The sequence below is a fragment of the Paraburkholderia sp. GAS33 genome (assembly GCF_050436645.1).
GTDB classification, from domain to species: Bacteria; Pseudomonadota; Gammaproteobacteria; order Burkholderiales; family Burkholderiaceae; genus Paraburkholderia; species Paraburkholderia phenazinium_B.
The window spans coordinates 113,236-170,906 of sequence record NZ_JBNDMP010000001.1 but is presented as its reverse complement, the minus strand read 5'-3'; the positions used below and the strand labels follow the sequence as shown (position 1 = coordinate 170,906).

The 57,671-nt window shown below is 62.0% G+C and carries 47 protein-coding genes (2 of these 47 only partly in view); 17 read left to right on the top strand and 30 right to left on the bottom strand.

The features are described 5' to 3' along the window. The 4 genes from P3T24_RS00770 to P3T24_RS00755 form a co-directional block, all read right to left on the bottom strand. Nucleotides 1-452: the 5' portion of a hypothetical protein gene (locus P3T24_RS00770; RefSeq protein WP_429433208.1), read on the bottom strand. Its footprint begins 88 nt before the window's first position; only the first 452 of its 540 coding nucleotides appear in the window; it begins with the start codon at nucleotides 450-452; its stop codon lies off the left edge, out of view. Nucleotides 453-463: 11 nt separating this feature from the next. Beyond that, the gene (locus P3T24_RS00765; protein ID WP_429431569.1) at nucleotides 464-1,186 is read right to left on the bottom strand and encodes a methyl-accepting chemotaxis protein; all 723 of its coding nucleotides are present in this window, start codon (nucleotides 1,184-1,186) and stop codon (nucleotides 464-466) included. Nucleotides 1,187-1,235: 49 nt separating this feature from the next. Continuing rightward, nucleotides 1,236-3,620 (bottom strand): ATP-binding protein, encoded by a 2,385-nt coding sequence (locus P3T24_RS00760; RefSeq protein WP_429431566.1) that lies wholly within the window; start codon nucleotides 3,618-3,620, stop codon nucleotides 1,236-1,238. A gap of 295 nt (nucleotides 3,621-3,915) precedes the next feature. Then, the gene (locus P3T24_RS00755; RefSeq protein ID WP_254369064.1) at nucleotides 3,916-4,116 is read right to left on the bottom strand and encodes a hypothetical protein; all 201 of its coding nucleotides are present in this window, start codon (nucleotides 4,114-4,116) and stop codon (nucleotides 3,916-3,918) included. On the opposite strand from P3T24_RS00755, the gene P3T24_RS00750 reads away from it, so the two are divergent. The 3 genes from P3T24_RS00750 (at nucleotide 4,095) to P3T24_RS00740 (ending at nucleotide 7,474) form a co-directional block, all read left to right on the top strand. Beyond that, on the top strand, nucleotides 4,095-4,778 hold the full coding sequence (locus P3T24_RS00750; RefSeq protein ID WP_429431564.1) for an arsenate reductase ArsC: 684 nt from the start codon (nucleotides 4,095-4,097) through the stop codon (nucleotides 4,776-4,778). The two genes, P3T24_RS00755 and P3T24_RS00750, sit on opposite strands and share 22 nt — an antisense overlap. 193 nt (nucleotides 4,779-4,971) lie before the next feature. After that, nucleotides 4,972-6,396, top strand: coding sequence for an inorganic phosphate transporter (locus P3T24_RS00745; RefSeq protein WP_429286008.1), 1,425 nt, complete (start codon nucleotides 4,972-4,974; stop codon nucleotides 6,394-6,396). Nucleotides 6,397-6,466: 70 nt separating this feature from the next. Continuing rightward, on the top strand, nucleotides 6,467-7,474 hold the full coding sequence (locus tag P3T24_RS00740) for a lysylphosphatidylglycerol synthase transmembrane domain-containing protein (RefSeq protein WP_074269167.1): 1,008 nt from the start codon (nucleotides 6,467-6,469) through the stop codon (nucleotides 7,472-7,474). A gap of 44 nt (nucleotides 7,475-7,518) precedes the next feature. On the opposite strand, the gene P3T24_RS00735 is transcribed toward P3T24_RS00740, so the two are convergent. The 4 genes from P3T24_RS00735 to P3T24_RS00720 form a co-directional block, all read right to left on the bottom strand. Further along, nucleotides 7,519-8,268, bottom strand: coding sequence for a glycosyltransferase family 2 protein (locus tag P3T24_RS00735; protein WP_429431561.1), 750 nt, complete (start codon nucleotides 8,266-8,268; stop codon nucleotides 7,519-7,521). A 228-nt stretch (nucleotides 8,269-8,496) separates the two neighbouring features. Continuing rightward, nucleotides 8,497-9,957, bottom strand: a complete 1,461-nt coding sequence (locus P3T24_RS00730; RefSeq protein WP_429431558.1) for an N-acyl-D-amino-acid deacylase family protein — start codon at nucleotides 9,955-9,957, stop codon at nucleotides 8,497-8,499. 10 nt (nucleotides 9,958-9,967) lie between these two features. Continuing rightward, the gene (locus P3T24_RS00725; RefSeq protein ID WP_429431555.1) at nucleotides 9,968-11,434 is read right to left on the bottom strand and encodes a M81 family metallopeptidase; all 1,467 of its coding nucleotides are present in this window, start codon (nucleotides 11,432-11,434) and stop codon (nucleotides 9,968-9,970) included. Between the two features lie 11 nt (nucleotides 11,435-11,445). Then, a complete protein-coding gene (locus P3T24_RS00720) occupies nucleotides 11,446-12,672 on the bottom strand; it encodes an MFS transporter (RefSeq protein ID WP_429431552.1) in 1,227 nt (408 codons plus the stop codon). A gap of 204 nt (nucleotides 12,673-12,876) precedes the next feature. Here P3T24_RS00720 and P3T24_RS00715 point away from each other — a divergent pair, with 204 nt between their 5' ends. Both P3T24_RS00715 and P3T24_RS00710 read left to right on the top strand, forming a co-directional pair. Next, nucleotides 12,877-13,776 carry a LysR family transcriptional regulator gene (locus tag P3T24_RS00715; RefSeq protein WP_429431549.1) on the top strand — a complete coding sequence of 300 codons (900 nt, stop codon included), beginning with the start codon at nucleotides 12,877-12,879 and terminating at the stop codon, nucleotides 13,774-13,776. Nucleotides 13,777-13,904: 128 nt separating this feature from the next. Next, nucleotides 13,905-15,158, top strand: coding sequence for a D-amino acid dehydrogenase (locus P3T24_RS00710; RefSeq protein WP_429431546.1), 1,254 nt, complete (start codon nucleotides 13,905-13,907; stop codon nucleotides 15,156-15,158). A 27-nt stretch (nucleotides 15,159-15,185) separates the two neighbouring features. Here P3T24_RS00710 and P3T24_RS00705 read toward each other — a convergent pair whose 3' ends face one another. Together P3T24_RS00705 and P3T24_RS00700 are read right to left on the bottom strand one after the other, a co-directional pair. Then, nucleotides 15,186-15,692, bottom strand: coding sequence for an N-acetyltransferase family protein (locus P3T24_RS00705; protein ID WP_429431543.1), 507 nt, complete (start codon nucleotides 15,690-15,692; stop codon nucleotides 15,186-15,188). 64 nt (nucleotides 15,693-15,756) lie between these two features. Beyond that, on the bottom strand, nucleotides 15,757-17,076 hold the full coding sequence (locus P3T24_RS00700; RefSeq protein WP_074269175.1) for an Nramp family divalent metal transporter: 1,320 nt from the start codon (nucleotides 17,074-17,076) through the stop codon (nucleotides 15,757-15,759). A gap of 203 nt (nucleotides 17,077-17,279) precedes the next feature. Between P3T24_RS00700 and P3T24_RS00695 the strand changes: the two genes are divergently transcribed. From P3T24_RS00695 to P3T24_RS00685, 3 genes are all read left to right on the top strand, one after another. Continuing rightward, complete coding sequence (locus P3T24_RS00695; protein WP_429431540.1) at nucleotides 17,280-18,293, top strand: cytochrome D1 domain-containing protein; 1,014 nt, start codon at nucleotides 17,280-17,282, stop codon at nucleotides 18,291-18,293. Between the two features lie 54 nt (nucleotides 18,294-18,347). Further along, nucleotides 18,348-19,364 carry a sterol desaturase family protein gene (locus P3T24_RS00690; RefSeq protein WP_429431537.1) on the top strand — a complete coding sequence of 339 codons (1,017 nt, stop codon included), beginning with the start codon at nucleotides 18,348-18,350 and terminating at the stop codon, nucleotides 19,362-19,364. Nucleotides 19,365-19,802: 438 nt separating this feature from the next. Continuing rightward, nucleotides 19,803-21,992 carry a DUF6600 domain-containing protein gene (locus P3T24_RS00685; protein WP_429431534.1) on the top strand — a complete coding sequence of 730 codons (2,190 nt, stop codon included), beginning with the start codon at nucleotides 19,803-19,805 and terminating at the stop codon, nucleotides 21,990-21,992. A 47-nt stretch (nucleotides 21,993-22,039) separates the two neighbouring features. Here P3T24_RS00685 and P3T24_RS00680 read toward each other — a convergent pair whose 3' ends face one another. From P3T24_RS00680 to ftrA, 3 genes are all read right to left on the bottom strand, one after another. After that, the gene (locus P3T24_RS00680; protein WP_429431532.1) at nucleotides 22,040-22,807 is read right to left on the bottom strand and encodes a hypothetical protein; all 768 of its coding nucleotides are present in this window, start codon (nucleotides 22,805-22,807) and stop codon (nucleotides 22,040-22,042) included. A gap of 33 nt (nucleotides 22,808-22,840) precedes the next feature. Further along, entirely contained in the window at nucleotides 22,841-23,752 is a 912-nt protein-coding gene (locus tag P3T24_RS00675; RefSeq protein ID WP_429286015.1) for a hypothetical protein, read from the bottom strand. 311 nt (nucleotides 23,753-24,063) lie between these two features. Then, complete coding sequence (gene ftrA / locus P3T24_RS00670; protein ID WP_429286016.1) at nucleotides 24,064-25,032, bottom strand: transcriptional regulator FtrA; 969 nt, start codon at nucleotides 25,030-25,032, stop codon at nucleotides 24,064-24,066. 97 nt (nucleotides 25,033-25,129) lie between these two features. On the opposite strand from ftrA, the gene P3T24_RS00665 reads away from it, so the two are divergent. From P3T24_RS00665 to P3T24_RS00655, 3 genes are all read left to right on the top strand, one after another. Continuing rightward, nucleotides 25,130-25,546: a rhodanese-like domain-containing protein gene (locus tag P3T24_RS00665; RefSeq protein ID WP_429431529.1), complete on the top strand. Its 417-nt coding sequence runs from the start codon at nucleotides 25,130-25,132 to the stop codon at nucleotides 25,544-25,546. 128 nt (nucleotides 25,547-25,674) lie between these two features. Next, complete coding sequence (locus tag P3T24_RS00660; RefSeq protein WP_429431526.1) at nucleotides 25,675-27,747, top strand: putative bifunctional diguanylate cyclase/phosphodiesterase; 2,073 nt, start codon at nucleotides 25,675-25,677, stop codon at nucleotides 27,745-27,747. Continuing rightward, nucleotides 27,744-28,511: a hypothetical protein gene (locus P3T24_RS00655; RefSeq protein WP_429431523.1), complete on the top strand. Its 768-nt coding sequence runs from the start codon at nucleotides 27,744-27,746 to the stop codon at nucleotides 28,509-28,511. Before P3T24_RS00660 ends, P3T24_RS00655 begins: the two co-directional genes overlap by 4 nt. Before the next feature lie 80 nt (nucleotides 28,512-28,591). Here P3T24_RS00655 and P3T24_RS00650 read toward each other — a convergent pair whose 3' ends face one another. The 4 genes from P3T24_RS00650 to dapA form a co-directional block, all read right to left on the bottom strand. Beyond that, nucleotides 28,592-29,017 (bottom strand): bactofilin family protein, encoded by a 426-nt coding sequence (locus P3T24_RS00650; protein WP_429431520.1) that lies wholly within the window; start codon nucleotides 29,015-29,017, stop codon nucleotides 28,592-28,594. Nucleotides 29,018-29,124: 107 nt separating this feature from the next. Further along, nucleotides 29,125-29,493: a hypothetical protein gene (locus P3T24_RS00645; RefSeq protein WP_074269186.1), complete on the bottom strand. Its 369-nt coding sequence runs from the start codon at nucleotides 29,491-29,493 to the stop codon at nucleotides 29,125-29,127. Continuing rightward, nucleotides 29,486-30,442 (bottom strand): M23 family metallopeptidase, encoded by a 957-nt coding sequence (locus tag P3T24_RS00640; protein ID WP_429431516.1) that lies wholly within the window; start codon nucleotides 30,440-30,442, stop codon nucleotides 29,486-29,488. Before P3T24_RS00640 ends, P3T24_RS00645 begins: the two co-directional genes overlap by 8 nt. A 230-nt stretch (nucleotides 30,443-30,672) precedes the next feature. Further along, nucleotides 30,673-31,530 (bottom strand): 4-hydroxy-tetrahydrodipicolinate synthase, encoded by an 858-nt coding sequence (dapA, locus tag P3T24_RS00635; protein ID WP_429431513.1) that lies wholly within the window; start codon nucleotides 31,528-31,530, stop codon nucleotides 30,673-30,675. 334 nt (nucleotides 31,531-31,864) lie between these two features. Here dapA and P3T24_RS00630 point away from each other — a divergent pair, with 334 nt between their 5' ends. Together P3T24_RS00630 and P3T24_RS00625 are read left to right on the top strand one after the other, a co-directional pair. Next, nucleotides 31,865-33,157 (top strand): aspartate carbamoyltransferase, encoded by a 1,293-nt coding sequence (locus P3T24_RS00630; protein ID WP_429431510.1) that lies wholly within the window; start codon nucleotides 31,865-31,867, stop codon nucleotides 33,155-33,157. 147 nt (nucleotides 33,158-33,304) lie between these two features. Beyond that, nucleotides 33,305-35,089, top strand: a complete 1,785-nt coding sequence (locus P3T24_RS00625) for a diguanylate cyclase (protein WP_429431507.1) — start codon at nucleotides 33,305-33,307, stop codon at nucleotides 35,087-35,089. On the opposite strand, the gene P3T24_RS00620 is transcribed toward P3T24_RS00625, so the two are convergent. From P3T24_RS00620 to P3T24_RS00595, 6 genes are all read right to left on the bottom strand, one after another. Then, entirely contained in the window at nucleotides 35,086-36,891 is a 1,806-nt protein-coding gene (locus tag P3T24_RS00620) for a putative bifunctional diguanylate cyclase/phosphodiesterase (protein WP_083611763.1), read from the bottom strand. The genes P3T24_RS00625 and P3T24_RS00620 overlap by 4 nt on opposite strands. 299 nt (nucleotides 36,892-37,190) lie before the next feature. Beyond that, nucleotides 37,191-39,173, bottom strand: a complete 1,983-nt coding sequence (locus P3T24_RS00615; protein WP_429431503.1) for a beta-galactosidase — start codon at nucleotides 39,171-39,173, stop codon at nucleotides 37,191-37,193. Nucleotides 39,174-39,238: 65 nt separating this feature from the next. Continuing rightward, nucleotides 39,239-40,090, bottom strand: a complete 852-nt coding sequence (locus P3T24_RS00610; protein WP_074269192.1) for a carbohydrate ABC transporter permease — start codon at nucleotides 40,088-40,090, stop codon at nucleotides 39,239-39,241. A gap of 14 nt (nucleotides 40,091-40,104) precedes the next feature. Then, the gene (locus tag P3T24_RS00605) at nucleotides 40,105-40,980 is read right to left on the bottom strand and encodes a carbohydrate ABC transporter permease (RefSeq protein WP_074269193.1); all 876 of its coding nucleotides are present in this window, start codon (nucleotides 40,978-40,980) and stop codon (nucleotides 40,105-40,107) included. Between the two features lie 93 nt (nucleotides 40,981-41,073). Next, nucleotides 41,074-42,306: an ABC transporter substrate-binding protein gene (locus P3T24_RS00600; RefSeq protein WP_429431499.1), complete on the bottom strand. Its 1,233-nt coding sequence runs from the start codon at nucleotides 42,304-42,306 to the stop codon at nucleotides 41,074-41,076. A gap of 29 nt (nucleotides 42,307-42,335) precedes the next feature. Continuing rightward, a complete protein-coding gene (locus tag P3T24_RS00595) occupies nucleotides 42,336-43,469 on the bottom strand; it encodes an ABC transporter ATP-binding protein (protein WP_429431496.1) in 1,134 nt (377 codons plus the stop codon). A 275-nt stretch (nucleotides 43,470-43,744) separates the two neighbouring features. Here P3T24_RS00595 and P3T24_RS00590 point away from each other — a divergent pair, with 275 nt between their 5' ends. Continuing rightward, nucleotides 43,745-44,773: a LacI family DNA-binding transcriptional regulator gene (locus P3T24_RS00590; RefSeq protein WP_074269196.1), complete on the top strand. Its 1,029-nt coding sequence runs from the start codon at nucleotides 43,745-43,747 to the stop codon at nucleotides 44,771-44,773. Between the two features lie 66 nt (nucleotides 44,774-44,839). Here the strand turns inward: P3T24_RS00590 and P3T24_RS00585 are convergent, their stop codons facing one another. Next, a complete protein-coding gene (locus tag P3T24_RS00585) occupies nucleotides 44,840-45,646 on the bottom strand; it encodes a winged helix-turn-helix domain-containing protein (protein WP_429408331.1) in 807 nt (268 codons plus the stop codon). A gap of 309 nt (nucleotides 45,647-45,955) precedes the next feature. On the opposite strand from P3T24_RS00585, the gene P3T24_RS00580 reads away from it, so the two are divergent. Next, complete coding sequence (locus P3T24_RS00580) at nucleotides 45,956-47,620, top strand: ATP-binding protein (protein WP_429408333.1); 1,665 nt, start codon at nucleotides 45,956-45,958, stop codon at nucleotides 47,618-47,620. Continuing rightward, complete coding sequence (locus P3T24_RS00575) at nucleotides 47,613-48,371, top strand: response regulator (RefSeq protein ID WP_074266211.1); 759 nt, start codon at nucleotides 47,613-47,615, stop codon at nucleotides 48,369-48,371. The genes P3T24_RS00580 and P3T24_RS00575 overlap by 8 nt, the downstream gene beginning before the upstream one ends. A gap of 72 nt (nucleotides 48,372-48,443) precedes the next feature. Here P3T24_RS00575 and P3T24_RS00570 read toward each other — a convergent pair whose 3' ends face one another. The 6 genes from P3T24_RS00570 to P3T24_RS00545 all read right to left on the bottom strand — a co-directional run bounded on the left by P3T24_RS00570 (nucleotide 48,444) and on the right by P3T24_RS00545 (nucleotide 56,429). After that, nucleotides 48,444-49,586, bottom strand: a complete 1,143-nt coding sequence (locus P3T24_RS00570; RefSeq protein WP_429408337.1) for a porin — start codon at nucleotides 49,584-49,586, stop codon at nucleotides 48,444-48,446. A gap of 446 nt (nucleotides 49,587-50,032) precedes the next feature. Continuing rightward, nucleotides 50,033-51,589 (bottom strand): methyl-accepting chemotaxis protein, encoded by a 1,557-nt coding sequence (locus tag P3T24_RS00565; RefSeq protein ID WP_429431492.1) that lies wholly within the window; start codon nucleotides 51,587-51,589, stop codon nucleotides 50,033-50,035. 78 nt (nucleotides 51,590-51,667) lie between these two features. Next, nucleotides 51,668-52,678: an L-arabinose ABC transporter permease AraH gene (araH, locus tag P3T24_RS00560; protein WP_074266214.1), complete on the bottom strand. Its 1,011-nt coding sequence runs from the start codon at nucleotides 52,676-52,678 to the stop codon at nucleotides 51,668-51,670. Between the two features lie 30 nt (nucleotides 52,679-52,708). Next, entirely contained in the window at nucleotides 52,709-54,289 is a 1,581-nt protein-coding gene (araG, locus tag P3T24_RS00555) for an L-arabinose ABC transporter ATP-binding protein AraG (RefSeq protein WP_429431489.1), read from the bottom strand. 135 nt (nucleotides 54,290-54,424) lie between these two features. Beyond that, entirely contained in the window at nucleotides 54,425-55,429 is a 1,005-nt protein-coding gene (locus P3T24_RS00550; RefSeq protein ID WP_074266215.1) for an arabinose ABC transporter substrate-binding protein, read from the bottom strand. Nucleotides 55,430-55,499: 70 nt separating this feature from the next. Then, nucleotides 55,500-56,429: a Gfo/Idh/MocA family protein gene (locus tag P3T24_RS00545; protein WP_074266216.1), complete on the bottom strand. Its 930-nt coding sequence runs from the start codon at nucleotides 56,427-56,429 to the stop codon at nucleotides 55,500-55,502. Nucleotides 56,430-56,606: 177 nt separating this feature from the next. Here P3T24_RS00545 and P3T24_RS00540 point away from each other — a divergent pair, with 177 nt between their 5' ends. Then, nucleotides 56,607-57,671, top strand: partial view of an IlvD/Edd family dehydratase gene (locus P3T24_RS00540; RefSeq protein ID WP_429431485.1) — the 5' portion only. 678 nt of this gene lie beyond the right edge of the window; the window shows 1,065 of its 1,743 coding nt (coding positions 1-1,065); it begins with the start codon at nucleotides 56,607-56,609; its stop codon lies off the right edge, out of view.

The following is a 57,671-nucleotide window of genomic DNA, read 5'->3' as shown; positions in this document are numbered from 1 at the left end:
GTCGCCCCCAACTTGACGGCATCGTTGATCGACACGGAGTACGACGCCAGAAACTCCGGCTTGAGCGCCTCCAGATAGGGCCTGCAACGTGCGCTCAGCACATAAGGCGTCGACATGCCCAGATCCGGAAAGTACTGGAGCAACTCCTGATTCACGGCTCCACAGCACAGATTGCAGATCTCAAGAAACACTTCCAGGAAGGGACGCTCCGACTCTTCTCTTAGGAAGTAGCCTTGCGTACGCTCGTCTTCATCGTACTGAAGAATCAGCAGCAGACGGAACGCAATTCCGGAGATCGTCAGGATAACCAGGTTGCCATCGGACAGGCTGTGTGCGCCATGCGCATCCGCCGGGACGATCTCGCAGACGTCGCTCGCCTCCATCGTCAGGCGCGATCTGATCGCCCTGAAGAAGATGTGTTCAACGCTTTCCTTTGCATGAGCACTGATCACGTCGATACCCACTAGTGAAGCGTTGCGTGAAACTGGTTAGCCAGCGACTCGACACTCGAGAGCGACGCGGCAATCATCTTGCCGCCTGCCTGGATGTCCTGGAAGGTCGCCGTGGTCGTCAGGTCGTTTCTATGCAGACTGTCGCGGTAACTCTTCGACAGCTCTTCCGAGCGCGCAGCGAGTGCCCGCACCTCGCTCGCCACCACCGCGAAGCCACGGCCTGCCGTGCCCGCACGGGCCGCCTCGATCGACGCATTCAACGAAACGATCACCACGTGACGAACAATCGAAGACAGCTCGTGGTTTTTCGTGTGCATGTCCTGGTTCTGCGTCATCAGCGAGATCATCTGTTCATGCCAGCGTTCGAACGTGCCCGCCAGACCTTTGAGGCGCGCGGCTTCCGCCGCAAGCTGAGCGGCCTTGTGCCCCAACTGGTCCTTGCTGTCGAGCGCAGCCTTCAGCTCCGTGCGCACTGCGTCCGCGCTGTCCGACTGCGTCTTCAGCTCGTCGCGCAACTGGGCGAGCGAGGCTTCGAGTTCCTGCATGTGTTGCTCGTGCACGCCGATCAACTCGCGTTGCGCGGCGCTCGCCTGCGATAGCGTTGCCGTCTGACGATCTGCTTCCGCGCGCAAGCGGTGCACCGCCCTGGCGCTCGCCAGGCGGTACGCGGCCAGTGCCACGAGGGCGGTGACGGCGCTGCCGGCCAGCGCTGCTACTAGAACCTGTTGAATCACAGCCAATCCTTCCGAATGTCCATTACAGTGAGCGGCAAGAGTCAGCCGCTCAATCGGCCAACGTATCGAGTTCCAGCTGGTCCGCATCGCCGCGTGTCGGGATGCCCGCGGTATCGACCGCGAGGCTCGCCGGCAGACTCACGATGGTCTGGAACTGGCGGAAACCGGCGCCCTTGTGGTCGTCGGTGAAGCGCAGGGCGATGCTGCCGTGCTCACGCCTGAGGAAGTCGCGCACAGCGTCCATACCGACACCGCGGCCCGATACTTCGGTAACCTTATCGGCCGTCGAGAAGCCCGGACGGAAAATCATCTCGGCGATTTCCTCGTCGCTCAGCTCCTGATCGGCTGCAATCCAGCCCTTCTCGAGCGCCATGCCGCGAATCCGCTGCAGCGCGAGGCCGCGGCCGTCGTCGCTGAGCGTGATCTGCACCGTTTCCCCGTGCATGCCCACTTCGATATTGATCGCGCCCGCGGCGGGCTTGCCTTGCGCAGTGCGCACGTCGGCGGTTTCGAGACCATGGTCGACGGAATTGCGCAGCAGGTGCATAAACACGTTCTTCAGCGCACCACCCGCCTCGCGCCGCAAGCGGTAGCCGTTGTCGTCAATTTGCACTTGCGGCGTTGCCTTGCCCAGTTCCTGCGCCAGCGACGGCAGCGATTCGAGCACACCCGACAGGGCCTCGCCTACGCTCTCCGTACCGAGCACGCGCAAAGCCTGACGCACGTTCTGGCGCATCGATTGCAGCGCGTGCAGATCGTCGGCCTTCGCGGCTTCGAGCAAACGCAGGCTCTCCTGAATATGCGCGATGTCGACCATCAGGAAACGCTCCGCGCTTTCGCGGCGGCTCGCACCCTTGCGGCCAAGGCTGACTTCGTTGATCGTCGCGTAGCTCTCGACAGCGGCGCGCACACGGGCCAGTTCCTGCATCAGACTGTCCTGATCCCACGCCGCGTGCACCTCTTCCGAATGACGCAGTTCGTGATAACGCTGCTCAGTCTCGTGCACGATGTTGGTCAGATGCTGCAGGTTGTAGGTCCGCGCGTTGCCCTTGATGGTGTGCATGTTGCGGAACAGCTCCGAGATCGCTTCGCGGTCCGCCTGCGAATGCTGGCGAATGATGCGCTCGTTCTCGTTGATAAAGCCCGCGGAGCTCTCGATGAAGTGATGGAACTTCTCTTCGCTCACCGCCAGAATTTCGCCGATCATTTCCAGCTGGCGCCTCTGCTCGCCGGCCTCTGCCGCGAGCTTGCGCAACTCGGTGACGTCGCGAATGCACAGCATGAGACGCACGATCGTGTCGCTGTCATCGGTGATGGCCGACCAGTTCAGATCGAGAATCTTCACGCGGCCATCGAGCATGCGCTTGGAGATCTCGGTGACCAGCAGGTGTTCGTTGAATGCAAAGTTGATTGCATCTTCGCCGAGACATGCAAAGCTCGCGGCATCGACTTGCGACAACACGTCCGCGCCGAGATCGGTGCCCGCGAACACCAGGTCCATCAGACTGCGGCCAGCAATGTCGTTGGTCTCGAAGATCGCTTCCAGATAGGCAGAATATTCGGAGTGGACGACCGCCCCTTCCACCACGGTCAGAATGCCCTGTTGCATGTTCTGCAACATCGCCTGAATGTCCGCGGTCTTCTGCTTGAGTTGCAGCGAGCTTTCCTGAATCTTCTCGATCATGCCGTTGAACGCCACGATCGAGTGACCGATTTCGTCCATGCGGCCCACCGGCACGCGACGAGTGAAGTCCTGGCTCGATGCGATCTCGCTCATCATCTCCTGCATGCGGGTCAGCGGTCGCGTGATCTGGCGATACAGCAGCGACCCGATCGACGTCAGCAGGATGATCGCAATACCGGTGACGATTGCAATGGCGGTCGTGGTCGTCGCCAGCGTACCGTTTAGCGTGGTGATGGCCTCGTCTTTCTCGCGGTTCTTCTCGATGCGCAGCGTCTCGACGATGCCTTCGAGCTCGTCGCGATACTGGGCCACGTTCGCGAACAGATACGCCTGCGCCAGCTCGTTCTTGCCGGCGGCCTTCATCTTGGCGGTGTCGTCAATTGCCGAAAAATAGTTCTCGAGGCTGTCGGCGGCCTGAGATACGAGACCCTTCTGCGCCAGGCTGGCGGCGTCGTGAGCCTGCAAGGCAAGCGCCTGCTGCAACGTCGCTTTCTTCTTCGTGAGTTCGTCCTGAGCCTGCGCGACGACGTTGCCGTCCGGCGCATACACGAGCGTCATGATGGCGAGCTGCACGTCCTTGACCTGGGAGACCAGATCGGCCGAGGCGAGCGCGCTAGGCACTACCCCTTCTGTCACCTGCTTGACCTCGGCAGCGCTGTGCCGGGTCTGATAGACCGCATAGCCGCCGATGGCGGACAGCGCGACGAACATCAGAATTACCAATAGCGTGATGCGATGACGGATAGTCATTTATGCAAATCCCCGAGGTCTAGCGTGTGATTTTTGCTCTTCATGAGAGCCGCCCGGATAGGTTGTGTTGGTCGGATTTTGCCGGGCGCCCAGATTATCGTAGACCGCATGTGACAGATCGATGACTAAAGATAGCGCCCTGATTTAAACGCCTAAGAAATTAAAGCGGAATAAAACGTAATTATTGCGAATCTTGAATACGCGCAATTTCTTTAGGATTTCCCTAAAGTTTTTTCGCTTGATGCCGTTAATACTTCGCCCTTTGCTTTCCATGCGTCGCGTTCGACGTCACGATCTAGCTCAGCACCCTCAGGCGGCGCCACCGCGTATCCATGTCTTTCAGCAGAGCGATGTAACTCACGGCGCGCTCGGTACCGAGGCTCGCGCTCGCGGCTTCGTTGGTCTCATTCCACAATCGCTCGAAGCGATTCGCCGCCTCCAGTCTCGCAAGCGGCTGGTTCAACAGAACAACAAATGCAAAAGACAGTTCTTCCACGCTTCGATGCATCTGTGAATGCACCGACATCGATTTGGCAAAGTGATTCAAACGGCCCTCAAGCGTTAGTTGTCATAGGTACGCAAAACTCCATCAGCACAATTCTCAACAAAGATTGTCACCAGAATATTACGGGGGTAGTTCAGATGAGCCGGAAATGCAATGTGTTGTTCCTGTGCCGCGCGAATTCCGCGCGCAGCGTCATGGCCGAAGCGCTGCTTCGCGAGCTCGGCGGCGAGCGTTTTGAAGCGTTTAGCGCTGGCATTGAACCAGCCGACGACGTGCACCCCCTCACGCTTGCACAACTACGCCCCACGATAGGCGATCTCGGCAGAGTGCGGCCAAAAAGCTGGAACGTCTATACGAAAGCAGATGCACCCGTGATGGACGTGGTGATCGCAATGTGTGAAGAAGCCGGCGAAGCACATGCGCCCGCGTTTCCCGGCAAGCCGATCTTCTGCGAGTGGAATTTTGCCGACCCGCTCGCAGCAGGCAGCGACAACGCCGAGCAAAAGCGTGTCTTCGAACAGGTGTTCCGGCAGATTCTGCGTCGCATCAGCGTGTTTGTTGCGCTTCCGCTGCACTCGATGCAAGCATCCGAACAGCGGCTCGCGGTCAATTCGATGGATGAACACGCGCCGCCCTCGATTGCAGCCGAGTAAGCACCGCACCACGAGCGGAAATGAACCCTTCGCAGGCATGCCGCGTGCTGCCGCAGTCGTCGCACGGTGCAAACGCAGCGCACCGTCGCTGACTTAAAAGGTTCATCGGGGCAACCTAGGATGAAACGTTCGCACTCACGGAGCAGCCAGCCGACATCCGCGACTTTGCCCCCCACCGCTTCCGGGAGTGCAAATGCTCGTTCACTTCATGCCGTCATCCGGCATCGTCGTCGCCATGCTGGTCGTCTGTCTCGTGATGGTGCTGGCATTCGAGGCGACCAACGGTTTCCATGATTCCTCCAACGCGGTCGCCACCGTCATCTACACGCAGTCGCTCAAACCTGGCCAGGCCGTGATCTGGTCCGGTCTGATGAATTTTATCGGGGTGATGGTGGGGGGAATTTCTGTCGCCTATGCGCTCGTCGAAATACTGCCGCCCGATGTGTTGACGCCACCGGACGGTTCGCCCGCCGTCCCGATGCTGGTGTCGATTTTCGCGGCGGCCCTGTTCTGGAACATCCTGACGTGGGCGTTTGCGATACCCAATAGCAGTTCACATTGCATCATCGGCGCGCTGATCGGCGTCGCGGCAGCCGACGCGCTGATCAAGGCGCGCAGCATGACGCAAGGAGTGGACTGGAAGCAGATCGTGATCGTACTAAAGGGGCTTGCCATCTCGCCGATACTGGGCCTGCTGCTGGCTGGCGGACTGTACGGCATCATGCGGCTCGTGGTGCGGCGCGGTCATCTGTTCGAAACACCGAAGGAAGGCCAGCCACCGGTCTGGTGGCTAAGAGGGTTGCTGGTTCTCACGTGTACCACGGTCAGCTTTTCGCACGGCACCAATGACGGTCAGAAAAGCATTGGCCTCATCATGTTGACGATCATCGGTCTGCTGCCGGCTGCATACGCGCTCAATCCACAGGCCACCGGTCAGATGACCGAACTCAGCCAGAACGCGGCAGCCGCCATTCCGCTGATTCAGCGCTATGGCGACGACGTCAAGGATCAGGCGCTGAAGTCCGCGACCTTGCTGCAAAACGCCGGCCCGCAACTGGCCAGCGAGGCGCACGAACTCAAGACCCGCGACGATTCCGCGAATTCACCGCAAACGGTGGCGGTGCGGGCACAACTGCGCGGAGCCGTGTACGATGTGCTCTCGGAACTCAAGCACGTCGGCGAGCAGAACGGTGCCAGCAAGGACGAGAAGGCGCAGGCAACGGATCTGCTGAAGAAAATGGGCCCGCCGGTGCAATACGCGCCATGGTGGGTTCGTGTGCTAAGCGCGCTATGCCTGGGTATCGGCACGATGATTGGCTACAAACGCGTGGTACGTACGTTGGGCGAACGGCTCGGCAGGCAACATATGACGCCGGGCCAAGGGGCCAGCGCGGAACTGGTCGGCTCGGTGCTGATCGGCACGGCTGGATTTACTGGACTACCGGTCAGTACAACTCACATCATTACGTCGGGAATTGCCGGCACGATGGTAGCGGGTGGCCAGGGTGTGCAAGGCGGTATGCTATGGCGTATCGCACTCACCTGGCTGGTTACCTTGCCTGTCACGATCCTGCTTTCCGCATGTTTATTCTACTTCCTTGCGAACCCCAACTTCTGACGACCAACACGCGCGCGGTGCCGGTTCCGCGCAACGCTCCGAGCCCCCGGCGGGGACCTGGGCGAAACTCATGACGCGACTGCACATACGTCATGCGGCAACCACATTGGCCGTACTCGGCGTCGGACTCGCAATGGGTGCGCCGTTTATCCTCGGCGCGCATGACGTGCTGACCGGCTTACGCAGCGTCTCCCTTCAGATCTTTGCGGTACTGGCGGCAAGCGCCGCGCTAAGCGCTGCTGCCAAGGCGGGAAAACTGCATCTGATGCAAGGCGCGCTTGGCCTGCGGCTACGCTTCCTGCGCACGCTAACGATTACCGTCGTCACCGATTTCGCATTTCTCGTCTCGCCGCTGGGCGCAGCGGGCTACGGCGTGAATATGGGCCTGCTGCAGCGTTCGGGAGCCTCGTGGGCACTCGCCACCACGGTGGTCGGCGCGGACCAGGCGTTAGACCTCACGTTCTTCGCGGCCGCCGTGCCGCTCTCGTTGCTGCTCGCGCTCGGACCGCTCAGTCAGGTGACGCCGAACTTCCCGTTATCCACCGTCCTCACCGTACTGGCGGCGCTCGCGATCGTCGTGGCTGTGCTGTGGCTCTGCCGTCGCCCCGCCGTCGCCGCGCTCGACGCAGCGGGGCGACGCATCGTATGGCTGCGGGCGCGGCGCGCGCGCTGGACCCGCTTTCGCCAGAGCGTAGGGCGGCAATGGGTGCTGCTGCTGACGGGGCCGCGCTGGCGTCTTGCAGCGCTGCTGGTGTTGACCACCTTGCAATGGCTGCTTCGTTACAGCGCGCTGTGGTTCATCCTGCATGAACTCGGCTATCGCTTGCCGCTTGGTTTCGTGCTGGCGGTGCAGGCCGTCGTATTGCACGCGGCGCTGTGGACAGGCGTGCCTGCCGGAGGCGGCAGCGGCGATCTGGCGCTGGCCGCCGCATTCGCGCCATGGGTGCCGCGCGCGGCCATGGCGACCGCGCTCGTGCTGTGGCGCTTTGCGACGCTCTATTGCCCGTTACTGCTCGGCGCTGCAGGCTTTATCGCGCTGGCGTGGCGCCGCCGCGGTGCCGTACCGCTCGCACAATAGAGTGCCGGGCACCACGTCAAAGCCAGGCGCTTTCTCAAAGACCCTTACGCGGCCGTATCGCGCGGCTTTCTGATTCTTACCGAAAGCCGAGCGCGGCCCGGATGATCGACCCGCAGGACAAATAGCTGCAGCGTCTGGGTAATCAACGCAAGTGGGTAGGTCACCTTCAGCAGATCGGAGATCATGCGCCACTCGGCGCGCACGCCCTTCCAGTAGCCGAGCTTTTCGGTCTTGCGCGCCTGCGTGACGTGCGGCCAATGCGTGACCGCAATCGAAAGCCGGCGCGAGATGATGCGCCGGTTCATGAACATTTCAATGCCGAAGCGCGGCAAGCCATGGATTTCCTTGAGCGCTTCGTCGAGCAACTGCTTTCTGACGACGCGCTCCCCGGAGACGAAATCAAGGCCGATAAAGCGGAACAGCAGCAGGCTGTTCTGCCGCAGGCTCATGCTGACGTCGGCGCATCCACTCAGGACGGGGGCGGCCAACGCGCTGATGTGGTCCAGCGCCAGGCCCTTCAGATCGGCATCGAGCAGCATAAGCCACTCGTGCTCCGCGGCTGCTATACCCGCGGCCATCGCCGCGCTCTTGCCGCGGTTCTGCGCGCACTGGATCAGTCTGACCGAAGGAAAGCGCCTGACGACGTCGGCCGTGCCGTCAGTCGAGCCATCGTCGACGACGATGACTTCGGCTAGCAGCGGATGGACCGACGCCACCGCCAGCACCGCAGCGATACGCGGTGCTTCGTTATAGGCGCAAATGATGCATGAAACCCGGTGACCTCTAGATGGCATAGAAAATAGTCGTCGTATTGCGGGAGGGGACAGCCCGGTCAAGCGGACCTGGCGAACGGCAGACGTCCGATTTTGACCGCGTTTTATGACCGTTTCATCTGCTTCACGATTGCCGAGCAGAGAACCACATGAAAAAGTCGTTAGCGTGACAAGTGAACGAAAAATGCGTGAATCATGAAGAGCCCGTGCCTCCATTACGCCGCATCGTGCGCACCCGCTCCCCCCGCTTTACATTCGCGTAAGCACCCGACCGTTGCGCACGCCGCGGTGCGCGCCATGCCGCCAGGTCAGCATGCCGTTGACGATCACCGCTTCGATGCCTTCGGCGGTCTGGATAGGGTCGTCATAGGTGGCGCGATCGCGTACCGTGGCCGCATCGAACACGACGACATCCGCATGCTTGCCCACTTCGATAGTCCCGCGATCCTTGAGGCCGAAGTTTTTGGCGGTCAGTCCGCTCATCTTCCAGACCGCCGTTTCAAGCGGAAATAGAGCCACGTCACGACTATAGTGGCCTAGCACTCGCGGGAACGTTCCCCACAAACGCGGGTGAGGCTTGCTGCCGCCAGCGAGGCCGTCGGAGCCGATCATCGTGTCCTCGAAGGCCATGATGTTCCTGACGTCGCCCTCGTCCATGCTGAAATAGACCGCGCTTGCCGGCTGCAGACGCTGTGCGGCTTCCACACGGCTTACTTTCCATTCGTCGGCAATCTCGGCAAGCTCGCGTCCCGAGTATTCCGGGTAAGGCTCGCTGGTCGCGATCACGACACGCCCCTGTAGTTTTTCCTCGACCGTATGCAGCATCGTCGAACTGGCGGTGTACGGATAGCAATCGAGCGCGACGCATTGGCACTGCATTGCAGCGCGTATCAGCGGCAAGGTTACAACCGACTTGCCGAAGTTCGCTTCCCGCATCAGTTTGTGGTGTGAAATGACGACACGTACATCCAGCGCCCGGCCAATGGCAAAGGTTTCATGCAGAGAATCCACACAGCCTTCCGCCTCGTTGCGCATGTGCGTCGCGTACACGGCGCCGGTGCCCGTCAGCGGACGGCACACCTCGATGACTTCCGAAGCAGGTGCTAGTGCTGCGGGCGGATAGTAGGTACCCGTCGATACGCCGATTGCTCCCGCGTCCAACGCTTCGCTCAGCAGGTCGCGCATCGCCGCGATCTCTTCATCAGTGGCCGCGCGATCGAGCGAGTCCATTGTCATCACGCGCAACGTGGTGTGCCCTACCATGGCGGCGACGTTCACCGAAGCAGGGGCCGCGCGTAGCGCATCGAGGTAATCGGCAAACCGCCCAAAAGCGGATGCCGTCGACGAGTCGGGTTGCTGCAGCAGACTAAGCGGTAAAGGCAGTGCCATGTTCGCTTTGAGCGGCGCGAGGCTAACGCCGCAATTGCCGGTGACAACGGTGGTCACGCCCTGCGAGATCTTGCAGATCATCTCGGGGTCGGACAGCACGGACTCGTCATCGTGAGTGTGCGAGTCGATAAAACCCGGCGCGACAATCTTGCCGCCGGCATCCAGGTCAGCACGCGCGGCTTGCCCGGACAGATCGCCGACAGCAGCGATCATGCCGTCGCGAATGCCTACATCCGCATCGAAGCGCGGACGGCGCGTGCCATCAACGACCGTGCCGCCGCGAATCACCAGGTCGAAAGGAGGCGGAGTGTGCTCGCTCATAGTAGGGGTCTCAGTTCAATGAACCTGATTCAGGTTGCTCAATCGGCCACTTCGGATACCTGATCTTTCTATAAGTCAGCGCATTCCAGTCCGGACTCGCAGAACCCGGGGCGCCGACGTACAGAATATCCTCAGCGATCGTCGCAAACGACGCATGAAAATGCTGGGCCGACTTGACCACCACAATCCGCTTGCTGGACAGGTCACACTGAAGTTGCGTGAACAGATCCACATTCATGGCTTGGCCGCGCAACGTGTTGAGGACGATCTCGATGCCCTCCATCTCGATCAACGCGCAATCGCCCATTTGCGTCGGCGTTCCGCCATTGCCGGTCATTTTCAGGTCGCGCATGAGCGCCCTGACGACACAGCGGCCGTCCACCGGGTCGCCCGACAACGGTCCGATCTTGCCGCCTATGCGCATATCGAGCCGCGAGCCGACGCCCGCGTCGAACGCAATACTGACCGCAACAGGATCCCATAGCGGACCGAGCGCCGCATTGCGGATACCGCGTTCGAGCATGCGCCGCAGGATAAACGTGGAATCGCCTGCTGCGCCGCTGCCGGGGTTATCGGAGCGGTCTGCCAGCACCACGGGCCCGCGCGGCGCAACCATGGCCCGGTCGAGTGCGGTGTCGATGTCGAGATAGCGCACCAGCAGCATGTCGCGCATCGCCACCAGATCGTCGGCCAGTTCACGCGCAAGTTGCTGCGCCGCCTGCGCGTCGCCGTCGGCATAGACGAGCACTTTCGTGCCCATGTCGGGTACGTCGCCGGTCGCAAAACCCTGCACGATCGAAACAGTCAGAATGCCGTTGTGGCCTTCGAGCGACTGGATGCGCTCGACCAGCGAACGACCGGGTTCGCGCGTCGTGTGAATCGGCACGACCATATCGCAATCGATCACCGCTGAAACCGGCGCGATCTCACGCTGTGCGAGACGCCTGCATAGATCGGCCAGTTCGTAAGCGCGCTCGAGGATGTCGGTATGCGGATACTCCTTGTACGCCACGAGCACGTCGCTATGCGCGATCATCGCTTTGCTCAGGTGAGCGTGCGGATCGAGTTCCGCGCCGATCACCACACCGGGCCCGACGATTTCACGCACCCGCGCGAGCAGATCGCCTTCGCAATCGTCATAGCCGTCGGCGACCATTGCCCCGTGCAGGCCGAGCAGCACGATATCGACGGGCAACGCGGCGCGCAGGTCGGCCAGCAATTCGTCACGCAGCGACTCATAAGCCTCGCGCGTGACGGTGCCGCCAGGCTGCGCCGAGGCAACCATGCCTTCGATCAGCGTCCAGTCATAAGCCTGCGCGCGTTGCCGTGCAGCCCACAGCGGTCCACCAAACGACGACATCTCGGCAGGATGGCAACCCGCTGAAAAATAGCGACGCTCCTTGAATGCGGCGAGGCCAGTCAGCATCGGCGCGAAGGTGTTGGTCTCGGTCGCAAGACTGCCGGTAAACACACGCATCGGATCTCCTTTCACGGATTACCCGCCAACGGACGAACCGCAACGGCGCGGGCCGGGTTCCACGTCGCCGACACAAGTGTCGCCAGCACGCCGGAAACCAGCAACAGCCAGAATGCCGCAAGATACGAACCACCGCTCGCGGCAATCAGTGCGCCCATCGCGACCGGGGCAATCGAATTGCCCAGTTGCCCGCCGAAGTTCATCAACCCCGTCGCACTGCCGATCAGATGCTCCGGGAAGTGGCGCAACGGCGCGGAAAACACCGTGGCATAGACAAAGTTGAAGGCCAGCAGAAACAGCGTCCAGTACATGACGAGCAGCGCGATCGAGGTAGTCGTGATCATCAGCGCAAAGAATACCGCGCTAAACAGCGCGCCAAGCAGCATGAAGACGCGCTCGCGCCCGTTGCCGTACTTGTCGAGCAGCACGCCAACCGCATTGGTCCCGGCGAACGCAATGAGGTTGGGAACGGTCGCGGCGAGACCGATGTGCAGCAGATCGATCCGGTACGCTTTCATCAGATAGGAGGGCATCCACGACTGCACCCCGACATACAGCATGCTGGTGAAGAACCAGATTGCCGTCAGCTTCCATGCCATCGGCGTGCGCAGCAACGCGCTCCACGAAACGCGTGGACGGTCTGCGGCGCGCTCGCGCTGGCTCGCCATGCCGCTGCGCAGCGCGAACCACAGAATCAGCGCTACACCCATGCCGACCACTGCGAGGATATGAAACGAACCACGCCAGCCGAGCCGTGCAACCGTCAACCCGATCAGGCCCGAACCCGCTGCATTGCCGAGAAACACGGTGGAAATCAGAAACGACTTGGCGCGCGCTCTTTCCGGCTTGGGAAACACTTCGGCCACCGTCACCGAACTGGCCGGCGAGAAGCTGCCCTCGCCGACGCCGAACAGAAAGCGAATGACGAGCAACGAGCCGAACGACCATGCCATGCTGGTAGCGCCCGTAAACACCGACCACATGACAATGCACAGCACCACGACAATACGTGAGCCGAAACGGTCCGACAGCCAGCCGCCGGCCAGTTGCATCAACGCGTAACTGATGTAGAACGCGCTGAGCAGCATGCCGGCTTCACGCGCATCGAGCGAAAGTTCGTGGCCGATCGGAATGATCGCCGTGCTCATGAGGATGCGGTCCGCGTACCCCACCGCCCAGGCAAGGAACAACCCCGACAGGCACGCCGCCTTCTGTGAGCTGGAGAAACTGGCTTCCACGCAACCTCCTTATGGACTACGGATTGATCCGGTGTGGCCCGGACTGCGGTGTGGTTCTGTTCATTGCAAGCTTCATTGCGAACCTCACTGCAAACTATATGAACCGCGCCATGCTGCGCCCAATGAAAATAAAACGCTGTAATATAACCTCGGGCTATAGGCGCGTCATCATGCGGGCCTCACGTTACTCCACAGGAGCCTCGGGTGCGTTTGCGACATATCGAAGTGTTCAGTGCCATCATGCTGACCGGTTCCACCAATGCGGCAGCGCGACTCCTGCACATCTCGCAACCGGCTGTCAGCAAGATGCTTCAGCACGCGGAACGCACGGTGGGCTTTCCGCTCTTCCTGCGCAGCAAGGGCAAGCTCGTGCCGACCCAGGAGGCGTTGCGCCTGCAGCAGGAGTTGAAGCCGTTCGACGAGCAATTGAAGCGCATCCGCCGGCTCGTCACGAGTCTTTCGCAAGGCGCAGCGCGTCCGTTGCGCGTCGCGGCAACACCCGCGCTGGCGCATCATCTGTTGCCCCAGGCCGTTGCACGCTGGGCACAAGCGTTTCCGCAATTGCGTTGTGAACTGGCTGTTTCCCATACGCGCGAGATCGAGCAGGCCCTGCTGCTCGACGAAATCGAACTTGGCCTGACCATGAGTCCGGTGTCACATCCGAACCTGCTGCTCACGCCGCTGCGCCGCTGCAACCTGTGCGCGATCGCGCCGGCCGGCTGGTGGTCCGCGAAACTGCTCACACGACCGCTGCAGGCGAAAGAACTCGCCAATCAGCCGTTCATTACGATCGACGCCAACGACTACCTTGGCGCCATTCTGTCGAACTGGCTCGCCGACGCCGGACAAAGCCCGGCAAGCGCCATCTCGGTTCAGACCTACCCGCTCGCGAAGTCGCTGGTGCAGGCGCGTGTGGGCGTGGCCCTCGTCGATTCGTTCACCGCGAACTATCCGCCCAATGGCGCGGAGATCCAGGTGCGGCCCCTCGATATCGACGCCAGCCTGAACGTCTATGCGCTGACCCAGCATGAGCATCCGCCGCCGCGCAGCGCGGAGCGTCTGATCGAATTCCTGCGCGAAGGCGGCGAAGCGACCGATACCTGAGGCCCGCTGACAGGCTGTCTATAACCCGGAGCTATAACCCGCCTGCAGATCGGTATTGGACGGCCCCAACGGCACTACGGAACAATGGTTGCTCATTCACCTGGGTCTCCCAATTACCCCCTACTGCCATGCATGTACTTGTCATCGGAGCCGGCGTAATCGGACTCGCCACAGCATGGTATCTGCGCGCCGACGGGCATCAGGTCACCGTCGTCGAACGCAACCAGGACGTCGGCCTCGAAACCAGCTTCGCCAACGGCGGTCAGCTCTCCTATAGCTATGTCGCCCCGCTCGCGGGCCCGGGCGTCCTCTCCAAACTGCCTGGCTGGCTGCTGCGCCACGATTCGCCCGTCCGCTTCCGGCCAAGCGCCGACCCGGAGCAGTGGCGCTGGCTGCTGCAGTTCGTGCGTGCCTGTACGCTCGAGCAGAGCGAGGCGTGTACCCGCAAGCTGCTGTCTTTGTCGTTTTTCAGCCGCGATCTGATGCATGAGCTGCTCGTGCATGAACCCGACATACGCTTCGAACACGCGAACGCGGGCAAGCTAGTGGTGTATCGCACGGACGCTGCTTTCGATGCAGCGTGCCGTCTGCTGGACTACCAGCGCTCGCTCGGCTGCGAACAGGACGCGCTCGATGCGAAGGCGTGCATCGCGAGAGAACCCGCCCTCGCCCATCTAGGCAGCCAGTTGTGCGGCGGCATTTTTACCGCCAGTGAAGACAGTGGCGACTGCTACCAGTTTTGCGTGAGCATGATGCAGCTATTGCGCGAGCGCGGGGTTGGCTTTCGTTTCGGCACCGCGGTCACGCAACTGCGCGAGGTCTCGGCACAAAGAGTTGCTGCGTATGCGGGTGAGGAACGGCTCGACGCGGATCACATCCTGCTCGCCAACGCTGCGCCAAGCGTACCGCTGCTTCGCGCCTTAGGGATTCGTGTGCCGCTTTATCCACTCAAGGGCTACAGCCTGACCGCGCCCGTTGTGGCAGATGCAGCCGCGCCGCGCATCAGCATCACTGACTTCGAGCGCAAGATCGTCTATGCACGATTGGGAAACCGGCTGCGGATCGCGGGCATGGCCGATATCACTGGCCGGCTCGCCGACATCGATCTCAAACGGGTAGCGACGCTGCGTGCGCAATCGGCCGCCACCTTTCCCGGTGCTGTCGATTTCGACACCGCCGCCGTGTGGTGCGGACTTCGCCCCGCCACGCCGAAGAGCATGCCTGTCATCGACGGCACGCGCTTTGCCAACCTCTGGCTGAACCTGGGACAGGGTGCGCTCGGCTTCACGCTGGCGCTTGCGTCGGGACGTCTGATTGGAGATCTGGTCGCACGCCGCGAACCGGCCATCGCACTCGATGGTTTCGGACTCCGCAGCATGTAAAGCCGCATTGCGGCTCTCAGTTGCATCTCAACCGGACGGTCCCATGCCATTGGCCAACTGGGTCCCGTCCGGCTGCAACGCATACACCACGTCGGGACATCCTTCTTCGTTATCGCTGCCGTCGCCAAAAGCGATCGCGACAAATCCATGTCGCTCGTAAAACGCGCGCGCCCGTCTGTTTTCGGCAAAGCAATGCAGATGAATGGGCAAGCGCGCGTTCGCCCTCACCTCAGCCAGAAGGCTCGTGCCGACACCCTGGCCGACTCGCGACGGCATGACGTAGAGTTGATCGAGCCACAGCACGCCGTCGACTGTGGAGATCGCGGCGATGCCAACGATCAGCCCTCGCGTGTCGGTCGCCACGATGACGCCACCCGTCGGGATTAACCAGTCTGCGATCCACCGGCAGACGGCGAGATCGGAATGCGCGAGCGGCGCAAACGGCATCAATTCCTTGCGCGCCCGGAGAAAAACATCGGCGACGCCGCCTATATCAGCAACCGTGGCTGGGCGGATGATGAGTTCCAGCTTCAACTCCATTTCGATGCGGTTTTCAGAGCGAGGTTTTTATAAGCACTCAGTGCAGGATACGCGTCTTTCAACTCGACAATCCCGGCACACTGACGCCGAAAGTTTGCAACAGCAGGACCACGTTCAGCACAAGCACCACGACCCCCGAGAACCCGGCCGCGAGCATCATCGGCACGCCGTTCCGATACTGGCCCATCACCCGCTCGCGGCAGGTGAACCAGATCAGTGCCGCCATCGGCACAGGCAGCGCAAAGCTCAGCACCACCTGGCTGATGACGAGCGCATGCGTCGCATTCACTCCCAACGCGACGACGATAAACGAAGGCACCATCGTAATCGCTCTTCGCAGCCACAGCGGAATCTGAAAGCCGACGAAGCCCTGCATGATCATCTGCCCTGCCATGGTCCCGACCACCGAACTCGAGATTCCCGACGCAATCAACGACAGCAGAAAGATCCCTGCCGCGCCAATGCCGAGCAACGGTGCAAGCGTGTGATACGCCGTTTCGATTTCGGCGACTTCCGGATGGCCTGCATGGAAAGCCGCGGACGCCATGATAACCATGGCGATATTGATCAGTCCCGCAATCGTGAGGGCGATTACCACTTCGATATTGGAGAATCTCAGCAGCATGACCCGTTCGCCCTCGTTGCGCGCGGGGGCGCGGTTTTGCGTGAGGCCCGAATGCAGAAACAGCGCATGCGGCATCACGGTGGCGCCGATAATGCCCACGGCAATCGTCACCGCACCGGCATCCGGCAATTGCGGCGTGAAAAGGTGGCCGAATACGCTGGGCCACGCCACCCGCGTGATGAAGAGTTCGGCCAGATAGGAGAGCCCGATGATGCCGACCAGCGCGCCGATCGCCAGTTCCAGAGGCCGGAAACCGGCCTTCTCGAACAACAGCAGGAAGTACGTGACGAGCGCCGTGACGATCATGCCGGCCAGCAAAGGCATATGAAACAGCAACGCGAGACCGATCGCACCGCCCAGAAACTCGGCCAGATCGGTCGCCATTGCGGCAATTTCACTCACCATCCACATCGCGAATACGAGCGGCGCAGGAAAATTTTCCCGGCATAATTCGGCGAGATTGCGCCCCGTGACGATGCCGAGTCTGGCCGAGAGCGCCTGAAACAGCATGGCCACGATGTTGGCGAGCAGAACCACCCACAGCAAGGCGTAGCCGTAGCGAGCGCCGGCCTGGATGTTGGTCGCGAAGTTGCCGGGGTCCATATAGGCCACCGAGACGACCACCGCCGGTCCTGCAAACGGCAACACCATGGCCGCGCCGCGGCGGCGCCCTTCGAGCACCTCGCGGATCGCCAGGGTGGTGCGCCCGGTGACCGTGCCGGAGGCCGTTTTGTCGCGCACACGTTCGTCCATCTGTGCCTCGTCGGATTGCCCCGAATCGCAAAAGATGCGATCCGCAGGCATTTGATCGGCCCACACGTGCTAATTTCTCACATTTGCCGCGAGCGTGCGTCATCGAAAACCGCGCTCAGGACGTTAATGAAGTGCGGCTTTACCGCACTTCCATGAAGGCACAGCTTTTCGGTGTCGCTTTACACCTTCGGATACTTTACAGAATGCCTTACTCGCCGGTTACATTTCTTTCGAGAGCCACCCTGGCCGCCGCGGCCGCCTTCTCCCTGATCGGCCACCTGAATACCGCTTACGCCGCCGACCGGGTCATCGTGCTCGACTCGGGCGAGTCCGAACTCTCGCTGATCGACGAAGCTACCCACAAAGTGGTCGGCACCGAGCCGACCGGCAAAGAACCGCATCATCTGATGATCACGCCGGACGGCAAGTCGCTGATCGTCGCCGATTCGATTTCGAACAACCTGATGTTCGTCGACCCGCACACCGGCGCGGTGCAGCGCACCGTCGACGGTATCGAGGACCCGTATCAACTCGGTTTCTCGCCGGATCACAAGTGGTTTGTCACGGCTGCGCTGCGCATGGACCGCGCCGACATCTACCACTATGACGGCACCAACATGACGCTCGTCAAGCACATTCCGCTTGCGAAGACGCCGAGCCACATGACGTTCGCTTCCGACAGCCGCACCGTATTCATGACGCTGCAGGACTCGGGCGAACTCGCCGCCATCGACCTGCCCACGCAAACGGTGCTGTGGAAAATGCACGTGGGCAACGAGCCGGCCGGCCTGTGGATGACGCCCGGCGACAAGTACCTGCTGGTCGGCATGACCGGCGAAGACGACGTGGCCGTGGTCGACTGGCGCAAGCAGCAGATCGTCAAAAAGATCCACACGGGACGCGGCGCGCACAACTTCCGCAACCTCGATGACGGCAAGCACGTGGTGGTTTCGAATCGCGTCGAAAGCACGATCAGCATTATCGATTACACCACGCTCACCAACGTCGGCGACATCACCGGACTGATGCCCGGACCGGACGACATGGAACTAACTCCGGACAAGCGCTATCTATGGGTCGGGTTCCGCTTCGCCAAGCACGTCGGCATCATCGACCTGACTACGCGCAAACTGATCGATACCATCGCGGTGGGCCGCTCGCCGCACGGCATCTATTTCGACAATCGCGCACCGGTAATTGCACCGAACCCGGACTAAACGAACGGCCTGCCGAAAGATGCATTGCATGACCAGTCATTCACGAGGATTCTGATGTTCCATGAAATCGTCGCGCAGCTCGACAACATGGTGTCCGCCCTGCAGACGCTGCTATATGTCGACGTGGTGCAGCCGTTTTTCTACCGCTTCGGCCTGATGGGTTACGACGAAGACACCTATGACGCCCTGTACTGGGTGATCATCGGCGCGCTGCAAATCGTCGTCATGTATCTCGCGCTGCGTCCGCTCGAAGCGCTGCGCCCCATCGAAGAGTGGAAGGACCGCAAGGCCTTGCGCGCCGACGTGCTGTACACGTGGATCGCCAAGCTGGGCATCATCAATATCGCGTTCTTTTTCATGCTCCAGCCGCTGTTCGATCACTGGCAGAGCCTGATCTCGATCTACAACGTTCCGAACATCGATATCGACAACCTCTGGCCAGGGGTGACGGATCAGCCGATTGTCTCGTTCCTGATCTATCTGGTGGTGCTCGACTTTGCCGGCTACTGGTATCACCGCTGGCAACACCGCTTCGGCGTGTGGTGGGAACTGCACGCGGTGCATCACAGCCAGCAGCAGATGTCGTTGTGGAACGACGACCGCAATCACTTCCTCGACGACATCATCCAGGCCGCATTCTTTGCAGCGATCTCGCTGTTTATCGGCGTGCAGCCGAACCAGTTTGTCGTGCTGATTGCAGTCAGTAACTTCATGCAGAGCATTCAGCACGTCAATGCGCGCTTGCCGTATGGGTGGCTACTCGAGCGCATTGTCGTCAGCCCGATCTTTCATCGCCGCCATCACGCGGTCGGTTATGGTCATGAAGGCACGGCTTATGGCTGCAATTTCGGTGTGCTGTTTCCGTGGTGGGACATGATGTTCCGCACGGCATCGTGGAATCGCACGGTCGAGCCGACCGGTATTCGCGATCAGTTGCCGGCACCTCTCGGCGATAACCGCCCTTACGGCCAGGGTCTGCTCGCCCAGCAATGGCTGGCGTTCGGCCGCATCGCCGCACGTCTGACCGGCCGGCGCGCGTTCGCGCCGGGCACAACCGACGCAGCAAACTGACCCGTCGACGCAGGGCGGCCTGCCGCCCTGCGCTATCACGCTCGCTGTAAATCAATCTCTTCACGGTCACGCCAGACGCGCCGCTGTCGTACCCCGCCACGCAGTACGTCCTCCACTGTTCGAACCTTCGCGTATCCTTGCGTCGCACTGCATCGCAAGCTCTCACCAGCAAGCCGATTACGCAATGGTTGCATGTCCTTACAAATCGGCCTGCTTTTCGATAGGTCTCCAAGGGATCGAATCTGGCGCCGCAAAGCGCGCTCTTACGATCGTCCAACGGGCTCTATGCAGCGCTCACATTTCGTTGCAAACTCGCGTCCCGGTTACACCGCGAATGTCATCCGCTCCCACGTTCGCGACGTTAGCCAGTTGGACGTACCCATAAAGGCCGCTTTCGACTTCGGGCCTGACAAAATGAAACCTTCGGAGCAGCCGATAATGACAACAACCTTCCACCGCCTGCGCGCGACCGCGCTCACGGTCTCCGCCGTTCTTGCCATGATTCCGTTCGCGGGCCACGCTCAGGTGCCCTCGCCCACAGCGCCCGCTGCTTCGGCTGCCGGTGACCCGCCTGACCGCGTCGCACGTTTGAATTACTTCGCCGGCACCGTGACGCTGGAACCTGCCGGCCTGACCGACTGGTCCTATGCCGTACTGAACCGGCCGCTGACGACCGGCGACCAGTTGTGGGCCGATGCCAACGCGCGCGCGGAACTGCATGCCGGTTCGACGGCGCTGCGGCTCGATCAGCAGACCGCGCTCGACATCGTCAACCTGAATGACACGATCACGCAGTTGAAGGTCACGCAAGGCACGCTGTCCGCTCACGTGCGCGCATTGCCGGGCGGTCAGAACTTCGAGATCGACACACCGAACGTGGCGCTTGTCGCCACCGCGCCAGGCCTGTTCCGCGTCGACGTTGCAGCCGACGGCAGTTCGACCACCGTCACGGTGCGTGCAGGCACCGCCACGGTGTACGGTGATGGAGGCTCGTTCCAGGTGAACGCGGGCCAGCAGATCCAGTTTGTCGGCACCAACCTGCAACAGCAGGCAGGCGGCGGTGCACCGGCACCCGATGCGTTCGACCAGTGGGTCGCCAGCCGCGATCGCGCGGAAGACAACTCGGTCTCCGCACGCTACGTCTCACGCGAAATCCCCGGTTATGAAGACCTCGACGCCAACGGTACGTGGCGTAGCGACCCGACCTACGGCGAAGTGTGGGTGCCGACCGTAGCTGTCTCAGCAGGCTGGGCGCCGTATCACGAAGGCCACTGGGCGTGGATCGCGCCGTGGGGCTGGACGTGGGTGGACGACGCGCCGTGGGGCTTCGCACCTTTCCACTATGGACGCTGGGCCTATGTCGGCCGCGCGTGGGCATGGGTGCCGGGTCCGGTGGTCGTGAGCCAGCCGCCGGTGTATGCACCGGCGCTGGTGGCCTTCGTCGGCGGCGGTGGTGGTGGCGGCGGCGCGCATTGGGGTGTCGACCTGGCGATTGGCGGAGCAGTAGGCGCCGGCGTGGCGTGGTTTGCACTCGGGCCGGGAGAGCCGTGGCATCCGGCGTATCACTACAGCCCGACGTACTACAACCGCATCAACAACGTGAACATCACCAATGTTCACAACACGACGATCATCAACAACATCCACAACACGTACATCAACCAGAACGCACCGGGCGCCATTACGGCGGTACCGGCAAATGCGTTCGTACGCGGCGAGGCGGTTGCGCAGGCAGCGCGTCCGTTCAATGCGCAGAATCTGGCCCATGCGCAGATCGGTGCCGGCGCGCCGGCTATCGCGCCGGTTCAGCAAAGCTTTGCCGGCGCGCTGCGCCCGGCTCATGTGGGTGCACCGGCAGCGCTCGCGCAGCGTCAGGTGGTGGCGACCCGCGCACCGGTCGTGCCGGCCGCTTACCACGACACGTTAGCCCAACGCTTTGCAGCGGGCGGCGGCAAAGTGGCGGGGGCCGGCGCACCGGTGGTACGCACTGCGGCGCCTGCTGCCTTCACTGCCGTGGCACATCCGGGCGCGCCGGGTGCAGCAGCACCTCGTGGAGGCTTCCAGGTGATCAACCGGGCACAGGTTCATCCAGTCGGTCCGCAAGGCGCTCCTGGGCACGGCAATGAGGCGCAAGCGGGTCATGCGCCGAATGCAGCGGCTCCGGGTGCAGCAGCACCGAATGCCGCCGCTCCGAAGCCGCAAGCCGGGGAGCAGTTGCATCCGAACGCAGCTCAGGAGAACGGCGTACCACGTCCGCAAGGCGAAGCTCCGCACGCACAGCCGGAAGAACGTAACGCGCGCCCTGCCGAAGCCGGCGCCGCGGCACCGCATGCACCGGAAGCCGGGCATGCCCAGCCGGAAGCCCAGCATGCGCAGCCCGAGCCACAGCGTCCTGCCGAAGCCGCCGCCGGCCAGCAGCCACAGCATGCTCAGGAAGCCGCACCCAGGCCGCATGAAGCGCAACCGGCCCAGGCGCCACACGCGAACCCGCATCCGGCCGAGCCGCATGCCAATCCGCACCCGGCAGCGCCGCATCCGGAACCGCACCCGGAGCAACATGCACAGCCGCATCCGGCTCCAGAGCAGCACAAGCCGGAAGGTGAGCATAAAGACGAGCATCCGCACTAAGCTCGTTGCGGCTGCCCGTTCTGCGGGCAGCCGCCGTCAAGGCGTCATCACCCCGGACGCAGCGATCGCGCCGTGGCCACCAGATTGATCGGACTCACACGAATGATCCCGCCACGCGGGCTATCGATGTCCGCGATCAGCGCGAACGATGTCGCGACCACCAACGGCAATACCAGCAGCAGCGTCAGGCCCACTTTGGCCGAGCGTGCGCCATAACCGACCAGCAGGTTGCAGCACACCGCGATCGCCACCATGAGCCCCCACGCGGCGATCGGAATGCGATTCCACCACGCGGCCTGCGTGTACCCCTGCGAGTTCAGCACATCGTTCATGCCGGCCACAGCCAGCGCAGTGACGGGCGTCGGCTGCGCCGCAGCAGCGTCGCGCACTGCGGCCCACAAACCCGACTGCAGTTGCGCAGTGGCCGTGTTGATCTGTTCGAGCTCCTGCACATCGCGCGTCGTGTAAAACAGCACACGTTGTTCGAGGTAATGACCCAATAGCGTTCTCACCTGCTGCGCATCCGCAGCGGGCAGCAAATCCGCACGCACGAACTCCGTGCCGATTGCGTTGGCTTCTTCTTCCTCATAGTTCTTGCGCTGATCGTATCGCCCCACTGCCATGGAAAAACTGAAGCCGATCATGAGCGCAAGCAGCGTGAGCGTCGCGGCCTGAACGACGTTGAAGTCTTCGCGCGACTCTGCAGTGAGGGCCTTCACACGCCTGAGCAGACTCGCCCCAATCCACGCCGACAAGGACATCGCCACCAGCGTCGACACAAACACCACCGCCGGATAGTCCATTGCATTACGCATACGCTCCCCCGGATTGCGAATCTCGAACGAGGCTTAAGAGCCTGTCTTCAGATAATATCGGCCATCGGCTGCAACATTCGGACCGAAGCCGCATGCGGCCACTGCACCGTGCGTCGCGATGTCGAGCGTCTCAGGCGCGGTCAGCCTGAACTCGAGCAGGCATTTATCCCCGTGGCCGTCATACGCGCCAAGATTGCCCGCTTTCGCAGTGGCCTCGATCGTGGCGCCGACCGGCTCTTCCGAGACGACCACTCGCGCAATGGCGCCGAAAAACCGCACGTTTGCCACAACGGTTCCAGTGTTGACCACCGGCTGACCTTCGTTGCTGACGCTGGGATAGACGAACCGTGCCTCGAGCCGATACACGCCGTGACGCCCTTTCACCGGGGCGAGTGTGACGGTGCTCCATGCGCCCAGGCTCAGATAACGTGCGAAGCTCACCCCGGACGCGGGCAGACCCTGCACCACCTGCTTGTCTGCGATACCGGACAGACGTTGCTGCGCCACCTCGACGACGCGGCTTAGCATCGGATCGTCGGGCGCATCCTTGCCGCGGCTTGCGGCAGTGCGATAGTACGCACGGGCATTCGAAAACGCGCCCAGCCCCGCCTGCACATCGCCCTCGTGGATCAGGGCCATCGTGGCGCGTGCATGCGCCGAATTGAGGGCCTTCGGCGAGTTCTCTTCTTCGGCCTGCAAGGTGGCCGCATCGGCCAGCATCGATTCCATGTCGACCAGCGTCTGCGCATCCTTGATGCGTCCCGCATCTAGCGCTGCAACGCCGAGCGCCGCGCATGAGGCGTTGGTGCGGCACTGCACGTCCTTGCCGGCGAGCACGTAGCGACGGTACGCCTCGGCGCGCGAGCCTGTATCGAACGCCTGGGCGGCAGCGAACGACGGCACTAGCACAGCGATAGCAGCAAAGACGAGAGGTTTTCCGAGCATGAGTGGAAGTGAGGGCAATTACGTACTCGATAAGGAGCGTCCTGCATGAACTTTTGCATGAACGCGCCCGCTACGCGAATGTGCTTTCACAGGTTCAGGTGCTACCAGTGATGCTGACAGAAAATCGACGAATGTGCGAACTCGCGCCGAAAGTTGTTGATGGGGTGAACAGGCCGCATCGGTATCGGCACCCGGCTCGTTAGCTTCCATACGCCATAGCCATCATCGCCCTGGCGGATACCGATGCAATTGTGCTGGGCGACGTGCGTGCTGATCGCCGCGCTAGACAGGCCCTGTTCGCGCGCCCACTCTCACCCATCACCCGCATCCGCGCCAAACTTCTTCCGATACGCTCCAGGACTTGTCAAAGCGATGCGCCGGAAATGCCGGCGCAGCGATTCCTCCGAGCCAAAACCGGCCATCTGTGCAACGCGCGCCATCGGCAATGGGGTCTGCGCCTCCAGCAGTTCGCGCGCGATCGCCACACGTTCACGCACCAGCCACTCGTAGGGGGCCATCCCGGTGGCATCATGAAACTGACGCTGCAACGTTCGCGGACTCATCGCCGCTTGCCCGGCAAGCGAGCTCAATGTATGCGGCAATGCCGGGTTCGCCCTGATCCAGTCCATCAATCTGGCGACACGACCGCCCTCGTCCTGAGGCATCGGTCGCGGGACGAACTGCGCCTGGCCGCCCTCACGATGCGGCGGCACGACGAGTCGCTGCGCCACCCGGTTCGCGATCGCGCTACCGTGGTCGCGCCGCACCAGATGCAGCAGCATGTCGAGCCCCGCGGCCGATCCGGCCGAAGTCATCACCTGCCCTTCGTCGACGTACAGCGCGTCTGTCTGTACACGCAGTTGCGGATAGCGTTGCTGCAGCTTGTCCGCGTAGCGCCAGTGAGTGGTGACGGTTTTGCCGTCGAGCACCCCCGCCGCCGCAAGAACGAAGACCCCAGAGCAGATCGAGCAAAGCCGCGCGCCTCGCCGGTAGGCTGCACGAATTTTGGCCAGCAGGGGCGCGGGCGGCAATTCGTCGGCATCGCGCCAGCCCGGCACAACAATCGTCGCGGCGCGATCGAGCAGCCGCAGCGAGTACGGCGCCGTAACAGTAATGCCGCCTGCCGCGCGCAGCGGTCCAGGCTCGACTGCGCATACTGCGAAGCGATACCACTCCCGCTCGAGCTCCGGACGCTCAAGTGCGAACAGTTCGGTAACGCAGCCGAATTCGAAGGTACAAAGCCGGTCGTAAACCAGCGCGGCGACGAGATGATCTTGCATGGCGTGATGTTACCGTAGATTGACGATCACGCCACTTCTCCGCTGACTCGCCATCCGCAACAATGAAGGCTCATCCACCGCTAACAGGAGTTCCTTCATGTCGCCCGCTGACAGCCTCGACCCAGTAACCGCCATCGCCGCAGCCGACAGCGCTGCCGCCCTCGCCCATTTCCAGGCATCGCTTCGCTTCGAAACCGACTGCTCGGATGTGTTTGCCGCGTGCACCACAGGGAAACCCGCTTTCGTGCTGCTCGACGTGCGCAGTCCAGCGTTATATTTACAGGCACATATCGCCGGTGCGATCAATCTTCCGCACGGAAAAATCGTCGCCTCGAAGCTCGTGGATTACCCTGACGACACGCTGTTCGTCACCTATTGTGCCGGGCCCCACTGCAACGGCGCCACGCGCGGCGCCATCCGTCTCGCCCAGCTGGGGCGGCCGGTCAAAGTGATGATCGGTGGTGTGACCGGTTGGCTCGACGAAGGCTTCGAACTGATGTCAGGGAATGCTTAGGAAATACCTCTTCAAAACTCCCCCAAACCCTGAAAATCTATTAAAAAAATCCTCACAATAAATTAAACAAATCCTGCCAGCGGTCGATAACCAGTTGAGCTGTTCCCCCCTATTCGGCTGGACTAAACATGCCTGGCACATACAACTTCTGGCTGGTAGGCGCCTCGTTCGTCGTAGCGACCCTCGCGTCCTACACCGCACTCGACCTCACCGGCCGCATTTCTCTGCTCGCCTCGCCACGCCTGCGGCATGCATGGCTCGCCGGCGGCGCGGGAGCAATGGGCGTCGGCATCTGGTCGATGCACTTCATCGCCATGCTGGCGCTGTCGCTGCCCATTCCGCTCGGCTACGATTTCCCGCTGACCGCACTCTCGCTCGCCATCGCCGTGGGCGTGTCGTATCTGGCGCTGCTCTCCACGACGCGTGCGCAGCTGACGCTCACGCACCTCGCGACCGGCAGCGTGCTGCTGGGTCTCGGCATTGCGGGCATGCACTACACCGGCATGGCGGCAATGCGCATGCAACCCGGCATCGACTATCAGCCGGCCTGGTTCTGCGCATCGATTGCGATCGGGATCGGCGCCTCGATGGCCGCACTGCTGATCGCGCGCCGGCTGCGCAACGACGACGAGCGCAACGTCACGCGCTGGCGTGTCGGCGCGGCGCTGGTCATGGCCGTCGCCATCAGCGGCATGCACTATGCCGGCATGGAAGCGGCGCACTTTCCCGTAGGTGCCATCTGCGGTGCCGCCAAAGGCGTGAATACCGAATGGCTCGCGACAGCCGTGATCCTGTTCACCTTCGCAATCCTGATCGTTACGCTGATGCTGTCCCGTTTCGACGCCCGCACCACCTTCCTCGCCAGCGCCGTAACCAACCTGAACGGACAGATCGTGCGCCTCGCCACGCTCGACACGCTGACCGGACTGCCGAACCGCACCACGCTCACAGAACGGATCCAGTCGGCCATCGAACTGGCAGGCCGCCGCCACAATGTCTTCGCAGTCCTGTTCATGGATCTGGACGGCTTCAAGACCATCAACGACTCGCTCGGCCATTCCGTTGGCGACCAGGTGCTGGCCGCCTTTGCGCAGCGCCTGCAAGCCTGCGTGCGCGCCACCGACACCGTGGCGCGACTGGGCGGCGACGAATTCGTGGTGCTCGCGGAAAATCTGGTGGCGCGCCAGGACGCCCGTCTGATCGCAGAGAGCGTCCTCGAACGCATGCGCGAAGGCGTGTGGAACGACAACGAGCCGCTGCAGGTCATGCCGAGTATCGGGATCGCGCTGTTCCCGCAGGACGGCGACACCGTCGAGACCCTGCTCAAGCACGCGGACGCGGCCATGTACGAGGCCAAGCGCGCGGGCCGCAGCACGTGGCGCTTCTTCGAAACGAGCATGAACGAAGCGGTGACGCGTACGCTGCAAATCCAGAACGCATTGCACGAAGCACTCAGCACCGGCCTTTTCACGCTGAATTTCCAGCCTAAATTCCGTGGCGACAGCAACGAGCTGGCAGGCGCCGAAGCGCTGATCCGCCTCAACCATCCGGTGCTTGGCACGCTGCCGCCGCTGGAATTCATTCCGATTGCCGAACGCTCCGGCCAGATCGTGCAGATCGGCTACTGGGTGGTGCGTGAAACCTGCCGGCAAATCCGCCGCTGGATCGACGAAGGCCTGCCGTCGATGAAGGTGGCGATCAACCTGTCGCCGCGTCAGCTCTCGCAGCCGAATCTGGTCAGCACCGTGCTGGACATCGTCAAGAGCGAGCACGTGGCCTGCGACCAGATCATGTTCGAGATCACCGAAACCGTGGCCATGCAGGACGCCCCCAAAACAATCGAGATGATCCGCGAGTTTCAGGAATGCGGCTTCGAAATCGCCATCGACGATTTTGGCACCGGCTACTCGAGCCTCGCCTATCTGCAGCGCTTTCGCGTCAAGCAACTGAAAATCGATCGCTTCTTCACCAACGGTCTCGACGATCAAGGTCCGGAAGGCGCGGCGATCGTCTCCGCGATCATCGCGCTCGCCCACTCGCTCGATATGGATGTGGTCGCCGAAGGCGTCGAAACGTCGTCGCAACTCGGCAAGCTCAAAGCCATGATGTGTGACGAAATGCAGGGCTTTCTGCTCGGCAGGCCGCTGGCGGCGGACGCCTTCAGCGACCTGCTCAAGGAGCGGATGGCGGAGCTTTCATGAAATTCGACGTAGCAACGTTCAATTCGATTTGCCTGATGACGTTCTTGTGCAGCGGCATCGTTTCAATTGCGCTCTCGCGCATCTTCGAACGTGTTGCGGCATTCCGCTTCTGGTCGGCCGCATTTTTCCTGATGAGTGCGGCGGCTGCATGTTTCGGACTGCATCTGATCTGGAATACCAGTGCGCTGCTGGTCGCAACGGCCACCTTTAGCCTGCAGTCGCGGATCCTTATATGGGTGGGCACACGCGCCCTGTTCGGCGCTACCACGTCGCTTCGCGTTGCTTTAGCGGTGACTGCGGCGTTCTGCGTGCTGTTTTCTCTCGCCCATCTGCTGCACGCGCCGATCGTCGTTCGCGCTTCGCTGCTGACGTTGTTCTTCTTGCCGTGCCGCGCGCTGACACTCTATGAGGTCTGCCGCAGACGCCGTCCGGACCTCGGACCGGCACGCATGATGGTGGCGATCGCGAGCGTGATCGCGTGCCTCAACGCGGTCGTGCCGCTCACGCTGGTACTGCTGAACCGGGCCAATGCGTCGCTGATACTGGGCAATCCGCGATCTACATCGGCGGTGTACGCGGTCGTGTTCGCCGGCGATCTGCTGCTGGTCATCGGCCTGATCATGCTGGCCTTGCAGCAGGTGCTTGCCGAACAGCGCATGCTCGCCAATCTCGACAAGGGTGCCGCACAGCGGCCCGGTCTGCTCAATCCGGCGCTGCGCCCCGAGGGGCCGAATTTGTCCGGGTCGGCTGCGCTGCCGGATTAGGCCTGGCCCTTGCTTCAGGTCCTGAGGCCTGATTTGATCTGAGCTGATTTCACATAGGCCGATGCATTGCGCCCCGCGGCTCAGATGAGGTGAGGCTCCGTTTCGTTCATCTCGCGGCCGAGCACCGTAGGCACCAGCGCCGGGTCGCGCCGCGTCAGCTTGCCATCCACAGAAGCGCCGCAATCCATGCGCAACTGCTGATAATGAATGTTACCCGTGACGTGCGCGTTAGGTTGCAGCTCGACAAAGTGATCGGCGATTACGTCGCCGACAATCTTGCCGTTCACCACCACGTCGTAACCATGCACGTTGCCCTCGATCGACCCGCGATCGCTCAGCACGAGCAACGTCTGCGTGCCCGCCTTACCGTTGACATTGCCACGCACGTGGCCGTCCATACGCAGTCCTTCACTAAATTCGAGGTCGCCGGTAATGCACACGTCGTGAGCGATCAGGGTGGCGAGCTTGGTGTGCTGAATGCTCGTGGGTTTCTTCTTGCTGAACATAGGTCATCTCTAACGGGGAATGGAAACGTTCGTCGCGCTGCGTGGCCGGGCGACGGCCGGCTTGATTGGCCAATGGCCTGATTGGTGGGCACGTCGCCGCCGGCCGCTCAGCGGCGCTTCTGCCCTTGGCCGCGCAGAAACAGCAATTCGGTATTCAGGCGGCTGGCTTCGGCAGCTGACGCGTCAGCGGTCTTTTGCACGTTGGCGCGAGCCGTGGACTCCTGTGCGAGCGCGAGGCGCGTGCGCTCCAGTTCTGCCTGCACTGCGTCCGGCGAAACCGGCACGCTTGCACACCCTGCCGGCACCGCGGCGTGCTGCGAGTCACGCCACCGCATTGCCGTAGCGCCCATAGCAACACCGCACGCAAGCACGCCGGCCCAGATCGCCACGCGAGCGACGCGCGAGCGCACCGGCTGCAGCGTATAGGCACGCTGCGTGAGACTGCCCGCGGCGCGGGCCGAACGAAGATCAACCATGGGACGTGGCGCCGAACAGCGCAAGGTAGGCGGTCGGATCAACCGGGGCGCCGTTCACCAGTACTTCGAAGTGCAGATGCGGCCCGGTGGAGCGGCCAGTGGTACCGATGTCCGCGACGTGCTGGCGCGGCAGCACCAGATCGCCTTCGTGGACGAGGATGCGCGACGCGTGACCGTAGCGCGTGATGAGACCGTTGCCGTGATCGATCTCCACCGCATTGCCGTAGCCGCCCTTCGGACCGGCATAGACCACGCGACCACCGGCCGCGGCAAGAATCGGCGTACCGCTCGGTGCGACCAGATCGACGCCAGGATGAAAGCTGAGCTTATGCGTAAACGGATCGATGCGGTTGCCGAACGGCGAACCGAAGCGCGCGCCATCGGCCGGCATGCGGCCAGGAAACGCGCTGAAGGCGACCTCGTGCACGTCCGTCTCGTGTTCGAGCGCGGAAAGCGTCGCACGCATGCAATCGAGCTGCTGCTGGGTCGAAGCCGCATCGCCGTGCGAAGGCCGCGTAGCGATTTCGACGCAGCGCCGCGGCGGCAGCGACGGGCCGCCTTCGCCGTCCGCATCCGAGGTGTCCTGATCCGCTGGATTAGCTGGCGCGCGCGGCGGCGCTTTCGGTGTGTTCAGGCGGGACTCGAAATCGCGCAGCGCGCCGACCTGCGTCGTCAGGCGCTCGATCCGCGGCTCGAGCTGCGCCATCGAGGCATTGAGCTTGCCGAGTTGATCGATCGCATAGTCGTGTTCGACGCGGCTTGTCGCCGGCGCGCCCTGGCCCGTTGCATCGTGAGAGGGTAAATGGACGCCAATCGCCACCCCTGCGGCGAGCGACAGAACCGAAGCGCCTGCGACCGCCGCAATCGCAATGCCAAGGGCCGCGCGCCGCGTAACGAAGCGGACCTCGCCACTACTCAGCCGGCTACCGGCACCGAGAATGGAGGACATCAACGGCTCTCCGTCGGCGGCGCGCATTGCCACGCGGACTCGCAAGAGCGCTGACAGGCGCGGCGCGCAGACAGGACGGAGACAACAACGACAGCGAAGAGGCTAACCGGCATGCAGCATGAGTCGGACGACGACCGACGTGGGATGAAAGACAAGGGCGCAAATTATCCCCTCTCATCGTCCAGCATCATCTCAAATTCGGATGCCTCAGCAATCACGCAAGCTTGCGCTCACGCATCGACCAGTTGCCGCAATCGCTCGCGCAGTGCTTCCGTGGCCCGTGTCATCGGCGCGCGCAGTTCGTCGCGGACCAGTCCCTGGGCCGCCAGCGCCGCCTTCACCGGAGCAGGATTGGGCTCCGAACACAGTGCCCCGATCAGCGGTGCGAGCGTGTGGAAAATCGCCCGGCCATCTTCGAGACGGCCCTCCGTTAACGCACGGTACAACGCCACAAAACGCTCAGGCTGCACATGCGCCGAAGCAGCAATCGCGCCGCTGCCACCGAGGCAAAGCGTATTGAACAGGTTCATGTCGTCACCGGCGAGCACCTGCAGGCGGCCGTCGAGGATCAGCGCAAGTGTCGTGTCGAGCGAACCGGCGCAGTCCTTCACCGCCCGAATCCGCGGATGCGCGGCCAGCGTCAATAGCGTCGCAAGTTCGAGACGCACGCCAGTGCGATACGGAATGTCATAGAGGACCACCGGCTTGCCGCTGAGATCGGCCAGACCGGTGAAATGTTCGATCAGCCCGGCCTGCGAAGGCCGGATGTAGTACGGCGCCGAGATCAGCACGCCCGCGACCGGCAGATCGTTCAACTGTGCGATGCGCGCGCGCAGACTCGCGGTGTGATTGCCGGCCACGCCGGCCAGCACCGGCAGCGCGCGGGCTTCCGCAAGGATGGTCGCCAGCACCGCATCCTGCTCGGCGGTTTCGAGCGCTGCCGGCTCGCCGGTGGTACCGAGCGCAACCAGCCCTGCTACGCCTGCCTCTGCATAGAAACGCACCAGGCGCCGCAGCGCGCCGTGATCGACAGCGCCGTCGGCGAACGGCGTAATGACAGGAACCCAGATACCCGAAAAGATAGACATGACTTAACCTCGAACGCGACCGTATCGATTCCGTTCAGCGTGGCGAGGGGGTCAAAAGCGGGGAAATAAAACGCAGGCCCTGGTGACTGTTCCGTCGCACATCTGACGGAACAGCAAGCTCCGGTCAGATGAGCAGCTGTTTTTTGGCTTTGGCGCTAGCGGTCGCGCAGGCAGACGCCACGCTCGCGAGCGCGAGGCGGGTTGCGGTTGAGCGGAGCATGTGGCCGGTTTCCATGCTCCGCAGTGTAACACTGGAACCAAAATTCCTTGACTTCTCATGCCGTCGTTCTAATATACGCACCGCGTACATCAACCCAACCCAAAGGTGACCGGCATGAGCGTCCCGCAACAAGCCTTCCTCCGCGACGCCATGCGCCGCATGAACATGACCCGCGACACCTTCGCGAGCCGCATCGGCGTGTCTCGCCGGGCTTTGGACACGTGGCTGCTGCCGGACGATTCGCAGGAATCGCGGGCCATGCCCGAGATCGTCGAGCGTTTCGTGTCGGAAATCGTCGTGCATGGCGAACCGGGTGAAAGCTATACGCAAAGCGTAGACTCACAATCACTCGCCAGCCAGATGCTGTTCGAAGGCAGGCCGCAGCTGCTATCGGTCGATCAGTTCTCGCGTGACTCGGTCGAGGCCCTCTTCCGGGTCGCGGACATCATGCAGCCCATCGCGCGGCGCCGCAAAATCTCCCGCGTGCTGGAAGGCGCGGTGCTCGGCAATCTGTTCTTCGAAGCCAGCACCCGCACGCGCGTGAGTTTCGGCGCGGCGTTCTGCCGGCTCGGCGGTTCCGTCTGTGACACCACGGGTTTTACGTTCTCGTCGATGGCCAAGGGCGAGTCGATCTACGACACGAGTCGCGTGATGAGCGGCTACGTCGACGCGTTGGTGATCCGCCATCCGGAGCAAGGCTCCGTGGCCGAATTCGCGCGCGCCACCAACGTGCCGGTGATCAACGGCGGCGACGGCCCCGGCGAGCATCCGAGCCAGGCCCTGCTCGACCTGTACACGATCCAGCGCGAGTTCTCGCGCCTGGGCAAGATTGTCGACGGCTCGCACATCGCGCTCGTCGGCGACCTCAAATACGGGCGCACGGTGCACTCGCTCGTCAAGCTGCTGGCGCTGTACCGCGGCATCAAGTTCACGCTGATCTCGCCGCCGTCGCTGGAAATGCCGAGCTATATCGTCGAACAGATCTCGCGCAACGATCATGTGATCGAGCAGACCCACGACCTGAACGCGGGCCTGCGCGGCGCCGACGTCGTGTACGCCACGCGCATCCAGAAAGAGCGTTTCGCCGACGAATCGTTCGAAGGCTACACGCCGGACTTCCAGATCAATCAGGCGCTGGTGGACAGCGTGTGCGGGCTCGATACGCTGATCATGCACCCGCTGCCGCGCGACAGCCGCCCTGGCGCGAACGACCTGAGCACCGATCTGAACCACGATTCGCGTCTGGCGATTTTCCGCCAGACCGACAACGGCATTCCGGTCCGGATGGCGATTTTCGCGGTGCTGCTGGGCGTTGAAAAGCTCGTGCAGCACTCGATGCGCGACGCCGCATGGCGTCCGCCGGTCTATCTCGGCCCGGACGATGCGGTGTTTCACGGCATCGATTGATGCTGCCCTGGCACAATCATCGGTAAAGTGAACGGCCCCGGTTGCCGTTAACTACGCAGGAGGGGCCCTGCGTAACCGGCATTACCTGCGTAAGCGGTACGCGCAAGCTAGTGGGTCACGGCCCCGGCTCAATTCGCCGAACCTACGATGATACGTACCGCTCTCCCTTCGATGTCGATAGACCGACGCTTCGGCATCCAGATGGCTGTCGTCTTCGTTCCGGTGCTGGCGTTGTCCTGCTGGCTGCTCGCCCATGAGTGGTCCACCTACGCGGCGGCCGACGAGGCGCTGCACAGCTTCCAGTCGTACCGCCTCGCCCTGCTCGCCATGGAGAAGGTCTCCGCAGAGCGGGGACCGAGCAATGGCGTGCTAGGCGAGGATCTGCCGATTCCAGCGGAACGCATGGCCGCGCTACAGAAGGCACGCCGCGCCAGCGACATTCAGGTCACCTTGCTGGCCGATTCGCTGCGCCGCAAACATTGCTTGCGCTGCGCCGCCGAGTTTACGATCGTGAGCGACCTGCAGACCGACCTGGCCGCCGCGCGATCGAACGTCGACCGGCTCGCACGCCTCCCCCGGCCGCAACGCGACGACCACTCGTTGCAAGGCGCCGTCAACAGCATGATCGCGATCATCCCCGAGTTCATGCCCATCGTGACGATCAATACGGCAACGGCGATCAAGGGCGACCCGAATGCACTCAACTGCATGCTCGTCGGGCGCCTGACCGCGGATCTGCGCGAGCAGGCCGGACAACTGGGCTCGCACTTCACGAGTGCCCTCACCCTGCGCAGACCTCTTACCGGGGACGAACAACTCGGCATCGAACGCACGCGGGGACGCATCGAGCAATTGCGTGCGCTGCTCGACGCCCGAACACCCAGTCTGGCTGCCGCAGATCCGCAAGGGCTCGCCCGCATGACCGACCAGTACTTCGGCAACGGTCTGGGCTACGTCGCCAGTGTGCGCGCGCTCGCCTCCCGGCCGGGTGGCGCGGGCATTTCCACCGCACAGTTTGCGCAGCAGTACGTCCCCACCATGCAAGCGATTACCGGCTTTCGCGACAATGTGATCGCGCTGGCCCACGACGAACTGAGCCACAACCGCAGCGATGCATTGCTGGTACTCATCGGCACCGGTTTCGCCGAGGTTCTGCTGCTCGCGTTGCTGATTACGATTGCCGTGGGATTCAGGCGTCACGTCATCGGCCCGTTCGTCAAGGCGACCCGCATCATCGATGCGTTGGCGCGCGACGATCTGACCGCGGACATCCCGCGGGTGTCCGGCCGCCGGGAAATCCGCGGCATGTTCGATGCCATGCGCGTTCTCAAGAAAAGCAGCGCCGAACGTATCCGCCTCGAGCAGGAACGCATGTATCTGATTGCGGAGCTGGCCAACCTCGCACAAACCGATCCGTTGACACATCTCCTCAACCGCCGTGCTTTCGAAAACCATGCTCGCGCATTGTTCGAGGAAGTCAGGAGTTCCAGGCAGCAGGTCGCACTCGTCATGTTCGACGTCGATCATTTCAAGCGAATCAACGACACGTATGGCCATACCGTCGGAGACGACGCGTTGCGGCTAATCGCCGGCCTATGCCGAGAGCATTGGCAGGACTCCGATATTGTCGCGCGCATCGGCGGCGAGGAATTTGCCGTGCTGGTGCGCGTCGACAACGCCGCGCATGTGCTCGATCTCGCACAACGTCTGCGCAAGCGGATCGCCGAGACGCGGGTGCCCACTGGGACAGATACCAGCTGCTCGATTACCGCCAGCTTCGGCATTGCCGTTTCTGCGGACCCGGACGAATCCGGTGTGACGGTACTGCTCAAGCGCGCGGACCAGATGCTGTATGCGGCGAAGCTGTCGGGCCGCAACTGCGTGATGATCGACACCGGCGACGCCATGGACGAAGCGCCCAGCGCGTCCTAAACCACCTTCCCGGACTGCGCGTAGGCGACGAATTGCACTTCGGGCATCGGTCTGCCGAACAGATAACCCTGCGCCCTGTGGCACTCCAGCGAGGCAAGCACATCGGCCTGCTGCTGAGTTTCCACGCCTTCAGCGACGACATCCAGCCCAAGCGACTCCGCCATCGAAATCATCGCTTTGACTAGCGCGAGATTCTTGCCGCGAGCGTCGATGTCGCGCACAAACGAGCGGTCGATCTTGAGCGTGCTGATCGGGAAGTGTCCGAGATAACTGATGGCCGAGTAGCCGGTGCCGAAATCGTCGATCGCGATCGCCACGCCCATTTCGTTCAGTTCGTCGAGCGTGCGACCTACGTTCTGATCGTTTTCCAGCAGCAGGCTTTCGGTGATTTCCAGCGTCAGCCACTGCGGCGCGCAGCCGCTCGCCGCCAGCGCCGCCTGCACACTGCGAGCAAGGTCGTTCATGACGAACTGCCGCCCCGAGACGTTGACGGAGATGCGCATCGGCACGGCACGTCCGGCGTTCCAGCGGACCACGGCTTCACAGGCCGCGGCGAGCACCCAGTCGCCGATCTCGACAATCGTGCCGTTATCTTCCGCTACCTTGATAAAGATGTCCGGGGTCAACAGGCCTCGCCCGGGATGATTCCAGCGCAGCAGCGCTTCGGCGCCGACGAGGCCCGCGTCGCCCAGACCGACGATAGGCTGGTACAGCAGCACCAGCTCGCCCGCGTGGGCCGCGCCGTGCAGCGCCATGCCCAGCTCCATACGCTCGACGGCCGCTCGCGTCGTGGCAGGATCGTGAAAACAGAACTGGTTGCCGCCAATCCGCTTGGCGGCATACATGGCGGAATCGGCGTAGCGAAGCAGCGTCGCGGCATCGCTGCCGTCACGCGGATAGCGGCTGATGCCGATGCTGCCCGTCATGAAGACCTCGTTGCCGTCGATCACCACCGGCTCCGCCAGGGCCATCAAGATCCGGCTCGCGATGATGGCCAGATCCAGATCGTCATCGTGCACCGGCGCGAGGATTGCGAACTCGTCGCCGCCCAGCCGCACGACCGCGTCGTCGCCACGCTTGCCTTGCAGGAGACGCATCGACACCGCGCGCAGCAACTGGTCGCCACATGCGTGTCCGAGTACGTCGTTGACCTCCTTGAAGCTGTCGAGGTCCAGCACCAGCAGACCGATCTGACGTCTGCCGGCGTCGGCGTACGCCAGTGCCGCCGGCAGACGATCTTTCAACCAGGCGCGATTGGGCAGATCCGTCAGCGGATCGAAGAATGCCAGTTGCCGGACCTTTTCCCGGTAGTGGACGATATCGGTGATATCGCGTCCCACTGCCAGCACGGTTTCCGGCTGTCCTCGCTCTCCGGGTTCGGGGACGAACCTGACTGCCACCCATCTGACATCACCGTTGGGCCCGTCATACTGGAACTCCGCTTCGCGGGCAGACGCGGCCCGAAGCGTCACGCGAATGCAATCTTCGTAGTCGAGTTGTCCGGCCGGCGTGCCGACCTCCGCTGCCGGCGCCAGGCGAAAGCCACCGCCACCAGGAATCTGCTGCATCGCTGGGTTCGCGTAGACGACCTCACGCCGCCGGTTGTAGCGGGCGATGAAATCGGGCGAGTGTTCGATCAGCGTTCTGAAGAGTTGTTCGTGCTCATGCCCGGTCCGCCAGCGCGCGCCTGAAGGTCTGCGCGGCCGTCCGAGCCACTTCTGCACACGGGCGTCGCAGCGAGTCCTGAAGTCGGCAAGCTGGACGAGAAGCGCGCCCATCCGTGAGCCTGCGTTCGTCGCCATGGTGTGTGGTCCCTTAAGGGCACGGGCGTGCTGCCCGTGCAGCGTGTGTGGCCTGCCATGACTATGTATACGGTGGAACGCGGGCGCGCCTGAATAGGTAGGGGAGAAGATCTGACGTCAAGTTTTGCTGATTATTATGTCAGGCAATCCTTAGCAAACCTGGACAGGAAATAATGCTCAGGTGGTGGGCAAAAAATCGCGTATCGAAACGCCTGGGATCCCTGCGCTGGCGTCGTCAGGGAGCACCGGCAGACATGAACGTGGGCGTGGGTGTGCTCCGCCCACGCCCATCGGAGGCCTTACTTAAGAAGCAGGACTTCTACACCCATCGGCTCCAGAACAAGTGGCTGGGACACAGGCTGATCCGTCAACGCGCTTCGAACAACCGGCACGGCAAGCTCGACCTGCGCCGCCTCCTTCGACAGGTTGAGCACGAACAACAGCCGCCGACCGTCGCCCGAGCGAATCGACAACTCCACCCCCGAGGGCAGATCGTCGACAGCGTTAAGTCCCAGTTCCGCCACAATATCGCCGATCAGGATCCGGTACCCGTCGTCGTCGGGAATGCAGCCGACGTAATACGCCACGCCTTGCCCGAAGTGATTTCGTGTAATGGCCGCGCGCTGCGCGAAGAACTCCGTCGTATAGGTTGCGATCGTCTCGGCGGTGGTCGGCGAGAGTATGTCGCACCACTGCGAACACGATGCCTGCGACGTGCCACGCAACAGGATGCCTTGCTGATCGTTTCCTACCGGGTCGTACTCATCGACGATGGTGCCGGCAATCTCGCTCAATCCCCCGGGCAGGCGCGCCGCGAGGCATACATTGTTCATGTTCTTCACGCCGCTACGCGTGGTGAGCAGCACGGTTCCACCCTGCGCGACGTAAGCGCGCAACTTCTCCACCACGGCGTCATTTTCAAGGAACAGAAACGGCGCCACGACCAGACGATACGGGCTGATCGCAGCAGTCCAGTTGATGACATCCGTGCCGATTCCCAACCGCACGAAGGCCTGGTGAATCTGCTTGAAATTGTCCAGATAATCGAATCCGTCCGCCTGCGGCTGGATCTTCAACGCATTCAGTTGCTCGTGCGAAAACAGCATGGCGACATCGTTGACGACGTTCGTACCTTCCAGCAACGGCGCGACATGCCGGACTTCCTCGCTGAAGCGGACGAACTCTTCAAACCGCCGCCCCGGCTCGCCGTGGTGGTCATGCAATCCATGCCAGAACTGTTCGGCGCCGACGCGCGCGGTGCGCCAGCGAAACTGGACCACGGCGTCCGCGCCGCGCGAAACGCTTTGCCAGGCGTGCGCGCGGATCATGCCCGGATGCGGTGTGCGCGACATCGGATGCCAGCAGCCTGGCGTCCCGCTCAACTGCTCCATCACCCAGAAGTTCTTCTGCTTGATGCCGCGCGTGAGGTCGTGTGTCAGCGCGCCGTGATAGACGCGCGATTTGCTGTCATTGGCGAGGTCGGTGCTCGGATAGTAGTCCACCGACGCGAAATCCATGCTGTCGAACAGATCGTAGTAGTCGTTGATGACCGGATAACCCCACAGATTGTGCGTAACGAACTGCCCGCTGCAGTGGGCGCGTATCACGCCTGCCTGGAAGCGGTTGAAGTCGGCAACGGAATCCGAGCAGAAGCGTCGATAGTCGAGCAGGTACGACGGGTTCAGGTACGGCGAGCCGCCCAGAGGGGTCGTAATCTGCGACCACTCGCTATATTCGCCGCTCCAGACCACCGTTCCCCACTCACGGTTAAGCGTGTCGAGATCGCCGTATTTGCGCTGCACCCAGAGCCGGAAGTCGCTGTTCGCCGCGTCGCTGTGACTGTCGTTGCCGATCATCTCGTTGTCGGTCTGCCAGCCGATCACGTGCGGGTTCTTGCCGTAGTGCCGTGCCAGCTTTTCGACGATGATCTCGGTGTACCGGCGCAGCGACGGGCTGTTGTAGCAGCGATGCAGGCGCACGCCCGGGTGGATGGGCTGCCGCTGGCTGTTCAACGGCAAGATGTCGGGGCACTTTGCGACGAGCCAGTTTGGCGGCGTTGCCGTCGGCGTACCAATCACCACTTCAATCCCGTGACGCGCCAGCGTCCCGATTGCTTCATCGAGCCAGCCGAAGTTGAACTGGCCTTCCTGCGGTTCGAGACGCGACCATGCGAATTCCGCGAGCCGCACCAACGTGATCCCCGCGGCTTGCATACGCTGAGCATCGTCCTCCCAAACGCCCGAATCCCAATGCTCGGGATAATAGTCGACACCGACCTTCATAAAATTTTCCTGAATGTAGAGAATGGACACCGGGTGTCGCAGCCCCGGCACGAAACCGGCAAGACTCAGCCCTTCGTTGCGCCGAATGTCAGGCCTGCTACAAAATGTCTTTGCATTGCGAAGAAGATCAGCACCGAGGGCAACGCGGCCAGTAGTGAACCTGCAGAGACCAGGTTCCATGCGGTGGTCCACTGCCCCTGCAATGCGGCAACACCGACCGTCAACGGTGCCGCGTGATCGCCCTCGGTAAGACAGAGCGCCCAGAAATAGTCATTCCAGACAAAGGTAAACACGAGCACGGCAAGCGCGGCCAGCGCGGGGCGAATCAGCGGCAGCACGATGCGGTAGAACAGCTGCCATTCGTTCGCCCCCTCCACGCGCGCAGCCTCCACGAGCTCGTAGGGCAGTTCCTTGATGAAGTTGCGCAGGAAGAGCGTACAGAAACCGGTCTGGAACGAGAGATGGAACAGGATCAGGCCGCCGACCGAATTGAACAGGCCGAGCTTCAAGGTCAGATCGCGAACTGGAATCATCAACACCTGGATCGGTACGAAGTTGCCGGCCACGAAGGTGGCAAGCACAGCCGCGTTGCCCTTGAACGGATAGGTCGCCAGCGCGAAACCCGCCATGGCGGACAGCACGATCGCGCCGATGACCGACGGGAACGTGATGAGACAGCTGTTCCACGCATAGTGCAGCATCGGCGAGTCGACCAGTACCGTTCGATAGTTCGTCAGTGCTGCGAATTGATGCGGCCAGCCCCAATAATTGCCTTGCATCAGTTCGTCCGAAGAGCGAATGGACGTGACCAGTACGGCGAGCAGAGGCAACAGCCACACAGCCAGAGCAACGGGCAGCGAAAACCTGTAAAACGCGCGACTGGCGGGCTTCCAGTGAGAAATCGGCAAGGGATACATAGACGCTCCGTGAATCAGTGATCCGAACGCAACAGGCGGCGCAATTGATAGGCGATGAAAACCAGCATGATCAGGAACAGCACGACTGCGATCGCCGCCGAATAGCCGTAGCGGAAATACTTGATGGCCTGGTCATACATGAAATACGCGAGCACAGTTGAGCTATCGAACGGTCCGCCACCCGTCATCACGGAGATCAGGTCGAAGCTGCGCAACGCGCCGATGACGGTCAGCGTGACCGCCATGAAGGTAGCGGGCCGCAATTGCGGCAGCACCACGTGCCAGAGCAGGCTCAGGCCGCGCGCGCCCTCGAGGCGCCCTGCTTCGATCACTTCCGGGTTGATGCCCGTGAGGCCAGTGAGGAAGAGAATCATGCAAAAGGGAATCTGCACCCACAGCGCCGCGACGATGATGCCGAACGTCGCCATATGTTCGTTGCCCAGCACCGGAATGCCGTGCCCCACGATCAGCTTCAGCAAACCGAAGGCAGGATCGTAGAACCAGCTGAACACCAGCCCCACCACCACGCCGGGGATCACAAAGGGCGCGAAAAACAGCGACTTTGCAAGCCGGATACCACGCACCGTCTGATTCAGATACAGCGCGAAGGCGAGCCCGGCCGGCGGTGCGAGCAACGTCAGCACCAGCCACAGCACGTTATTTTTGAGTGCGGTGTAGAAGGTATCCGAGTGAAACAGCTCGAGGTAGTTGGCGAATCCGGCGAACGTGGCTGGGCTCACCCCGTCCCAGTTATAAAAGCTCAGCATGATGCTGCGCAGGATCGGATAGATAACGTACGCCGTGAACATCAGGCACGCAGGCGTCAGAAACAACAGCGCAGCACGGCGACGTCGCCGCGCGAGCGGCGACGCAACGTTGGATACAGACATGATTCGGCTCGCTAAAGCGCGCTCAGGCGCGCATTGCATTCGTTGAAAGCGTTTCGCCGCGGCGCAGGTGCAGGCCGCCTGCGCTGCGCAAACTCATTGCTTGTAGATGCGCTGACGCGTTTCCTCGAGATGTGCGAGCACCTGATCGAGCGTCGACGGATCGCTGACGAAGCGCTGCATGCCCTTCATCCCCTCGTCGGCCATTTCCTTGGTCATGTCCCGATCGTAGAACTGCGCAATGCCGCCCTTGGTGTTGGACAGAATGGCAAAGCCCGTCTTCGTGAACGGATCGTCGGCAACGCTCGCCTGGTTATTCGCCGGCAGCGACCCGAACGCCTTGGCCCAGCGGGTGTCCATGGCGGGTGTCGACATAAAGGCAAGGAAGCGGCGCGCATCGACCTTGTTCTTCGCCTTGGACGGAATGTTCAGGCAATCTGCCGAACCGTCTTCCGCCACCGTGATCCTGGGATCCATCACGGGGAACTGGAAGTAGCCGACCTTGGGTTTGATGGCATCGGGCAACCCGCCGGCAATGAAGCTGCCCATCAGCATCATCGCAGCCTGGCCCTGTATCAGCAGTGGCTGGGACGAGTCGAGCGTGTAGGAGAGCGGATTGTCGACGAAGTACTTGTTGTCGATCAGCATCTTCCACGTTTCATAGACTTTCTTGACGCGCGCATCGGTGTAGGGAATCTTGCCGTCCATTAGCTGCATGTGAAAGGCGTAGCCGTTCAGACGCAGATCGATGTAATCGAACCACGCGGCGAGCGGCCACGCATCGCGGCCGCCCACTACGATCGGCGCAATCCCCGCTGCCTTGAGCTTCTTGCAGTCGTCGAGGAATTCGTCCCACGTCTTGGGCTCGCCTTTGATGCCCACCTTGTCGAACAGATCCTTGCGGTAGAACACGCCCCACGAGAAGTAGTCGGTCGGCAACGCGTACTGCTTGCCTTCGTACGACGAAGGTTCTTTCAGCGAGGCCAGAGTCGTGTTCCAGCCATTCTTCTGCCAGTCGCCCGACATGTCGTCCAGCAAGCCACGTTTGGCGTAGTAACGCATCCGTTCACCCTCATGCCACTTGACGATATCGGGTGCCTCCGAAATCAGCCAGCCGGGCAGCTGGACCTTGTAGGCCTCCTCCTCGATATACGCGGCCTTCACGGTGACGTCGGGATTTGCCTTCTGGAACTCGGCAATCGCCGTGTCCCAGAAGGCGCGTTGATTCGCGCCCTTGAACGCAATATTGACCGTCAGTGTGCCCGCGTGGACCTGTGCGGCAAAAACCAGCGCCGCGCCGAGTAGCGACAGGCGGAAGCCATATTTCATTTTCGTCTCCTGGGTATTTGTTATGCAGCTCAAACGGCCACGCCGTGCTCGTCGAACAGATGGCACGACATGGGGTCGATCGCGAGGCGAACCGTCTCGCCCGGGCGGACCGGTGTATTGCCCTGGACCTTGACGAGAAGCGTCGAGCCGTCAGGGTCGTTGCAATGCAGATAGCTCTGCTCGCCAAGCCGCTCGATCAGCGACACCGCGCGCGTCAGCGTCGCCGCACTGCCGCTATCGATGCCGGCCGGCCCGGTCTGGGAAGCCGAAACGTGTTCGGGCCGCACACCGAGCGTCACGGCCTGCCCCGGTTCCAGCCGGCGCGTGACATTGCCCACGCGGACGGTTTCCTGGGTACCGTTGAGAGCGACGATGGCGTTCGCGCCATCCAGCTGGCTAACGCGGGCCGGAAGGAAATTCATCTGCGGCGAGCCGATGAAACCGGCCACGAAACGGCTATTGGGCCGCAAATACAGGTCCATCGGTGTGCCGATCTGCGCGATGCTGCCCGTGCCGGCTGAGTCGCGGCTGACGTTGAGGAGCACGATCTTGTCGGCCAACGTCATCGCCTCAACCTGGTCGTGCGTGACGTAGACCGTGCTTGCCGCGCTGAAGCGGCGATGAATGCGCGCAATTTCCACTCTCGTCTGCCCGCGCAGCGTGGCATCGAGGTTCGACAGCGGTTCGTCGAACAGGAACACGCCCGGCTCGCGGACAATCGCGCGTCCAATCGCGACACGCTGACGTTGTCCGCCAGACAGCGCGGCCGGCTTGCGATCGAGCAACGACTCGAGCTGCAGGATCCTCGCGGCCTCCTTGACCTTGCTGTCTACCTGTGCGGCCGGCAGCCTTGCGAGCTTGAGGCCAAAGCTCATGTTCTCCGCCACCGTCATGTGCGGGAACAGCGCATAGCTCTGAAACACCATGGCGACGCCGCGCTTCGCGGGCGGCACCGTATTGACCACCCGCCCGCCGATCGAAATCTCGCCGCCGCTTGGGTCTTCAAGACCCGCGATGATGCGCAGAAGGGTCGACTTTCCGCAGCCTGAGGGACCCAGAAACACGCAAAACTCGTCTTGTGCGATGTCGAGATCGACGTCCCGAAGCACCGGCGCGTTGCCGTCGAATTGCTTCGAAACGCCCCGCAGGGAAATGGCTGCCATTGTGTCTCCAACCCATTTGGTTTAACGTTAAACCAAACCAACCGAAAAATACGGCCAGCGGCCGTTCAGGAGGTCGAGCAACGTCTATGTGAGGATGAAAGTTAGCAGCGCGGGATACGCTTGGCAAGTTTTTTTTCTGTGCTTTTTCGGCGCACGAAAAATTAACGGCTTCCTGTGCGGGTTGGTAAGATCGGCGTCTGCGATGATATTTACGCCTGTACTGGCGCGTGGATGGCAAGGCTTAAGGGGGGAAAATGTCGAGGCGGGAAGGCTTGATGGCGACGATCAAGGAGGTAGCCGAACTGGCGGGTGTCACGCCAACCACGGTCTCGAATGTGCTTCGTGGCCGCGGACGCGTCGGAACCGAAACGCGGCAACGCGTGCTGGACGCGGTGGAAGCCAAAGGCTACCGGCCCAATCTGAACGCGCGAGCGCTGGTCGAACGTCGCGCGCCGACTCTTGCTCTCATGCTCGGTTGCATCACCAATCCGTTTTATCCGGAATTCACCTTACAGGCCAACAATGCAGCACGCCGGCACGGGCGCTTTCTACTGGTTTGCAATACTGACTATGAGCCGGATGGCGGCACGGGATTTCTAGCCGACGTGGCGGGCTCGTTGTCGGACGGTATCCTCGTGGCAAACAACGGCGATCTGCGCATCGAAGAACTGCAGGCCATCCAGGCAACCGGCACGCCGGTGGTGATATCGATCTGGGAGTTTCCCGATGAGCCGCCCGGTGTTCCTTGTGTCGCTTTCGATTCGCACAAGGCCGGATCGATCGCCACCGAACACCTGCTGGAACTCGGGCATCGCCGTATCGGCGCGCTGATCGGCAGCGCAAAAAACGGCATCCACGGCGGTCGGTACGAGGGTTTCCGCGACGCGCTGCGCTTGCAGAAAGTCAAACACGTGCAGGCTGACGCGCGCTTCGTGACGGATACGTACCAGGGCGGCTTCGACTCCGCCACCGACCTGCTCAGCGCCCGCCCGGACCTGACGGCGCTTTTCATCTCGAACGACCTGATGGCGCTCGGCGCGCTCAACGCGGTGGCGGCGCTCGGCCTGCGCGTGCCTGAGGATGTGTCGATCGTCAGCATCACCAACATCGAAATGGCCAGTCAGTCCCGGCCGGCGCTCACGACTGTTGCCATTCCGACGGCCGAGATGGCCGAGCAAGGCGTCGAGCTGCTGATCAGGCTCGGCTCGGGCGTACGCGGCGTGCCAAACATGATTCGCACGTCCGATCCTGTGCTGATCAGGCGTGCGTCGACGGCTCCGGCGAAGCAGGGCACGCAACCGTGATCACGCCACAGAACCCGCGGGGCACGTGAGATACGCAGACTGCGCGCAGCCCCGCCCCAAGCCGTTTTATGCCCACGCTTCATGCATTTGCGCATGCTCCGTGCTGGCCGGTATGCGCGGAGTCTTCATGCGGCTCGAACGTGCGTCACGGGCCTCGCTGCCCTTACCCGTATCGCCGCAGGGCACAAAAATATAGCCGCGGCCGCGCACGGTCTGAATGTATTGCGGACTCCCAACGTCAGGCTCGATGACCGAACGTAGGCGGAATACCAGTACATCCAGGCCACGCTCCGTCTGCCCGGTGTCGCGCATGCCAAGCAGGGCAATCAGGCTCGGGCGCGACATGATCTTCAGCGGATTCACGGCGAAGACCTTGAGCAAGGCGAATTCGCTCGAGCGCAGGTCGACCTCTTCGTCGTCCTTGATCAGGCGCCGCGTTGCGAAGTCGATCTGCCAGTCGCCGAACGAGTAGCGCTCGCGGATTTCAGGCGCGGCATACACCACCGATGCCCGGCGACGCACGACCGTACGCAGACGCACCGTCAGCTCACGAACATCGAACGGCTCCACCAGGTAATCGTCAGCACCCAGTTCGAATGCGATGATCTTGTCGATCACGTCCGCCGACTTGCTGATCATGACGACCGGCATGTCGTAACCCGCGGCGCGCAAACGCCGCAGCGCCGCATGGGCCTCGGAGACAGGCAGTTCGGCGCGCATCACGATGGCGGTCGGCAATTCCTGCTCGACGCGGCGAACCAGGAAGGTCGCGTTGTATAGCACCGACATTTCGATCTGTTCACGGTGAAAATGGGCACGCAGTTCATCGCGTACCGCCTGGTCTGGCTCAACAACAAGAAGCCGCATGTTCATGACGTTCGAACACCTCTAGACTGCTGTGAAGAATAATCCGGTGACCTCCGCTTCGGCCTCGCAGCTGGGCCTGGCGGTCAGAACGGCTACCGGAGCAACCATGACGCCATAGTAGGGACCAAATGCGCACCCAAAATGGGGAAACCAAGGAGAAACTGTGAAGAACACCCGACATGAGCTTTGACGGGTGCCCGCGGATGCGAAAATCGGGCAACATACGCCGCTTCCAATGGGTATACGCGCTGCGGCAAAACCCGGCGCTCACCCGGGACAGGCGGCCACGCAAAGGCGTGGCGGCAGGAAATCCAAATGAAAATAGGCATCACGTCCAAGCTGTTTCTGGCTATCGCCACCTCATGCATTGCGATTGCAGTCGCGATGGGCGCGGCCATGCGCGTGAGCTTTGAAAACGGCTTTTTCGATTACGTCGGTCAGCGCAACACCAGCAGCGCCAACCAGCTGGAGAAGGCTCTCGAAGACGCCTATGCACAGCACGGCAGCTGGGACTTTCTGGTAAACGACCGCTCCGCGTGGATGAAGTTTGTCGAGAATTCGAGCGCCGGCACGTCAAGGTCGATGCCGTGGGGGTCGGGAAATCCCGATGGCCCGGGTGGGCCTGGAGGTCCAGGCGGTCCCGGTGGCCCAGGCGGCCCGGGTGGTCCGGGCGACGACATGGGCCCGCCAGGTGAGCCTCCCGGCCCGCCACCGGATATGCCCGACCAGCCAGGCCGCAGCAACGGCCCGGACGCGCCGGGGGGACCTCAGTTCGCCAGCCCTGCACCGAACGCCGCTGTGGCGAACCGGCCCGAAGGGCCCGCCGCGGCCTCGCAAGCCACGGCAGCGGCCGGCTCGACGCAGCCCGCCTCCCGCAGACCCGGACCGCTTCCTCCCCGCGCGCTGTACGACGTGAACAAGCGTCGCATTGTCAGCAACGGGCCGTTGCCGCCTCCCGGCTCGCCGCTGGAACCGTTGAAGGTTTCGGGTCAGGTGGTCGGCTGGCTTTCGATCGAGTCGCCCGAAAACATCTTCTATGCAGCGGACCGCCAGTTCCAGGTCCGGCAGCTAAGGGCAACGTGGATCATCGTGGCGTTGGCAGCGGTACTGGCCGCAGGCGTGGCGATGGTGCTGGCGAGGATTTTCCTCGCCCCGATCCGGCGTCTCGTCGAGGCGACCCACCGGCTCGCCAGCGGCGACTACGCGACCCGCGTTCCAGAAGGCAGCGGCGACGAATTCAACCAGCTGGCCAAGGACTTCAACCAGCTCGCCGTATCGCTGCAAACGGCGGAGACCTCGCGCCGCAATTTCATCGCCGATATCTCGCACGAATTGCGCACGCCGCTTGCCGTGCTGCGGGGTGAACTCGAAGCGCTCGAGGACGGCGTGCGCCATCCCGACCGCGCGTCGTTGTCGTCGCTGCAGACCGAGGTGGCCATGCTGAGCCAGTTGATCGACGACCTGTATGAATTGTCGCTCGCCGACATCGGCGCGTTGTCGTTCGAAAAGGTGCCGGTGGATGCGGCAGGCATCGTCGAGGCCGCTACCGACGCGTTCGAAGAGCGGCTCAGCACGCGCAATCTTGCGCTCGAAACAGACATCGTCGATCAACCTGCTGTGATCGTGGGCGACCCGTATCGCCTCACGCAATTGCTGAAGAACCTGCTGGAAAACGCCCTGCGCTATACCGATCCTGGCGGCAAGGTATGCGTCAGCGTTTCGATGCACGGGCAGCAATTGCATATCGATGTTCAGGACTCTTACCCAGGCGTACCCGAGCCTCTATTGCCTCACCTGTTCGAGCGCATGTTCCGCGTGGACATCTCACGCAGCAGACAAAGCGGTGGCGCGGGTCTGGGACTCGCATTGTGCCGCCATATCGCCGAGGCGCACGAAGGCACCATCGAGGCTGCACGCTCGCCAATCGGCGGTCTCTGGATCAAACTGCGCTTTCCGCTTCAGCCCTCTCACCATGACTGATACGCCCACTACCATTCCAATCCTGATCGTCGAGGACGAGCCGAAGCTTGCCGCGCTGCTTTCAGATTATCTGCAAGCGGAGGGTTACAGTACGACGATCATCGCCGACGGCCTGCAGGTGATTCCATTCGTGCGTGCGCAACCGCAGGCGCTGGTTCTTCTCGACCTGATGCTGCCCGGACGCGGCGGACTCGAAATATGCCGCGAATTGCGCAGCTTCTCGGCGGTGCCGGTGATCATCCTGACCGCGCGGGTGGATGAAATCGATCGCCTGCTCGGTCTCGAGCTCGGCGCGGACGACTACGTCTGCAAGCCGTTCAGTCCACGCGAAGTGGTCGCGCGCGTGAAGGCTATCTTGCGGCGCGCAGGCAAACTGGCGACGACGACGGCAACGACGACGCAGCCCGAAGCTGTACCGAAGCCGCCGTTGCTGGTGGATGTCGACCGGCACGTCGCGCTGCTCGACGACAAGGATCTGCAGCTCACGCCGATCGAGCTTCGGCTGCTGGCGTTGCTGCAGTCCACGCCCGGCCGGATCTACCGGCGCGATCATCTGCTGCGGCAGCTCTACGACGATCACCGCGTCGTCACCGATCGCACCGTCGATACACACGTCAAGAATCTGCGCCGCAAGCTGCAGGCCGTCCGTCCGGGGCAAGACATGATCCGCTCGATCTATGGGGTGGGCTATCGGCTCGACCCGGATCTTGAGACTGACTCCAGCGAAGGACCATCTACCGGTTTGCAGTAACGCGCCGCTGCAAACAAAAGACCCGGCATTTGCCGGGTCTTTTGCATCACGCGGGGCGAGACGAAGCAGACCTTAGAACCGGTGACGAATACCGATCGTGGCCGCCACCTGGCTGTCCGTCGACGACGTGCTCAGGCCGTTGATATCGGCCGTGATACCCGAATCGCCGGTGTCGCTGACATGCTGATACACGCCCATCAGGTAGACATCCGTGCGTTTGGACAGCGCATACGCCGTCTGCAGGCTGAACTGGTTGTACTTCGGACTCACGCCGTCGAGATGCGCATCGGTGAACGTGTACGCAGCCGAGAGCGACCATGCCGGCGTGATGTTGTAACGGCCGTTCACCTCATAGTTCGTGAAGCTTGCGCCGCCGCCCGTCAACGTCAGGCCGGACGACGTGCCCGAAGCCGACGCGCCGATGCTGCTCGCGTTGTAGAGATGGGTCTGCGTGAACACAAAACCGACCTTCGCCGGACCGAAGGCATAGTTCAGGCCTGCACCGTAGGTGCGTTGCGTGCCGGCCGTGAAAGTCGCATCGCTGGTCACCGCGCCGCTCGAGTTGTACGACGTGCCCGCCTTGTTCAACTCAAGGTAGCCCGCTGCCACATTCAACGGACCGTAGTTGTACGAAGCGCCTGCGCTGTAGGCGCGGTTCGTGGCGAAGCCCCCCGCGTCATTCGAGAAGCCATACAGGGTGCCGAACTTGAAACCGCCATAGTTCACGCTCGAGTACTTGATCGAGTTGTTGATGCGGAACGAGTTGTCGAGGTTGTCGTTGTCGAACGGGTGCGCAGCCTGGGTGCCTCCCGATCCTGTACCGGTAAGGGCCAACGGAGCCAGGTAGTCCACGACTGAGTCATATTGACGACCCAGTGTGACCGCGCCGTACTGGTCGCTCGACAGGCCCACAAAAGCCTGGCGGCCGAACTCGAGACCGTTCTGGCCGAGCTTGCCGGTCGCTACGCTGAAGCCGTTTTCCAACGTGAAGATTGCCTTCAGGCCGCCACCCAGGTCTTCCGAGCCGCGCAGGCCCCAGCGGCTGCCGTTCACTGCGCCGCTGGTTTCCTGGACGTTATGTGCGCCACCCTGATTGCTCGTGTAAGTGATACCGGCGTCGATCAGGCCGTAGAGCGTGACGGTGCTCTGCGCGTGAGCTGCGCCCGCACCGCCTAGAACCGCCAGCGAGAGGCCGGACAGGACGAATTTCTTCATTGCTTCTCCGTTAACCTTGAATCGGTTGTTATTGAGTGGCGGAGATTATCGTAATCCTGTCAATTCTGTATTTCGTAATTCCTTACGCTTCACTTTTTCTGCCGTTTATTCGTTTTTCCTGTAACGCTACAACTGGAAAATACAAAAGCGGCGCGCCAATACGAACGGAGCATGGCGCTCTCGCGAACATGCTCCGAACCCATACTGAATGGACCTTCAGGAGAAATCCGGAGGTGCGTTGGCAGCATCAATCCCGGGAAATGCCAAGCCGCGCAACTTCAGATAATATTTCCTCAACTTTCTTTTAATCAGCCACATCGAATGGCAATTTCAATAGCGACAATTTTAATCCTTCAAAGTTCCGAAAAATTAGATGCGCAATTTATTACCAGTTTCGCTTAATCCGGCTTACCCAGCATTACGTCGATGACTCAAGCAGATGCCGGTCAGGCACCCGCGACCTTGAACACCGAAACGGCCTCCATCAGCCTGGCTGCCTGCTCCTCCAGCGACTGGGACGCGGCCGCGGCCTGCTCGACCAGCGCCGAGTTCTGCTGGGTCGTCTGGTCCATTTCCGTCACAGCGAGATTCACCTGCTCGATACCTTTGCTTTGCTCGCTTGCAGCGAACGAGATTTCGGCGATGATCTTCGTGACCTTCTGCACCGAGCTAACAACATCGTTCATCGTCGAGCCCGCGCGTTCGGCGAGCGCCGAGCCCTGCGCGATCTGTCCGACCGAGTCGTTGATCAGCTGCTTGATCTCGCGCGCGGCAGAGGCACTGCGTTGCGCGAGATTGCGGACCTCGCTTGCGACGACCGCAAAGCCACGCCCATGCGCGCCTGCACGCGCGGCTTCGACCGCTGCGTTCAACGCGAGGATATTGGTCTGAAATGCGATGCCATCGATCACACCAATGATCTCGGAGATTTTGCGCGAGTGCACGGAAATCCCCTGCATGGTCTCGACGACGTTGCCGACCACCTGGCCACCAAGCACCGCCGTGTCCGATGCGCTCAACGCAAGAGTCTTGGCCTCATTGGCGTTGTCCGCATTCTGCTTCACCGTCGACGTGAGCTGCTCCATGCTGGACGCGGTGCGTTCGAGCGACGCCGCCTGTTGCTCCGTACGATGGGACAGGTCGCTATTGCCCGAGGCGATCTCCTGCGCGCCGACGTTGATCGATTCCGTGCTGCTGCGCACAGTCGCCACCGTCGTCACCAGGGCGTGCTGCATTTTCTTGAGGCCGGCGAACACCGCGCCCATTTCATTCTGACGTTCGATCGTGATCTCGCCGCGCAGATCGCCAGAGGCGATGCGCTCAAAATGCGCGATGACATGTACCAACGGTCGCACGACGGCGCCGATCAGGATGTGTCGTGCAAGAAAGCCCAGCAGCAACGCAACGACCGCGACGCCACCGAGCACGCCGACCATCGACTTGAAACGTGTCTGCGCTTCGGTATAGCGGGCCCTTTCGCGCTCGGTAAGCGCGTTTTCGAGGCTGGACATTGCGCTTTGATAGGCGTCTGACAAGGCTTTGGTTTCCTTGCCTTGCAGCGTCTTGAAGGCGCTAAAGTCCATCTGTTCGAGGGCATCGAAAGCGGGCAGCAGCGCCTGTTTGACAAACGCACTGCGCTTGCCCTGCAACTGCGTCGCAAGATCCCTTACCGCCGGATCCATTGGCTGGTGCGCGAAATAGTCGGCAAATTGCCGGTCGGACTCCTTGATATCCTGACGGGCATTCGCGAGCAACTGCGGTTCAGGATCTCCGACTCCGTACAGCGCGTGATAGCTGTCAAGCGACACGCGCACCCGTTGCAGCAATTCGCTGCTGGTCTTCAGATCGACCAGTATCCGGGTATCCTCCTCGACCATCTTGCTCATGCCCTCATTGCTGAGCTCGAGCATGCCGACGCTGATACCGATCACGCTCAGCAGGATCACGACAAAGGCGGTGATGACGAACGTGATACTCCCGCGGATACTGGTGTCCTTGAACATCGTGTCCTTCCCCGTATTTTTTGATGTCCCCGCCGGCGTGTAATTGATTTTTGCCGTACGGGGTGGCCCAAAAGCCGCTTAGCCCACTCGTTTGCTACGCCGGTACCGGTCGAACAGCACGGCGAGCAACAGGATGCCGCCGCGAATCAGGTATTGATAGAACGTTGGCACGTTCAGCAGGCTCATCGCGTCCTGCACCGAACCCATGATCAGCACGCCCACGAGCACGCCGGAGATCGTTGCAACGCCGCCCGTCAGGGAGACACCGCCGAGCACGCATGCCGAGATCACACCGAGTTCCAGGCCGACCGAAGTCTTGGGGTCACCGAGGCTCATCCGCGATGCAAGCATCACGCCGGCAAAACCGGTGACGAGGCCCTGCAGTACAAACACCACGATCTTGATGCGCGTAACAGGCAGGCCCGCCAGCAACGCGGCTTCGCTATTACCGCCCACCGCCAGCACGTTCTTGCCGAACACCGTCTTTTTGAGCAGGAATCCGAACAGGACGAAGCCGACGATGTTGCTCCAGATCGGAAACGAAATACCGAGGAACGAACCGCCGCCCAGATCGAAGAAGCTTTCTTCGGAAATCATCACCGCGTCGCCGTTCGACGTGATGTACGCGAGACCGCGCACCACTTCCATCATGGCAAGGGTCACGATCAGCGAGTTGATCTTGTAGCGTGCGACGAGCACACCGTTCACGAGGCCGACGGCGCCTCCCGCCAGTACGCCGCCGGCGATGCCGAACATCACGCTATGCGTCGCGGTGATCAGCGTCGAAGCCACGACGCCCGAGAACGCAACGATCGATGCCACCGACAGGTCAACTTCACCGAGCGCCAGCACGAACATCATCGTGACCGAGATCGAACCGATCAGCGTAACCGAGAGCAAAAGCCCCTGAATATTGCGTGCGCTGATGAAATCCGGCACGGTCAGCGACAACGCGCCAAACAGTATGATGAAGACCATCACAATGCCTGACTTGTTGATGAAGTCCCATGCCTGCATGGCGCGCGGACGCGTGGCGACGCCGGACGCCGGATTCGTGGCTGCGGTGTTGGTAGGTTCTTGTGTTTGCATTGTGTCTGTTTCCATTCGGTCAGTCTGGCCTTAGCGCGGCAGGGCGAGCTTGATCAGCGCGTCTGGGCTCGCCTGGGCCTTCGGCAAATCGCCGACGATGCGGCCTTCCTTCATCACCAGCACCCGGTCCGCGATGCCAATGACTTCTGCGAGGTCGCTCGATACGACGATCACCGTGCGACCCGCTTCGGCCAGCCCATAGAGCAGGCCGTAAATTTCGCTGCGCGCGCCGACGTCGATGCCGCGGGTCGGTTCGTCCATCAGGAACACGTCGATCTCTTCGGCAAGCCAGCGCGACAGGATCACCTTCTGCTGGTTGCCGCCCGAAAGCGTGCCGATAGGTGTCTCGCCGTTGCGCGTCTTGATTGCCAGCTTCGCGATGAATTCCTTCGCGGTCTGCGCTTCCTTGCGGCTGTTGAGCACGTTGAAGCGGCTAAAGTGGCGGCGGCAACTGATGTTCAGATTGTCAGAGACCGACGCGATCGAGACGATGCCTTCCTGCTTGCGATCTTCTGGACACAGCGCCACGCCGGCTCGCACCGCATCGCGCGGCGTCGTAAAGCGCACCGGCTTGCCTCTCAGCACAATCTCACCGGCAGCCGGTTTCACCGCGCCGTAGATCAGCTTCATCAATTCGGACCGGCCCGCGCCCACAAGGCCAAAGAAGCCGACGATCTCACCCTTGCGCGCGGAAAACGAGGCGGGCTCCTTGAGCCCCTTTCCCATCAGCCCCTTCACTTCCAGTTGCACATCGCCCGTGGGACGCGCGCGGTAACCATACACATCCGCAATCGAACGCCCTACCATGCAACTGATCAGGCGGTCCCGATCAAGCCCCGCACCTGCTTCGAAGGTGTCGATATGGTGTCCATCGCGAAACACCGTGACGCGATCGCACAGCTCATAGACTTCCTCCATGCGGTGCGTGACGTAGATAATCGCGCGCCCTTCGGCCTTGAGCGCCCGGATGATGCGGAACAGTTGCGTCGTCTCGCGCGACGAGAGCGAGCTGGTCGGCTCATCGAAGGCAATCACGCGCGCGTCGCGCATCAGCGCCTTGCCGATCTCGATCATCTGACGCTGACCGATAGACAGATACTTGACCTGCTGAGCCGGATCGATCTTTTCGCCGAGGCGCTCGAGTTCGCGCATGGCGCGGGCCAGCAGCGCCTTCTCGTCAAGCACACCGAAGCGGTTGGGGAGCGCGCCGAGCATCAGGTTCTCCGCTACCGTCAGCTCCGGCACCAGATGCAGTTCCTGATAGATGATCGCGACGCCCGCCTCGATGGCGGCCTTGGTAGTGGTGAACTGTTGCACCACGCCGTTCAATGCGAGCGTGCCCGCGGCCGGCTGGTTCACGCCCGAGAGCACTTTCAGCAGCGTGGATTTGCCCGCGCCGTTTTCGCCCATCAAACCATGAACTTCGCCGCGACGCACGTCGAGCGAAACCTGATCGAGCGCCAGTACGCCCGGAAACTGCACGGTGATGCCGGCAAGCTGGAGATAAGCCTCGTTATCTGCGGAACCCCCGAGAGGAGCCGCGCTGGACACAGCAGCAGACGCCGCGCCGCTGGAACTCAGATGCGCCGCGTCGGGTTGGGAAACCGTCATCAAATGCCTCTTGCTGGTGAATACGACGCGCGGGCGGACACCTTGAACACCTCAGGTGTGCCGCCCGCGCCGCGAGTGTTGCCCGTCATGCGGGCAAGCTCACGTGCACGCTCTTTCGAGCGCTCATTCGAACGCTTAAATACCGAGTTCCTTGCGCACGCTTTCCCAGTTGCTGCGCACCATCAACTCACCGGTCGTCTGCGTATCGGCGGGCGGCTGCTTGCCCGTCTTGATCCACTCGACGAGGTTCTCCGTGCTCTGCTTGCCGTGGTTCGTCGAACTGACAGCGATCGTGCCGTAGAAGCCGGTCGGTTCCTTCTTCTGGAACTCGGCGAACGCTTCGCCAGCGCCGTTGATGCCGACGCCAATCACATCGGACGCGGGAATGTGCAACTGCTCGGTCGCGCGCACGCCGCCCAGCACCGTTTCTTCGTTGAGCGCGAAGATCACCCACTTCTTGATGTTCGGATGCTGTGCAAGCACCGGCGAGACTGCGTTGAAGCCGCCTTCGTCATCCGTCGTCTTTTGCGGTGCATCGAAGATGTTTTCTTTCTTGAAGCCGTTGGCGAGCAGCGACTGCGTGGCGCCGTCGGTGCGTTGCTTGGCGGTCGGCAGTTCGTAGTCGGTGATGCGCAGCGCGCCGACTTCTTCCGGCTTCCAGCCACGACGTTTCATTTCATCGGAGATTGCCTGGCCCACCTGATTACCGATCTTGATGGCCGACATGCCGAGGTGCGGCACATCGCCGAGCGGCTTGCCCGTCGAGTCCACCAGTTGATCGTCGACGGTGACGAACTTCATGTTGTAACGCTTGGCGCGTGCTTCGATTGCCGGTCCGAGACGCACGTCAGGCGCGCAGATCACAAAGCCCTTGGCGCCTTGCGCACCGAGGTTATCGATTGCAGCCAGCACCTTTTCGCCGTCCGGCGTGCCGATGTTCACTACCGAGAAGCCATCCTTCTGACCGACAGCGGTCGCGGCCTTCTGTTCATTGATGAACCACGCCTGCTCCGGCATCTTCACAAGGAAGCCGATCTTGAGGGGTTCATCTGCGCGCACCGAAACCTGGGCCGCGAACGGTACCGCGAGGACAGCCGCGGCAACTGCGGACAGGGTCAATCGGCGAAGCTTCTGGTTCATCTGGGTCTCCTGGAATACAACTTGGGTTTGACTACGTGTGGTCTAAGACTTGTGACTCGGCGCACGGCGTTCACTCGACGAAGGCTTCAACCGCGTGCCGGTGACCTAGCAGCAATGCATCGGCCACATGCTCGAGCGGGCGCAGATCGACGTCACTGCGGCCCGCGGTGATCAGTTCATGAAAGCGCTCGTACAGGCCGGGATATTCGCGTTCCGGGCCGACGTCGACGGCCACGCCGTCGATATGCAACTGCTTGCCGCCCTGCGCCAGACGCAGCACACCGCTGCTGGTCGTCACCTCGATCTGCCACAGTTCTTCAGAACCATGGCGCCAGTCGAACTCTGCGCGAACCGGCGTATCGTGGTCGTCGATGAAATTGAGGTTGGCGGCAATCGGGGTCTGCCGGTTGGACGGCACCCATAGCTCGGCCGACTTCAGGAAAAACGCGCGCGGCAAGATGCGCGTGATGATCGACAGCGCGTTGATGCCTGGATCGAACACGCCCAGGCCACCCGCTTCCCAGATCCAGTCCTGATTCGGATGCCACTTGCGGACGTCTTCTTTCCAGAGGACGGTCACCGACTTGATCTCGCGCTGTGCGAGCCAGGCCCGCGCGGTCTCGACCCCAGGCGCGTAGCGTGAATGCCACGAAGCGAACAGGCTGCAGCCTTTTTCCTGGGCCAGCGCGGCGAGAACGGTCACCTCGACGACACTCGCGCCGGGCGGCTTTTCCAGCATCACATGTTTACCGGCCAGCAGGGCAGCACGCGCCTGCTCGAAACGCACTTGCGGCGTAGCGCAAAGCGAGACCGCATCGAGATCAGGCTCTGCCGCGAGCAGTTCCTGCACTGTCTTGTAGTTGCGCACGCCGTCGACCTGCGCGTTGCGGCTGGCACAGGCGACGAGCTCGAACCCGTCGTTTCCCGCGAGAGCCGGCAAATGCTGATCGCGCGCGATCTTGCCCACGCCAACCAGGCCCACCGAAATTTGCTTTGGCATGTTTTGGCCTCAATGATTTTTACGCTGCTTCCGGCCACGCCTCGCCAGCGAGGTCGCGCCGTCCATCACAATTTTTAATAGTCACACTATATTGCGGGTGTTTTGGCACAAATATTCGTGAATACCCTAGTGAACACTCCAAATAGTCTTACTATAATGTGGGATCAGGAGGGCATCATGCCAGACAAAAAACGAGCGTTGCGCTCGACGCAGTGGTTCGGCACAGCCGACAAGAATGGTTTCATGTACCGCAGCTGGATGAAGAATCAGGGCATCCCCGATCACGAGTTCCAGGGCAAACCGATCATCGGCATCTGCAATACGTGGTCGGAGCTGACCCCGTGTAATGCGCACTTCCGCAAGATCGCGGAGCACGTCAAACGCGGGGTGTTCGAAGCAGGTGGCTTCCCGGTCGAGTTTCCGGTCTTCTCGAACGGCGAGTCGAACCTGCGCCCCACGGCCATGTTTACGCGCAACCTCGCGAGCATGGACGTGGAAGAGTCGATCCGCGGCAATCCGATCGACGCGGTTGTTCTGCTTGCGGGCTGCGATAAGACCACTCCTGCGCTCCTGATGGGTGCAGCGAGTTGCGACGTGCCCGCCATTATGGTCAGCGGCGGCCCGATGCTCAACGGCAAGCATCAAGGCCGTGACATCGGCTCCGGCACCGTTGTGTGGCAACTGAGCGAGCAGGTCAAGGCAGGCAAGATCTCTCTGCATGAATTCATGTCCGCTGAAGCCGGCATGTCGCGCTCGGCGGGTACCTGCAATACGATGGGCACCGCTTCGACCATGGCCTGCATGGCCGAGGCGCTTGGCGTGACGTTGCCGCATAACGCCGCGATTCCTGCTGTGGATGCACGCCGCTACGTGCTTGCCCATATGTCCGGCATGCGTATCGTCGAGATGGCGCTTGACGACCTGCGCCTGTCGAAGCTGCTGACGCGCGAAGCATTCGAGAACGCGATTCGCGTGAATGCCGCGATTGGCGGCTCCACCAATGCAGCGATCCATCTGAAGGCGATTGCCGGGCGGATTGGCGTGGACCTCGAACTCGACGACTGGACCCGCGTGGGCCGCGGCACGCCGACGCTCGTCGACCTGCAGCCGTCGGGCCGCTTCCTGATGGAAGAGTTTTACTATGCGGGCGGCTTGCCTGCGGTGCTTCGACGTCTCGGCGAAGCGGGCCTGCTGCCGCATCCGGATGCGTTGACCGCGAATGGTCAGTCGCTGTGGGACAAC

Coding starts and splice junctions, on each gene's coding strand:
- P3T24_RS00760 (WP_429431566.1), bottom strand. CDS start 3,620: ATGACTATCCGTCATCGCATCACGCTATTGGTAATTCTGATGTTCGTC.
- P3T24_RS00750 (WP_429431564.1), top strand. CDS start 4,095: ATGCAAAAGACAGTTCTTCCACGCTTCGATGCATCTGTGAATGCACCG.
- P3T24_RS00745 (WP_429286008.1), top strand. CDS start 4,972: ATGCTCGTTCACTTCATGCCGTCATCCGGCATCGTCGTCGCCATGCTG.
- P3T24_RS00740 (WP_074269167.1), top strand. CDS start 6,467: ATGACGCGACTGCACATACGTCATGCGGCAACCACATTGGCCGTACTC.
- P3T24_RS00735 (WP_429431561.1), bottom strand. CDS start 8,268: ATGCCATCTAGAGGTCACCGGGTTTCATGCATCATTTGCGCCTATAAC.
- P3T24_RS00730 (WP_429431558.1), bottom strand. CDS start 9,957: ATGAGCGAGCACACTCCGCCTCCTTTCGACCTGGTGATTCGCGGCGGC.
- P3T24_RS00725 (WP_429431555.1), bottom strand. CDS start 11,434: ATGCGTGTGTTTACCGGCAGTCTTGCGACCGAGACCAACACCTTCGCG.
- P3T24_RS00710 (WP_429431546.1), top strand. CDS start 13,905: ATGCATGTACTTGTCATCGGAGCCGGCGTAATCGGACTCGCCACAGCA.
- P3T24_RS00700 (WP_074269175.1), bottom strand. CDS start 17,076: ATGGACGAACGTGTGCGCGACAAAACGGCCTCCGGCACGGTCACCGGG.
- P3T24_RS00695 (WP_429431540.1), top strand. CDS start 17,280: ATGCCTTACTCGCCGGTTACATTTCTTTCGAGAGCCACCCTGGCCGCC.
- P3T24_RS00690 (WP_429431537.1), top strand. CDS start 18,348: ATGTTCCATGAAATCGTCGCGCAGCTCGACAACATGGTGTCCGCCCTG.
- P3T24_RS00685 (WP_429431534.1), top strand. CDS start 19,803: ATGACAACAACCTTCCACCGCCTGCGCGCGACCGCGCTCACGGTCTCC.
- P3T24_RS00680 (WP_429431532.1), bottom strand. CDS start 22,807: ATGCGTAATGCAATGGACTATCCGGCGGTGGTGTTTGTGTCGACGCTG.
- P3T24_RS00675 (WP_429286015.1), bottom strand. CDS start 23,752: ATGCTCGGAAAACCTCTCGTCTTTGCTGCTATCGCTGTGCTAGTGCCG.
- ftrA (WP_429286016.1), bottom strand. CDS start 25,032: ATGCAAGATCATCTCGTCGCCGCGCTGGTTTACGACCGGCTTTGTACC.
- P3T24_RS00665 (WP_429431529.1), top strand. CDS start 25,130: ATGTCGCCCGCTGACAGCCTCGACCCAGTAACCGCCATCGCCGCAGCC.
- P3T24_RS00660 (WP_429431526.1), top strand. CDS start 25,675: ATGCCTGGCACATACAACTTCTGGCTGGTAGGCGCCTCGTTCGTCGTA.
- P3T24_RS00655 (WP_429431523.1), top strand. CDS start 27,744: ATGAAATTCGACGTAGCAACGTTCAATTCGATTTGCCTGATGACGTTC.
- P3T24_RS00650 (WP_429431520.1), bottom strand. CDS start 29,017: ATGTTCAGCAAGAAGAAACCCACGAGCATTCAGCACACCAAGCTCGCC.
- P3T24_RS00645 (WP_074269186.1), bottom strand. CDS start 29,493: ATGGTTGATCTTCGTTCGGCCCGCGCCGCGGGCAGTCTCACGCAGCGT.
- P3T24_RS00640 (WP_429431516.1), bottom strand. CDS start 30,442: ATGTCCTCCATTCTCGGTGCCGGTAGCCGGCTGAGTAGTGGCGAGGTC.
- dapA (WP_429431513.1), bottom strand. CDS start 31,530: ATGTCTATCTTTTCGGGTATCTGGGTTCCTGTCATTACGCCGTTCGCC.
- P3T24_RS00630 (WP_429431510.1), top strand. CDS start 31,865: ATGAGCGTCCCGCAACAAGCCTTCCTCCGCGACGCCATGCGCCGCATG.
- P3T24_RS00625 (WP_429431507.1), top strand. CDS start 33,305: ATGATACGTACCGCTCTCCCTTCGATGTCGATAGACCGACGCTTCGGC.
- P3T24_RS00620 (WP_083611763.1), bottom strand. CDS start 36,891: ATGGCGACGAACGCAGGCTCACGGATGGGCGCGCTTCTCGTCCAGCTT.
- P3T24_RS00615 (WP_429431503.1), bottom strand. CDS start 39,173: ATGAAGGTCGGTGTCGACTATTATCCCGAGCATTGGGATTCGGGCGTT.
- P3T24_RS00610 (WP_074269192.1), bottom strand. CDS start 40,090: ATGTATCCCTTGCCGATTTCTCACTGGAAGCCCGCCAGTCGCGCGTTT.
- P3T24_RS00605 (WP_074269193.1), bottom strand. CDS start 40,980: ATGTCTGTATCCAACGTTGCGTCGCCGCTCGCGCGGCGACGTCGCCGT.
- P3T24_RS00600 (WP_429431499.1), bottom strand. CDS start 42,306: ATGAAATATGGCTTCCGCCTGTCGCTACTCGGCGCGGCGCTGGTTTTT.
- P3T24_RS00595 (WP_429431496.1), bottom strand. CDS start 43,469: ATGGCAGCCATTTCCCTGCGGGGCGTTTCGAAGCAATTCGACGGCAAC.
- P3T24_RS00590 (WP_074269196.1), top strand. CDS start 43,745: ATGGCGACGATCAAGGAGGTAGCCGAACTGGCGGGTGTCACGCCAACC.
- P3T24_RS00585 (WP_429408331.1), bottom strand. CDS start 45,646: ATGAACATGCGGCTTCTTGTTGTTGAGCCAGACCAGGCGGTACGCGAT.
- P3T24_RS00580 (WP_429408333.1), top strand. CDS start 45,956: ATGAAAATAGGCATCACGTCCAAGCTGTTTCTGGCTATCGCCACCTCA.
- P3T24_RS00575 (WP_074266211.1), top strand. CDS start 47,613: ATGACTGATACGCCCACTACCATTCCAATCCTGATCGTCGAGGACGAG.
- P3T24_RS00570 (WP_429408337.1), bottom strand. CDS start 49,586: ATGAAGAAATTCGTCCTGTCCGGCCTCTCGCTGGCGGTTCTAGGCGGT.
- P3T24_RS00565 (WP_429431492.1), bottom strand. CDS start 51,589: ATGTTCAAGGACACCAGTATCCGCGGGAGTATCACGTTCGTCATCACC.
- araH (WP_074266214.1), bottom strand. CDS start 52,678: ATGCAAACACAAGAACCTACCAACACCGCAGCCACGAATCCGGCGTCC.
- araG (WP_429431489.1), bottom strand. CDS start 54,289: ATGACGGTTTCCCAACCCGACGCGGCGCATCTGAGTTCCAGCGGCGCG.
- P3T24_RS00550 (WP_074266215.1), bottom strand. CDS start 55,429: ATGAACCAGAAGCTTCGCCGATTGACCCTGTCCGCAGTTGCCGCGGCT.
- P3T24_RS00545 (WP_074266216.1), bottom strand. CDS start 56,429: ATGCCAAAGCAAATTTCGGTGGGCCTGGTTGGCGTGGGCAAGATCGCG.